This window comes from Vibrio sp. Isolate24, from assembly GCF_022398215.1.
GTDB classification, from domain to species: Bacteria; Pseudomonadota; Gammaproteobacteria; order Enterobacterales; family Vibrionaceae; genus Vibrio; species Vibrio coralliilyticus_A.
On sequence record NZ_JAKEUU010000002.1, the window covers coordinates 574,748 to 632,418 of the forward strand.

The following is a 57,671-nucleotide window of genomic DNA, read 5'->3' on the forward strand; positions in this document are numbered from 1 at the left end:
GTAAAGCGTTAGAGTGGCCGAAATGCACTGAATCGCAAATGTTGCAGTTTCATGATGCTTTACGGCCACTGATTCACCAAAACATTCAGCTACCTAGCGTGTATGTCTAAATAGGTTTAATCAATTGAGAGTGCAGCCATTTTAGGGCAGGGTCATTCGAGCTGGCTTGATTCCAGACCAAGCTATAAGCCACTTTCCCATAGGAAAACGGCAGAGGCTTTTGGATCAGAGACTGTGCTTGCAATGATTTCTCAGCCCACATTTTTGAACAGGTAAGTAAGAATTCAGTCTGATGGCAGATGACTGCTGCAGAACCAAAATCAGCGACGGAGATGGCGATGTTTCTCGACGAGTATTGCTGAGTAAGGTTTTGTTCAAAGTACGGCGTAGAGAGGTCTTTATCTAAAATACCAATGTGCTGGTAAGCGAGATATTCTTCAATGTTCAGCGATTGGTTAACCAGAGGATGCTGTGGACTCATCAGGCAGACCATTTCATCGTCTTGAATCTGTTCCCAAACAAGGTCTCGGCTTCTCGTTGGTGGTTGGCTGATATCGTGAGGTAAAATCATAAAATCAACTTGTCCACGCAGCAGGGCATCAAAGCTAAGTTGCTCCTTGGCGAAAATCTGGATGTTAGCTGACGTCAACTGAGCGTTGATCTCAGTAATTCTCCCAGAAAATAGCTCGAAGGTACTCTCACGCATCGAAAGCGCTATTGTTCCAATAAAATTCTTAGGCTCGAATTCACCTTGGTGGAGGATCCCGTTCATACAAGCAAGAATTTTATGTACGTCTGTGGCAATAGATAATGCAAACGGTGTGGGAACTAACGAAGTTTTCTCTCGATAAAACAGATCATCCTTAAGCTGTGTTCGCAGTTGACTGAGCGTTTTACTTACGCTGGAAGGGGTAACACATAAAATTTGGGCGGTACTACTGACACTGTGTGTGCTCAATAATACTTGTAATACCGTCAGGTGCTTTAAGCTAATTCGAGAAAGGGCAAGGTAATCCATGAAAAGGCCAAATAAACAAGATGGAGTAGTTATACCTTTGATGGCCCCAATTAGATACGAGCCTGATCAAAACTTCTTCTTGAACTTACATCTCTAATTCGAAGTTTCAATCGCTGAGCTAAACTATTAGCTGAGAAGAGTGAGATACAAGGAGTCAATCATGCAGCATTCTTTGAACATAATATTAGCGGCTTTGCTATTTTTATCCCCCTCTGTCTTAGCGCAGGAAGATGAGCAAAGTGAAGGAAATAGTGCAACGAAGTCTCCCCCTGAGTTATCAGCGATGGATACCGATGGAGATGGTCAAGTTTCTAAAGAAGAATTCGATCAATTTCGTAAGTCGGAGGACTCTGAAGGTGATGAGGAATCTGAGAACGAAAGTGGCTTGAGTGCCTTTGCATCGTTTGACAAAAACAAGGATGGTTTTGTTTCAGAAGATGAGCTGGCTGCCCATGCGAAGTACTCAAACCCCGGTAATGGAACAGGTGACTTAAAAAATAAACCAGATGACGCTGACTCTGAAGCTCGAGGTAATAGTGGTAATGGCAAAGGAAACAGCGGTGGTAAAGGCAATAGTGGCGGAAATAAAGGCGGAGGTAACAAAGGGGGAAGTGACAAAGGAGGTAAAGGTAAAGATAAATAAGTGCCAGGTTAAATCGTAACTCAAACCGTTGAGAAATACGCCCAAGCTTATGTTTGGGCGTATTCCATTTAGTCGATCAACCCGTATTCTTCACTCAGTACCTTGATGATTTCTTGTTTGGGGTTATCGCCCATTCTGACTGGTTTTCCTGTGATTTTTTCTGCAATCCCGGTATAAGTCGTGGAAATATCCATAAGAGCTTCTAGTGGAAGCTCATTATCGCGAGCTAATGCTTCACGTTCATCCATACGCTCTTTGTTAAGGAGAATGTCAGGGTCAGGAAAGTGATTAAGCAAAAACTGACGGAAACCTTCTTTTGAGTTTTCAACGATCCTTCCAGCATCATACTCACGTTCGTCCCAAATGCGTGAAGAATCTGGTGTGCCTACTTCATCCATATAGATGAGCTTTTCATTTCCAGCCGCATCATGTACGTAGCCAAATTCAAATTTAGTGTCGACGAAGATTTGCTCTATTTCGGCTAGAGCGTTACTAATTACCACAAAACCTTCACGGAGTAACTTTTCATATTGGGCAATATCATCCGCTTTAGAAAAATTGAATGCAGCAAAGTTATCAACAATGTCTTGGCGAGTGATATTGACGTCATCTGCTTCAGGAACGCCGGGAATACCTTTTAAGATCCCCTTGGTAGACGGGGTCATTAGCAATTGAGGGAGGGCCTTATCTTTTTCGAGTCCTTCTGGTAACTCAATACCACAGAACTCGCGTTCACCTTTCTCATAAGCGCGCCACATTGAGCCAGTGATGTACTGTCGGCAAATGGCCTCAATCATGATAGGTTTGGCTTTTTGCACAATCCACACTAAGGGGTGAGGGATATCTAAGATATGGCTGTCAGCTAGGCCATTCTCTTTGAAGAGTTTAAACCAGTGATTGGAGATCGCGTTGAGTGCAGCACCTTTACCGGGAACACCTTTCAGTCCCCCCTGTCCGTGCCAGATGCAGTCGAATGCAGAAATACGATCGCTGATGACCATGATGGCGAGCGGCGCATCTTCAGCAACATCGTAGCCTTTTTCTTTGATTAGGCGTTTACTGTCTTCCTCTGTTAACCAGTATACAGAGCGTACTTTGCCACTGTGAACTGGCTTGTTGGTACGAATGGGAAGATCATCATTAACAGCAAGAACTTGATCAGCAAGACTCATTTAGACATTCCTATCTTTGTCAAAAATGGGGGATTGCGCGTGAGAGGCAATCAATTTGCAAGGCATGATACCAGAACTAGATGAACCTTCCAGAGAAAAAGCAAACGTTTGCTTTTAAATCTTATCGGAAACTTAAAAATAGCGTAAAACAAAAAGCCTCTCAATGAAGAGAGGTAGAAGGCAGTGCAATGTAATTAGTGAAATCGAGAGAGTTTACTTGCAACAAAGAAGACTTCGCAGCGGTGCTGAACAGCTAAATCGCGGAGCATAGATTGTTCTACGGGTTCAATGTTATCTGATGCGACAACAGCGCTAGCGTTACCGGATTTGATTGCTTTCATTACGATCTCAAATTCGGATTGGGTCTGTGAAGGCTTCATCTGAATGATTTTTTTACAGCTGACATTGTATGAAGAAAACTGATCATAGTCTGGTCGAGGGCACTCAGCGGTGAACAGTATCCATTGCTTCTGGTTAGACAGCCCTGCTAAACGGCTGAGTGTCGAGTCTGCAATGTTCATTGGCTGAGTAGGTTGAGCCAAAACATTGAATTTAGAAACTGAGCGATTTGTTGTGTGTATCTGAAACATAATTACTGTCCTTACATACATGCTGTATGTGTATACAGTAGTTTGGTTAAGTGAACTGATCAAGCAATATTTGCTGTGTTTTTGTACGTCAACAACGTTGTTCTTTTGATTGAATTGTTTTATATGTCTGTTTTATAAGATTATTTTTCTTTTTGGTCTGGAGTCCAGATGTAAGGGAAGGATGAGAAAGTGTGATCTGAAACATCATTTTCTATACAGTGTTATACAGTATTTTTCTAAATGTCAGGTCGTCTGCTTGCGGTGCTGCAATGGTGAAAATACACGTTAATTCTGCCTAACATTAGTCTCATAGACGGTTCTGATAGGTATTATGAATAGTTTAAAGATGCATGTTATTGACTGAAAAAATGTAATAAGACTTTTCTTGGTAATTGTTGAATAAATCTGAGACTATCGGAAATTCATGAATTAACAGAATAATAATTAAGAGAATTTATGTTGAACTCAGAAAGCAAAGCTGCTTGGATTCTTGTTGTTACCACTGCACTGGCCGGTTTGGGCTGGATTTTTTCGAAAGAAACGATTCAGGGGCTACCACCATTTGGCTTTGTCGGCTTACGCTTTTTGGTTGCTTCTGTGTGTTTACTCCCGTTCTGTTTTAAATCATTCAAACAACTTAATCTCAGACTACTTGCTCAAGCAATGGGTGGTGGCTGTATTCTTGCCTTGGCTCTTTTGGCTTGGGTACACGCTATTGCTGTTAGTGAAACCCTTGGGGAGGGCGCATTTATCGTTAGTCTATCTATGATCATTGTGCCAATTGTTGCTTGGGCTTTGTATAAAGAACGCCCAAAGCGTGCTTTTTGGATTGCGATGCCGATTGCGGTATCAGGCTTGGCATTTTTGTCACTCAAAGGGGAATGGAACAGTTCCGCTGGGCAATTGTGGTTTTTGGCTAATGCGTGCTTGCTCGCGCTACATTTCAATGTAAATAGTCGCTTAGCGCAAAGTATGCCAGTGCTGATGCTGACTTGTCTCCAACTCTTGACCACTGGAGTTATTGCTTTGGTTGCTTCGGCAATATTTGAAACGGTTCCGGTTAGTGTTAATTCGAGTATTTGGGCATGGTTTGCGGCTAGCGCTATTTTGGCGACGAGTCTGCGTTACGTGATGCAGACGCTGGGTCAAAAGCACAGTAATCCGGGCAATGCCGCATTGATCATGTTACTTGAGCCTATATGGACTGTTATCTTGAGTATCCTTTGGTATGGTGAGCAGCTATCTTCTAATAAGTTATTAGGGTGCAGTCTTATTTTGCTTGCTCTGCTCTTCTATCGGACAGACGGTCGTCTTTTCAGACTAAAACGCTAATCCGTATAACTCAGTAACTGGTCCGACTTCACACCTATAAGTGCTCACTCTGTTTATTCTTAGGCTTGTTGCTACATTGGCAGATGTAAATGCATTGTTAAGAATGGCAGTGAAATGAAGCTACATACTATTGATGGTTATATTCAGAAAATGTATCTCGCTGAATATCCGGATAAGTTAATGTTACTGGACGGAGCGAGTAGGGCAGACATCCCTTATTTAGAGCGCTACATCACCGAAACGATTGGGCAGCCTTTTCATACATTGAAAGTTGTTGTTGTGACTCATATGCACCCAGATCATGCGGGTGCGGCGCATAAACTAAGGAAGCTGACGGGATGTAAAATCGTTTCTGCTAAGAAGGAAGCGCAGTGGTATGCTGGATTGGATGGCGTATTAATGCACTGGACGGATCTTGCGTTAGCTGGTTGGGTTGCGGGAAGAATGAAACGCCCTAAGCGTAAATTATGGTATTCGAGGCACCTGCACCCAGATATCATGCTTACTGACGGGCAAGCTATTCCCAGTTTTGAAGACTGGAAAGTACTGGAAACACCAGGTCATACTGATCGCGATTTATCCCTTCACCATGAGCAGCAAGATATTCTTTATGTCGCGGACTTAATGGTAGAAGTTAAAAAACGTTTGATTGCTCCATTCCCGATCTTTCATCCTAATAAATACCGTGAATCTTTACATCGTGTATACCAGATGGCGCCTCAAACCTTGTTACTCGCCCATGGTGGGCAAGTCCAATTTGACCAAAACGCTTATGATCACCTACTCAAGGTGGCTCCACGCACCCCTGCAACTCATTGGAGAGCGACCAAAGTTAAATTACGGGGACTGTTGGGGGCGATTTGGGCGTTTGGATTGAAGAAAAAGCGTTGAGTATCCCCTGTATAGTACTTAGTGCAGAAGGCTCAACTTACCTCTAAATGCATATTGAGCATATGGTTTATTGAAATTTTATCTAATCGCGTTACTATGTCGGTCGAGTGAAAATGAGATTGCTTCTCACTAATCTGTTTGACAGCATTGAAAAATACCCTTTATGAATCTATTTAAAACCAGTTTGGCGTTGATGGTTACGGCTGTAGGCTTCAGTGCAGCGGCCTCGAGCCTTGACCGTGCTCAATCTATTCAAAGTAAAACCCACTCTTCATCCGCAGCGAGCCAGAAGCGCATTGATGTCAGTGCTGAAAATACGCTTAGCCTTCAAGCTGAAATCGAGCAACTTCAGGAAGAAGTCAAGAATCTTGATGTTTATCGATCTCACTTAACTGCATTGGTAGAAAGCCAGCAGCAAGAAGCAAATCGTCTTGAAAGTCAGATAGATGAGATCAAAACAACTCGTCAGGGAGTCGTCCCATTGATGTATCAAATGCTATCGGGCTTACAAGCTTTAATCGCTGATGATGTGCCGATCAAACAAGCACAACGTCAGGAGCGTGTCGCCAAGTTAGAAAAAATGATGACCCGTGCGGATGTTAGTGATGCAGAGAAGTATCGTCGTATTTTAGAGGCGTATCAGATAGAACTTGATTACGGCACTAAGCTTGGCTTGTATCAAGACCAGATTGCAGTGAATGATGGCGAGCGTGAGGTCGATATTCTTCATCTGGGTCGAGTTTCACTGGTTGCACGCAGTTTAAATGGCACGAAATTTTGGTCATGGAATCAATCAGAAAAGCAATGGCAGAGTGTCGATAGTTCAATGAAGTCAGAGCTAGACAAGGCTTTTAACGTTGCGGCGAAACAAGTGGCACCAAGCCTGATTACGCTTCCGGTTTCTCTTAACGTTGCGGAGGCGAAATAAATGAAACGTACATTAATTGCTACCTTGATTGCGTTATCTGGATTAGCGTTCAATGCACAAGCCTCGTCTGAGTTAGTCAATAAAGCACAAGCAGAGAACAAGCAGCAAGCGCAGCACAACATCGAAAGAGAGTCCGGTTTTAAACAAACGGAACAAGAGCTCAAAGCCCTGAAAGCACAGTTAATCAAACAGCGCGACGATTTACAAAAGCAAAATGACAAGCTAGCTGCCACATTCAGTGAGAATGAGAACACTCTAGCTCGGTTGGAAGAAAAACTTCGCTTAGAAACAGGCAGCTTAGGGGAAGTGTTTGGTGTTGTTCGTCAGAACGCGAAAGAGCTTGAATCTGAGTTGCAATACTCAGTCACGTCGGTCGATGCACAGACTCATTCTGACGTTGTTAAAGAGATTGTCGCAGCCACAACATTGCCTTCTATGGTTCAGTTAAATGGTTTTTGGAAAGCGCTGGAAGAGCAAATCACTGCTAGTGGTGAAGTGGCTCTCACGAAAGTTCGTTTTGTGAATGGTGATGGTATTGCCCAGACTGAATCTGTACTTCGACTTGGTTCTATCGGTTTGGTTGGAGAGCAAGGGTATCTGAACTGGAATGCGCTAAAAGGTGAAGCGCAGGCTTATATCAAGCAACCTGAAAAAGCGCCGACGATTTCCTCTTTATCTTCTCTCATAAATGGTAAGGTTGAGACTGTGGTTCTTGACCCATCTCGTGGTGTCATGCTTGAACAACTTGCTCACAACCCAAGCCTTATGGATAGACTGCAAGCAGGCGGTGTCGTGGGCAAAATCATTCTTGGGCTGCTCGCGATTGGTTTGATCATTGCCGTTGTTCGTGGTGTAAGCCTATCTATTGCACGCCAGAAGATTCGTGCCCAGCTTAAATCACCGCAAAACCCAGGTAATAATCCACTCGGACGTGTTTTATCTGTTTACTGCAAAGAGAAAAACCGCAGCGTTGAAGCGTTGGAGTTGCGTCTACTGGAAGCGGTCGTTGATGAACAAGCAACGCTAGAAAAAGGCTTGTCCATGCTTAAGCTACTCGCGGCTTTGGCTCCGATGTTAGGCCTTCTTGGCACTGTGACAGGCATGATTGAAACATTCCAAGTGATCACTCAATTTGGTAACGGTGATCCGAAAGTGATGGCGGGTGGTATCTCAATGGCGCTCGTGACCACTGTACTTGGCTTGATTGCAGCGATGCCATTGCTGCTAGCTCACAATATTCTGAGCTCGCAAGCAGAAGCGATTCGCAACATTCTTGAGAAGCAGGGGATTTCACTTGTCGCTGAACAAGCAGAGAAAGATCTTAAACCGACTCAGGATGCGTTGGGGAATGTTGCGTAATGGATGCACTATTCGCATTGTTACCTGAATCCTTGGCTAGTAGTGACTGGCTACTCACACTGCAAAATTTTATGCAGAAGGGTGGTCAGGTGCTGTGGTGGTTGTTGGGGGTGGTTACCTTGTGTTGGTTATTGATTCTGGAGCGTATCCTTTATCTGCTTGTTGAGTTTCCAAAGCAGAGAGTGAGTTGGATTGAAGCTTGGCGCGAGAGGAGTGACCAAACCTCTTGGTACGCTCGTTCTATCCGCGAGGGCTGGCTTTCACAAGCACGCAGTCAGCTTTATCAAAACCTGAACATCATTAAGGTTCTAGTTGCGATATGTCCAATGCTGGGCTTACTCGGTACGGTAACGGGGATGATCTCTGTTTTTGATGTGATGGCTAACCAAGGTAGCAGCAATCCTAAATTGATGGCTTCAGGTATCTCACTCGCCACCTTACCCACAATGGCAGGTATGGTTGCAGCGTTGACTGGAATATTTTTTCATGCGCGGTTGATCAAAGCCTGTCAATTAAGAGAAATTAAACTAGAAAAATCTTTAAGGAGTCAGCGATGAGACTCGGTCGACGCCACCATAAACAAGATGAAGCTCAGGTCGATCTGACTTCTATGCTTGATATCGTTTTTATCATGTTGATCTTCTTCATCGTCACCAGTTCGTTCGTTCGTGAATCTGGTGTGGAAGTTAATCGTCCTCAGGCATCGAATGTGGTTAGCCAAAAAGACGCTGGCATCTTTGTCGCGGTCACTTCGGCAAACGATATTTATATTGATAAGCGCAATGTTGATGTTGAACGTGTACAAGCCACACTTGAGCACTTGTTACTTGATAAGCCAGACACGTCCCTTGTTATCCAGGCCGATGAGCATGCTTATAGTGGCACAGTGGTGAAAGTGATGGATGCGGCAAAAGGTGCGGGCGTTAAGAACATTGCATTAGCTGCGGAGAAAAGGTAGTGGGACGTTTGTTCATTGCTACTCCTTTTGCTATCACTTGTGCTTTAGCTATCTTCAGTTTTATGGCTTGGATGGTTGATAGCGAACACCGCAAAAAAAATGAGTCTAATGAGTCGTTGAGTTTCAATATGGTGATGGTGGAAAACGAGCAAGATGTTCAGCGTCGTCAGCGCACGGTACCTGAGCAACCTAAAGCACCAGAAGTCCCTGAACAGATGCCTACATCGCAAGCCAACACAGAGCTGTCGAAAATCTCGCCTATCGTTCAGCCATCTCTTGGCTTAAATACGAGCATAGAAGGTGTGGCGATCAGTGCGCCAACGTTTGGTGATTTTGGTGCAAATCAGGAGGCGATGCCTCTATACCGTGTTGAGCCAAAGTATCCGACGAAAGCTATGAAACGCCAAGCGGAAGGGTACGTAGTGCTGAAATTTACCATCGATCCTACAGGTCGTCCGACAGATATTGAGGTTGTGGAAGCCAGCCCGAAGCGCATGTTTGAACGCAATGCGATTCAAGCGCTTAAGAAGTGGAAGTATCAACCTAAAGTAGTTGATGGAGCGGCCGTTTCTCAACCGAATAAAACGGCTAGAGTGGAGTTTAAGTTAGACAAATGATGAAACGATTCGTCCTTACTGTTTTGCTTCTTGCTTCGCCAATGCTTTTGGCACAGGAGTTGACTCAATACACTGCTGTTCGTGTTCAAAAAGCAAATGAATTGGCGCAGCAAGAACAATTGAAAGAGGCGATTGCTGTGCTTAAAGACATCGAGACCTCACGTGATTATGACAAAGCATTCGTCGCTCGTATGCTGGCAGTTTTTTATTGGCAGGATGGAAATACCAAGCAAGCGATTTCCAAAATGGAGTATGCCGTTGAAAGTGGTTTGCTTCGAGATGAGCAAGCGTGGGTAAGCCAGCGTATGTTGGCGGACCTTTATCTAAATGATCAAAAGTTTGCCAAAGCACTTAAGCACTATTACCCATTGGTTAAGTCGGTACCGGAAACTCAAAAAGCGCAGGACTTATGGCTGCGAATCGCGCAATCTCATTATCAGTTGTCGCAATGGGAGAAAGTTGTCTCTGCTGCTGACCAGTACATGAAAGTGGAAAAGAAAAGGCTCCTTCAGTCTTTATCTCTCAAGCTGGGGGCTCAGTTGGAACTGAAACGCTGGAGTGCAGCCATTCCAACGCTGGAACAAATGATTACCATTCAGCCCGACAAGCTAAGCTGGTGGCGTCAACTGGTTGGCTTGCAAATGCGCATTGGTAAAGACAAAGAGGCACTGGACACATTAGCACTAGCAAAGCTTAATGATTTGCCTTTAAGTCAAAGTGACAGGCGCATGTTGGCTCAGATGTACGCTAAACGTGGCATCCCCGAAAAAGCGGCGATAGAGATTAGCGAATTGGATGAGGCAGATACGGATGTACAGCTATTGTCAGAGCAAGCGACTTACTGGCAATTGGCAAAAGAGTGGGATAAGTCTTTATCTATTTGGAAGTTGGCGGCTAAGAAAGATGCTAAGTATCACTGGAGCGTCGCTCAACTGATGGTTCAGCAAGGCTATTACAAAGATTCATTATCAGTGTTGGACAAAGTGAAAGGCCGCGATGCAGACGTCGCACTGGCAAAAACGAGAGCGCTGTATAAACTGAACCAGTTGGATAAAGCGTTGGTTCAAGCAAAACGAGCAAACAATATTGAACCTTCAAGCCAAGCGAAAAGTTGGATTAAATACCTCTCTCAATTAAGGGAAGTCAGTCAACAACAGCAGCAGACTACAGGCTGAGCCATTAAAAAAGGGAAGCGATTTGCTTCCCTTTGATTTTGTCTAGCTTATTACTTTTGGCTTAAGCAGACATACTCAGCTCGCCACAGTAACCGCTTGGAAGACTTAATGGTCGTGAGCAGCTCTTGCCCTGATAGTTGTGGAAAGGCGTGCATCACTTTCACTTCGTTATCATGACTGGACTGCTCGTAAGCCCTTACATGAGTAAAGGTGCTGGACAAGTTGTGTGACAGCATAGATTTTGACAGGCAGATGCCAAACATATCCCGTTTCATTGTCTTTCCTTCTGACATTATATCGCAGACAGTGGGTTATAATTTTTTTAGTCTGTTGCCTACTGTCTACATCTAGTGTTCCTACACGTTCATGCTCAATAATTATACAGTTAAATTGAGCTGTCAGTACAAAAAATGTTCTAAATCTCTTGTGATCAAAATCACTTATTCCACTGGTTTTATATGAATGGGCATTTAAACTCTCAACTCACGCTTGTAGTGAATGGGTAGATGCCGGCTATCCACTCCAACTATGCTTTGCTTTGTAGGCCTCACAAAATACAGCTCATTAACTCGTATAAATGTTAATTGGGTGTTAGCCTCGTTGGTCGATAAGGGAGAGTTTATGCAATGGAGCAGTATCAGCTTTCGTAAAAGAATGCTGATTATCATGACACTTTCTGGCTTGATAGAGTTATTGCTGCTGACAGCGGCTGGCTTCTTTTACGTCAAGCAGGCACAGGAAGAGGAAGTAGGAATGAAAGCCTTAGGAGTGGCTTCATTTCTAGCTAAGTCTCCCTTTGTGGTTAGTATGATCGAAGAGGGCGGAGGCTCAGAATATCAACACCGTTATCGTAATCTTACCGAGTTAATTGGTGCCGCTTTTATCGTCATAGGTGATAAAGAGGGTATCCGAATCATCCACCCTATCGACGATCGCATTGGTAAACCAATGAAAGGGGGCGATAACAATCGTGCTCTGGTTGAAGGAAAGGAATACATCTCTTTTGCTCAAGGCTCATTAGGCTATTCCGTTCGAGGAAAAGCGGCAGTTTTTGATTCAAACGGAAATATTATTGGTGTGGTTTCTGTCGGCTATTTGATTGATCGCCTTCAGGATCGTATTGAACCATTTCTTGCTTTTTTGATAGTGATGGCGTTATTGGTTGTAGCCGCCAACGCTATCATATCGAGTTATGCTTCTCGTCGCTTCCAGAAAGCCATTCTTGGTTTCGAGCCTGAAGAAATAGGCCGATTATATGTCGAGTTAGATGTGACAATGGAGACTCTTAAAGAGGGGATCTTGAGTATCGATCAATCTGGCCGACTACGTTCGATCAACAAGAGTGCTTGCCAAATTCTTGGCCTCGACAAGAGTCAATGCTTGAATAAGCCGCTGAACGATGTGCTGCCAGAGAGTGATTTGCATAGTGTTCTGACGAGTGCTAGGACTGATCACGATATAAATCTTTATCTGAATAAGCAAAGGCTGATCGCGAATCGAAGCCCAATTATTGTCGATGGTAAAGTGGTAGGTGCAGTGTCGAGTTTTCGATTAAGGGATGAGCTGAATGAACTCTCAGAGCAACTGGCAAAAACGAAAGAGTACGCAGAAATGCTTCGCTCCCAGACCCACGAGCATCGTAATAAGTTAAATACCATCAGTGGGATGGTACAGATGGGGGAACTCGATGCGGTGCAGCATCTTATTGGCCAGGAAACGGCTCATTATCAATCTTTGATAGAATTCTTGCGAGAAACGATTAAGGAACCATTAATCGCAGGCATGTTGTTAGGAAAAACAGAAAGAGCGCGAGAGCTGGGACTTGAGTTAGTGGTTGAAGATGGTTCTCGGCTTGAGCCATTACCTGAGCGCATCAACGCAGAGGATGTAGTGACGATATTAGGTAATCTCATTGATAACGCTTTTGACGCCACGCGCAGTGCCGTCACAACTGACCCTGTTTTTTCTCCTACTCGACGCCAGATAGAGGTGTCCATCAGTGACTTTGGTAATGAAGTGATCTTAGAAGTTACCGACCAGGGCTGTGGGTTGCCTTCTCAACTCTCTTCAGAACAATTAGTCGAGCGTGGCGTCTCTACCAAAGATGAAAGCACCCGTGGGGTAGGCTTACATCTAGTGAATGAATTCGCCATGCGTTATCACGGCGCTTTAGAAATCACAAATAACACTCCCTATGGAGCTAGAATGACGGTATATCTACCAAAGGAAGAACAGATATGACATCCGTAACACGAGTGATGATCATTGAAGATGATCTCAATATCGCTCAGTTGCATCAGCGATATTTGGAACAAATAGATGGCTACGATGTTATTGGTATTGCCACAACCAAAGTGGAAGCAGAAATTCAGCTAGACGTACTTAGCCCAGATCTATTGCTGCTTGATGTGTATCTTCCCGATGGTACAGGATTAGAGCTTCTCCAGGCGCTTCGATCTCGAAATCAGAGCTGTGACGTCATTCTTATCACAGCAGCTCGTGATGTTGATACTTTACAACAGGCGATGCGTGGTGGAGTGGTTGACTATTTATTAAAGCCGGTAGTTTTCCCTCGACTTGAGGCGGCTTTGAAAAAGTATGTAGCTCAAAAGCATCAGCTAACGTGTGCACTAGATTTGGATCAAAACTTAGTGGATAAGATGATGCAAACTGCTTCACCCGCTGACATAAATGTGCAGAGGCTGCCAAAAGGTATTGACGGCGTGACGCTAGACAAAATACGCACATTGTTTTCTGGTTGTGAGAGTATGACAGCAGATGAAGCTGGAGAGCGTATCGGCGCTAGTCGGACTACCGCGAGACGCTACCTTGAGTACCTGATCAGTGCTGGAGAGTTGGTGGCAGATCTTAACTATGGGACTGTCGGAAGGCCAGAACGTTGCTATAAACGTGCATCACGATAACTTTCTTCTCCTAACTGCCTAGACGGATGTACTATCCGCCTCTACAGTTTTATTGATAGATAAAATATTAAAACTGCTAGAGGCGGCTATGAAATATATACTCAGCCTGTCTTTATCGCTCTTTGTTTTCTCACTACCGATTGGAGCGGTAGAGCTCGATGAACTTGTTTTTTTGACCGAAGAGTACCCCCCATATAACTTTACTCAAGATGGTGAAGTAAAAGGCATCTCGATTGACTTGCTGATAGCGGCTGCACAGTCTCAAGGGGTTGAAATCAATAAAGAAGAGATCAAGGTTCAGCCATGGGCGCGAGCATATAGAACGGCTTTGATTAAGCCTAATGCCGTGCTTTTTGCCACTACCCGCACTCGGCTTCGTGAACACTTATTTCAATGGGTTGGCCCTTTGAGTACCACACGAATTGTGGTTATGGCCAAGAAGTCCCGAAATATTAGTATTGAGAATGCGATGGACTTTGCTCAATATCGTATTGGTGTCATTCGCGATGATGTCGGTGAACAGTTAATGTTGGAACTTGGCGTTCCAAGAGATTCTATGCAAGAAAACTCTGTAGCTGAAACACTGGCCAAACAATTAGCGAAAGGGCGTATTGATTTATGGGCATATGAAGAAAATGTTGCTAAATGGTGGTTAAAGAAAATTGGCCAGGATACGGACGATTATGAACCTGTCTTTGTGCTCAGCGAAGGTGAACTCTACTATGCTTTTAATTTAGCGGTTGACGAAAAATTGACTGAGAAACTGCAGCGCGGTATCGATCAAATGAAGAAAACGATCAATGAGGCCAGTATATCAAGGTATCAGGAGATTGTTGAAATCTATCGCTGATTTGGAATAGTTACAGTAGTATCAGGACAAGTATAGATGCGTCTAATCGGTTTTTTTCTATTCATATTTTGCCAGGGTGCATTCGCTCATCAAGCAGTGCAACTTGTATTGCCGTCTCAAGTTGATGGGGGGCACGTCTTCTATCATGAACTTTTGCATAAATCTTTATCTGATATTGGTTACAGTGTCACAATTAAGGTGCCTCAAGAGCATATTCCTCAAAAAAGGTCGACAAAAATGGTGGCAAGAAATCAGTTATCTTTAACTTGGTTGATTGCCACTGAAGAGAGAAATAAAAAATACATTCCTGTTCGAGTGCCGTTAACGAATGGATTGATCGGTAAAAGAGTGCTCCTTATTCCCCCTCAGTTACAAAATAAATTCGATACAATTAATACGCTACAAGATCTAAAAGAGTCAGGGTTAGTCGCTGGTTTAGGGATGCAATGGTACGATGTTGAGGTCTGGAAAGCCAATCAATTGCCAGTCTATACGGAAGACGGTGAATGGCGCTCTTTGTATTCCAAACTAACCCCTGAAGGGAGCGTCAATTATTTTCCGAGAGGAATGACAGAAATCCTTAGAGAGGCGTCTCAGAATACCCACTTAGCGATAGAACAACGTTTACTATTAACATACGAAAACGACTTCTATTTCTACCTTTCTGATGATGCAGCACATTACCAACCCATTTTGGAAGAGGCTTTAACTCGGGCAAGAGAGAGTGGCCTTATGGATCGCTTGTTAGAGAAATACTGGCGATTGACGTTTGAGCAGATTAAGCCTGAAAATCGAGTTGTGATTAATTTGAGCTTACCTGAGGCTGGATCCCACAAACAGTAACCTATTCCTATATAAAAACTGACAGATACTTTAAGTTAGCGTATAAATTCTTTAAGAGTTTCATACGTTTTCTCACCAGTGGGAGTAGTTAAAGCGAAATGGAAAGTGTTTTCATCGTTGTCGTCTTGTTGGTTTTATTTTTTGTTTTTGTTCAAAAGCGTTATCTAAAACAGGACGAGCTGAAAGACAGTGCTTATAAGAAAAAAGGGCCATTAATGAATATGCAGGAATCGGCGTTTTACAACGCTTTGATTACTGCAGTTGGCCAGCATGGTGTGGTGATGTCAAAGGTGAATATGGCTAATGTTGTGACACCGTTGGCTACGGATAAAAAACAATGGTTTATCGCCAATAATCGGATTGCTAAAAGCTATTTCGATTATGTTGTTTGTGATCCACGCACATTGCAAGTTCGTGTCGCTATTGAACTCGATGATGGTCGGGCATTGGACAAAGGCAAAATAGAGCGCCAGAAGCTTTTAATGCATGTCTGTAAATCGTCTGGGATTCCTTTGATTGGTACATCCGTTAAGCATAGCTATCAAGTGGGGAAACTTAGACGTCTTTTGGCCTCCCATATTGATCTTATCGAACCTGATAAAGAGGTGCGTTTCTGCAAACGTTGTGGGAGCCCGATGGTGATTAAAACCGCATCACAAGGAGAGTTTAAAGGTCGACGTTTCTTTACTTGTAGTCGTCAGCCACAGTGTACTTATACAGAAAACTACAACGTTATATTTGATGAAGAAGACATGAGCGAGTAACTAGGTATATATAGCTGATGCTAAAGGGAAAACTCTCCAACCACCCAGTTAACTGACTTTAAAATAAAAAGCCATTCGATACTCGAATGGCTTTCATCATTACCACATCAGATCGTCTGGGACTACATAGTCTGCATATGGATCGTCTTCAGCTGGCACGTCTGATTCCGGCTCTTTGAGCTCAATGATCACCTGGTCATCACGCTGTGCAATTTTGTTTGCAACAACCCCGGGGATCACCGCATAACCATCTTCATGACGGGCAATAGCAAGGATACCTTTGATAAGTTGTTCGCGGATAATCGATTCAACGTAAAGGGATTTGACGAGTGTTCCATCGGTGAAGTTGTATTTAATATCACCATCTTTCTGATCGATTTTGTTCATCTCAATCAACTGTTTGATTTGCGAATGAATTTCTTTGTTCAGACGCTGCTCGTTTTGTTGGTTGCTTAGCTCTTTATCACGCTCTTGCTGTTGACGTTTTTGTTCTTCGACCGCGGCTTTTACTTCACGAGCTTGTACGCGTGATTTTTTTGAACCTTTTTTGGCCTTCTTTAGTTTTTTTTCATTCACTAAACCAGCTTTCAGCATTTGTTCTTGCAGAGTAAGTTTTGCCATGGGGTATCCGTGTTGATAAATGTTTTGCGTATTTTATAGGGACGGGGCCTGCAAATAAAGATATGTGAAGAATGTGTGTTAAGTTTTCTTTATCAATCGACGTGTTTCATATGGCAGTCGGGAGTGATAATCTTCAGTCTATTGAAAGGCATGTGATGACAGGTACTACACGGATGAAATTCCTCATTGAACAAGAAGTCTTGCTTCAACAATATGAAACCCGCCAGAACGAACATGAGGTTATGCGTTTACTTCACCCTGATTTCGTTGAAGTGGGGCGCTCAGGCAGAAGCTTTGATCTGCAATCGATGTTAGAGCTGATGAAGAATGAGGAGCCTTCAACAGGCAAGATATATTCACAATCATTTGAATGTATTGCGCTTGAACCGTCTGTTCAATTGCTGCTGTATAAATCTGCTTGGGTAGATTCTAAGGGAAGCGCAAGTTTGTATACCAAACGTTCCTCAGTTTGGGTGTTTACGGGCGAAAAATGGCAGTTGAAGTATCATCAAGGCACACCTTGTGAGCCGTTTGAGATTGAAGCAAAGTCTATTGAGATTCAGTAATGAAGATTAGAACTGCATTTCACAGTGATGTTCGGTCAATCACCGATATCTTCAACTATTACATTGCCAATACCAATGCTCGCTTCGAAGAAAGACCTTTTACATTGGAAAACCGTTTAAATTGGTTTGAACAATTTTCACCAAGCACTAAGCATCAATTATTGGTAGCCGAGCATCAAGGAAACATTGTTGGATTTGCCTGTTCGCAACCATACCGATCATCTGAGGCGTTTGCAGACACAGTAGAAGTGACGATATATCTTTCATCTGACGTAAAAAGGAAAGGTACCGGCTCTGCATTATATCAAGCACTTATGGAGGAGTTAAAGCTGCAGGGTGTTCATCGTGCGCTATCTGGTATTGCTCTACCAAACGAGGCCTCAATTGCTTTGCATAAGAAGTTTGGGTTCCGAGAAGTGGGTGTTTTTGATTCCTATGCAAAGAAAAACGGACGCTATATCAGTTCCGTTTGGCTGGAAAAATTATTCGGATAATTATGATTTCTATAGAAAAGTACAGTGCTGAAAAAGCACACCTTATACATGCATTAAGCGTTACACCTGAACAAGCTCAGTTTACCGTTGATAACATTGGTGAAATGATCCCCGAACTGAAAGAAAGTGAACATCCCTACGTGATTATGAAAGGTGATCAGCCCGTCGGCTTCTTTCTTCTTGATATAGGCTATGCTGAGAAATTCAGTTTCTGCCCGGAAGACGGTATTGGAATCAGAGCATTGTTGATTGATCGTAATCTACAGGGGCAAGGTATTGCACGTGATGCACTTAAATTGCTTCCCCAGTATGTAGGTGAAGTCTATCCACAAGTCAACTCGCTTTATCTCACAGTAAACTGTCGAAACGAGCCCGCCTATCGATGCTATCTACGTAGTGGTTTTAGCGATACTGAAGAACTCTATTTGGGTGGTCCTGTTGGCCCTCAACATATCATGATGACATCAGTTTGTGGTCGAGGTTAGAAGATAAGTATGGTTAAGCTAAGAGAAATGCGAACACAAGAGTTTGCGGATTTTTATCACTATGCGGCCGAGGCCTATGCGCAGGATATTGCAGAGAATCAAGGCCACGCTGCTGAAAAATCTCTTGAACTCTCTCATCAGGCTTTGAAGCGTTGTTTTCCCGATGGTGTTGAATCGAAGGGGCAGTCTCTGATGTGTATTGATGCTGAAGAAGATGGCGAATCAATACTGGCAGGTTACTTATGGCATTGCGTTAATCAAAAAGAAGGGTCGACATTTATCTACGACTTTTACGTTATGGAAGCCTTTCGAGGGCAAGGTTTGGGTAGTAGGGCTATCGAGCTTTTGCAAGCGAAAATGAAAGATGTCGGTATTAAACAGATTAAATTGCGCGTTGCCTTCAACAATGAGCGGGCTCGGAAGCTATATGAAGAGTTGGGGTTTGTGGTCACTGGTTACAACATGTCTAAGGTCATTCCCGACTAAAAAAAGAAATCAATTATGAACACACACTTTGAACGCTTGAAATCTCTAGGAGCAGGTGACTTTCAGCACTTAAACGGTTCGCTTGAATCCCACTTGATTGGAACAGAGTCCTTGCTGGTAAAATGGCATGCGAAGAGTGATGTTTTAGCACAGGAGAGGTCGTATGGTAGTTGTAGCTCGTTTTTCTTTCCCTCATGAGGCTCATATTGCGAAAGCGAGCTTGGAAGCCGCTGGAATTGAAAGCAATATTGCTGACGAACATACCGTTAACACCCAGTGGCTCTATTCAAATGCGATTGGCGGAGTTCGTTTAATGGTTCAGGAAGAGGATGCCGAGCAAGCGACCATTATCCTTAATACCGACTATTCTGATGCTTTATGCACTGAAGAAAGTTCCACTTCACAAGATCATTGCCCTAACTGTGGTAGCCTAAAACTAGAGCCGTTTACCAAAGGTAAGCGACCCGCTTTTTTAGTCTTTATTCTTTTAGGCTTTCCGCTGTTTTTCTATAAACACGGTTATAAATGTAGCGATTGCGGACATTTCACCGAAAAAACGGCCTAGCTTACTAAACTAGAGGGAATTCTAATGAAGGTAGCAGTGGTTTTGGGGACGTCGAAAACAGATGGTAATACGCGTCACTTAGTGAATAAATTTGTTGAGATGACAAATGCTGCGGTGTTTGATTTAGCGGATTACCAGCTCTCTTATTATGACTATCTACACGAAAATCGCAGCGATGATTTTATTCCTTTGATTCGCATGCTTACCACCTATGATCACATTGTGTTCGCTTCGCCCGTCTATTGGTATTCCATGTCGGCACAACTGAAAGTGTTCTTCGATCGCTTGTCAGATCTGTTGACCATAGAAAAGCCACTTGGACGCCAGCTGAAAGGTAAGGAAATATCTGTTATCTCGACTGGCTACAATCATGAATTGCCAGATTGTTTTATTGAACCTTTTAAGCTTACTGCTCGCTACATGCAGCTTGAGTTTAGAGGCTTTGCTTATCTTCCTGTTAGCGAAGAAGGAGACCTTGGGCGAGCTCGTGCCATTGCTGAATGGTTTAGTGAGAGTATTTGTCGAGAGCCCTCTAAGGTCTGATGTAGCTAACTCTTTGTAACATAGGACTTATCTTTAGCAGATTCGCACAATTATTCTTGCCTTTTGTATTTTCTTGATTTATAAATCTCTCTGTACTCATAAGTAACTCCATGTATATCGTAGTTTTTGTACATTTTTCATAACATGGAGAAAAGTGATGAGTAAAATCACTCATAGTAACAAGCTAGTGGATTTGTTTCGTTTTCGCAGAACGGTAAGCGAGCAAGACTTCATGCTTACTTCTAACGAGTTAGTGGTTAAGTCTGACGCTTATAAGTTGAGCAAAATCAAGCGTTTTGAAGTTCGTCGATTAGGTATCAAAGAAAATATTGTTCGAGTGTTATCTTTGGCATTGGTGTTGTCTGCAGCTACATGGGCATTTGTTCCTCAGTTCGGACTGTATACTTTAGCGTTAACCCTCGTTATGGCCTTTGTTACGTGGCGTAAGTATGAATTGCGTGCGGAGTTTAAAGGAACTGATGAAACGGGTGATCACTGGGTGTCGATTGTTCGTGGCTGTGATAAAGAAGAATACCAAATTTTAAAACAGGTTGAAGAAAAGCTACAGGCTGCTATTTAAAGGTAAAGCTCGCTAATGATTAGCGAGCTTTTTTTATGTTATAACAAAGACCTGCAATCTAAGGGGAGCGTTATGATCACTATTCGTCAATATCAGCCAGAAGATGCTAAAGCGCTTTGGGAAGTGTTTTTCCATACAGTCCGAAATGTAAATCGCCAGCATTACAGTCAGGATCAGGTTGAAGCATGGGCGCCAGAAGGATGGGACATTGAAACATGGAAAAAAACAATGTCCCAAATTAACCCTTACATCGCTGAAATGAACGGTCAAGTCGCGGGGTATACCGATTTGCAAGATTCCGGATTAGTTGATCATTTCTTTTGTCATCACGCTTTTCAGGGTAAGGGCGTTGGTCGGGCGCTTATGGAGCATGTGCTAAAGGTTGCGAACGACAAGGGTATCAGCCGCCTCTACTCGGAGGTGAGCATTACTGCTCGTCCTTTCTATGAGCGGATGGGGTTTAAAGTAGTGAAAGAGCAACAGGTTGAGATGCGTGGTCAGGTACTGACCAATTTTGTTATGGAAAAGCACCTTTAGGGAAAGCAATTGTTTAGGCTAGAAACACCAAGACTTGTTATCAGAGACATGTCGCTAGAAGATGAAACCGCGTTTGTGGCGATATCTCAAGACGTAAAGTATCAACGTTTCTATGACGAAGCGGACAGCAAAGCAGAAAAATACCGTCAATTGACCAAATTGTTTATTCAACAGGCTGCCGAAATACCAAGAAGAAGTTACCAACTTGCAATAGAGCATAAACAGCAAGGCATCTTTATTGGTACGGTATGCTTGAGATTGGAAGATGAACATAATGCGTCGATGGGATGTGGAATAGCACGTTCATTTCAGGGAAGTGGTTTGATTCATGAAGCCGCGACGGCTTTGGCAAATTATGGGTTTAGTAAGCTTAATGTGCATCGGATATACGCCGAAACGATTAAGGAAAACCGCGCGGCTCTTAAGCTTTGCTCTGACTTGGGTATGCGCAGAGAAGCGGTGTTCAAAGAGAACAGATATTTTAAAGGGCGCTGGTGGGACACGGTAGTTATGGCAATATTACAACAAGAGTGGCGTGACAAACTTGATGAAACCAATGAATAACGGGTTGGACGAGCAAGGTTACATTCTTAATCATTGTTCAGTCGCCTATATTCAGCCCGCGTTTAGGCAGTCAGTTGACCGTGTGGTTAGCTGTTTACGTGACACTTTTTCAGGCAAAATTCATAGCCTTTATCTATATGGGAGTGTTGCTAGGGGAACTGCGGTTGAGTTTGAGTCAGATTTAGACTTATCTATTGTTTTCACTAAGCCTTTAGATCTTGAAACCGAACGAAAACTTGAGGTCACCAAATCAGAATTAGAGCAAGAGTTAACTATTTTCAGCAAGATAGACTTCGATCCTGGCCACCTAGAAGCAATCCTTTCTCCAAATGAAATTTATCACTGGCAGTTTTGGTTAAAGCACTGCTGCTGTTGTGTGTCAGGTGATGATTTGTCCCAGAAATTCCATCTGTCGAAACCAAACCGAAAAATCGGTTTTGCTCTCAACGGTGATCTCTTATCTTTCATTACTCAAGCATGTAATGAGCTTAATGAGTCTAACCATAAGTATATTGGTAAAATGTTGGCTAAGAAGATCCTCCGCAGCGCTTACACCTTGATCGCAGAAAAGGACAACAGTTGGCACGTGGAGATAACGTCGTGTGCAAAAGCCGTATTACACCATTATCCAAAAGAATCACAAAGTGCTGAACTTGCGCTACGCATGGTTGAAGGTCAACCCTATAGTATTGAGGATATTGAGCAATTGGCAAACGGGTGGGGTAGACGAGTCGCTTATCAGTTTGAAGTTGAGGAGTATTAATATGGGATCTGACCTAGGTTTTTCCTTTGAAGAGAATCGGGCTGAATTGAGGATTTTGCGTAACGGTAAGATTGTTGCCATATTGCGTGGAAAACAGGCATCTGAATTCGTTTCGAAGGTTAGTGCGCTCTCAAATCATGACCAACAGCAACTAATGGCGAGAGTCACTGGCAATTACAAGCGGGGCAACGAAAGGTTAGCTAAAAAGCACCGTAAACACAGATGAGTTTAATAGTAAGGGAGGTTCCGGTGGAAGCATATCGTACAAACAGGTTAACCATAAAGCAGTTTAAAGATGGTGACCGCAATGCTCATTTTCTATCTGAAATTCAAGCAACCTTGACAGAAAAGGTTGTTGAGAATTTACCACCGTACTTTCACCAAGTCAGATCTAATGAATCAGCAGAGATCTGGTTAAGCAAAATGAATGATGAAAGCTTGCTTTACGTAGTGAGAGCTAACGATGGTGCGTTAGCAGGGTTCGTATTTGTCTATCAAGACAGCGGTAGTGCTCATATCGGCTATTTACTCGCAGAAGAGTACTGGGGGCAAGGGTTGGCTAGTGAGCTGCTTACTGGGTTTATTGATTCTATTGCGAACAAAAGTTGTTGGAGAGAGCTCGTAGCTGGTGTTGATGAGTCAAACATTGCATCGTTGAAGCTTTTAGAAAAGCTTGGCTTTGTAAAACAGTCCATGAACGAACAACGAGTTGTTTTCTATCAATATGGTCTAAAAAATAATTCTGAGAGTGAGGAATAGAATTGATGAGATTAATCCCCCCTTCATCGCAGTTCAAAGAGGCATTTTCTCGATTCTACCAAGATTTCAAGCACAACGATCCTGAAAACGCAGATTACTATGCGGAAGGTGAGAGTGATATCGAATGCTACGTAAATCAACTTTCCAATGAATCCTTGGGTATTGATTTAAAACCGGGTTACGTCCCTTGTAGCCATTTTTGGTTGATTGATGAGAATCAGAGTATTCGTGGAGCCATTCGTATTCGTCATCATATTGAAAATGAATTTCTTTCTTCTGAAGCCGGCCATATCGGGTATGATATCGCCCCCAATTTCCGAGGCCAAGGTAACGGTAAGATGATGCTGAAGTTAGCATTGGCGGAAGCTCGTAAACTGGGGATATCCAAAGTACTTGTGACTGCAGATGATGATAACTGGCCATCCCGAAAAGTGATTGAAGCGAATGGCGGTCAATTAGAAAACATTATTATGGGTAAAGTGTTTCCCAACCTTTTGGCAAGGTACTGGATACCGTGTAGGGAGTAAATGGCTGGCTGTAGAGAACAAGCTGATTGTTTTGTCAATATTTTCGGGTGCATATTGTTTATCAGGCTATTCGTTATACGGTTATTTTCTAGTTTTTAATTTTCTAATCTATCAATTAATTTTTGAGTAATTACTGGTAGAGAATAGACTATTTAAAATGGCCATTAGTGAGCTTATATTACTTTTTAACTTTAACATAAGCTCATTAATGAATTTTTTAATATAGATATTAGATAAAAGTTCCCATTCTTAAGAGTTCTTCTAGGTTATCAATATTAATTTTTAATACGTGTTCTTTACCTAACACGTCGAGCTTTACGAACATTACCTTACGAGATTTTAAACTCGCGAACAGCTTGGCATCTCTTTCTTTACTTAGACGAGTTAGCGTGGGCCTGATGTAGTGACGATTGGTGGTCAGATCATAGACGTCTGGGTCTTGGCTAAAACGAATCTGAATCTTGCCTGATATAGGCCTAGTAACGTAATGACTTTTGTTTAAGTTAGTCGCGTATATCCGCACTAAATCGGACTTTTCGTTTTTCTGAAATACCACGGTTTTATCGGAACCTTGATCTTTCAAAACAAGTTCAAAAGTTCTGTTATTGGGTGAGAAAGCATCATAGCTTTCAGATAAGTAATTGCTCCCAGAGTGATAGATTTGCTCAGTTATTCCTTTTTCTGAGGATTCTGCGAATGACAACGGAGAAAAAGCACAAATGACGGTGAGTAATGCAGTTCTTATAAACATTATTATGCATGTATTGTTATTAAGACGGTGCAGTTTAACAAGCTATATTTATGCTATCAATATTATTGACTATAAAATATCTGAGAAATAGTGGAGAGAAAGTAATCAGATATTAATGGCTACTTTACTGAGTGATATTTAATCAAGAAAGGTGTGTTAAGAGCCAGTAATATAAGCTGGCTCTAATTTAGTGATATTTAATGAGTGAGATAGTGTTTGACAAATTGAGATATCTTTACCATATCATCAACTGCGATATATTCTTCAGTAGTATGCACTTTTGCCATACCTGTTGAAACGTTGATTGTTGTTAACCCTTTCGCGTTAAAGTTATTTGCATCACTGCCACCGCCTGTGCCTTTGGTGTAAGGTGTGGCGCCGATGGCTTCGAATGATGCTTTAACGGACTCAATATGCGGATGATCGTCTGCAATAACAAATGCATTGTATGCGCGAGTGGATTTAATCTCTACGTCAGCACCGTGTTGCTGACAGGCTTGCTCAAATGTTTCAATCATATGAGAAACTTGCTGCGTCAACTTATCATCATTAAGTGAACGTGCTTCAGCTACAATTTTGAGTTCTGGCATAACGATGTTAGTCGCATGTCCTCCTTCTACAATACCAATGTTTGCAGTTGTTTCATTGTCAATGCGGAGTAATTTCATATTGTTGATGGCTTCTGCTGCAACTTGGATAGCACTTATCCCTTCTTCTGGGGCTAATCCAGCATGAGCAGGTTTGCCTTTGATTGTCGCGATTATCTTCTGTTGACCTGGTGCGGCATTGACAATTGTGCCGATAGGGCCTCCTGTGTCTAGCACAATGGCTTTATCTGAAGTAATGAATGACATATCAAAATGTTGGGAGCCAAATAGCCCACCTTCTTCATGGACAGTAAATGCAAGCTCAATGGTTTTGTGGGCTGAACCAGAAGATTGGATACAGCGTACAGCCTCCATAATGGCAGCGATGCCAGATTTGTCATCACCGCCAAGAATAGTATCGCCTTTGGATCGAATAATGCCGTCTTGAATAACAGGCTCGACACCTATACCGGGTGTGACTGTATCCATATGACTGCTCAAAACAACACTGTCCTCTATGCTGCCATCGAGTCGGGCATAGAGGTTAAAACCATTCGACACCTCATCGGGGACCGGTAGTTTATGTACAGTAAACCCCATATTACCCAGTTGCTCTGAAAGTGCTTCAGCTATTTGTTTTTCGTTACGTGATTCACTGTCGATTTTGATGAGTTGGCAAAAATGCTCAATCAGACGTTCGCGGTTTATTTCACTCATTATTGTATGACCTTTTCGGGAACAGAGGTCGTTACCATATCTTTGCCATATGGCATGGTTCTCTGAGTTAAATCAATAAATGCAAGGCTTATGACGTAAAATGCTGTTTTGTTTAGGGTCGGATTTTCTTGGGTTATGATTCTGGTATTTACAGATTCACTTTGCCGATGAACCTAGGCTTTATTATGATCGATATTAAGAGTAAGTCGCGACGGTTGATTTTTTTGATTACATACCATAACTTGATTGCGCCCGTTCTTTTTGGCTTTATACAATTCTTTATCCGCTTCTTTAAGCACGCTTTCTAGGTCGTTGTACAGATCACACTGATAAATTCCAATGCTTGCTGTAAGGGAGATAGGTTGGTCATTGCTGTTAAATCGATAGCGTTCAATCGCCATTCTGATCTGTTCAGCTTTGATCATCGCATGTTGGATATTCGTGTTGTGTAGAGCAATGCAGAATTCTTCACCGCCAATACGATAGACCAAATGTTCGTCAGTTAACCCATCGATCAAGGCGGCTGTTTGTACTAAGACCTTGTCGCCAATATCGTGACCAAACTCATCATTCACCTGCTTAAAATAATCCAAATCGAGAACCAATAGTGACAAAGGCAATGTTTTACTCTCTTGGCGATATCGATCGAAGTTGTGGATGAGGGCATGGCGGTTGTACACACTAGTTAGCGCATCACGAGAAGCGAGTTGGCCAAGAGAGGCTTCCGATGTTTTTCTTTTGACCTCTAGAATGTGGCTTGCTAACCAGACGCTAAGGTAGGCGAGGGCAAAGTTGATGATTAGTTCATAGTGAGCGGTCACATGGCCAGAGATGGATTTATCCGCGACCAAAAACAGCTGGCTGATAAAGCCTGCTAAGGTGGCTAGGAATCCATAGCGTTTACCTAAAATGAGATAAAACAGAACGGGATAAAGAAAGCTCCAAACAAACAAGCCGTGCTCAATGGGATACACCAGTGTGGTGAAATAAATCAAACCGATAATACAGTAAACATAACAGTTAGAGAGCAGGAGAGATGCAGAACTCCGATAACTGTTAAATGCGATATAAAGAGAAAAGCTACAAAAAAGACTCTGAACGATAGCAAGAAGGTGATAAATGCCAAAAAACACATTTATAGTGGCAATAATCAGCGATATTAGGGCTAGAAGCATACTCAGCCAGAACAAGACTGCACGACGTAACTGTCTGGAAGGGTTAAATATGTCTAGCTCCATTCTGAGTAGCCTTGTCTAGGAATATGCCCAAGTATGAATATCAAACAATAGTATGCTTTTCACATGTGGAATCAAGCATAATGTTGAACAAAGATCACACTTTTAAGACTATGGATGACACTGTTTATTAAAACTATGCGAGTAAAATGTGCGCAAGTAAATGTATTGCCGGTAAAATAATCAGTTTTCATCTTTATTTTCCCATTCTAAACTCAATCAAGAAATTGTTAAATAGTGGAACTAATATCACTGTTGTTAATGATTTTATTTTCTTACTGAAGTCACAAAAATGCGACAAAGTGTGAATAAATACTAATTGTGAGCTAGATTGAGGCGAAGTCTGTATCATTAATAAGATTTATAGGCCAAATAGACCAGTTTTTCGTGATTTCTTTGTCGTTAACTCCTGGTAATAAAGAGTAACAAGTCTATTCTTTGCTTTGATAGACAAGCAGCGGCTTGTAAAGCCGTGTTAGCAGAAAGAGATATTACTTGATTTTCTATGGGAACATTAATTCATTAATGTAATTTATATACACATTTTTATGGGTTTAGTCTTTAATCTACCCCTTTAGGGTAGTTTGATTTTGTAATTGATTTACATCATGTATTAATTTTCTTTCACATTTAACAATGCACATAGTGATAAAAACCTAACCCTTAGGAAGTACTATGAGCAAGTTGAAGCTGGTCATTATAGGTAACGGCATGGTCGGGCACCGTTACATAGAAGACCTTGTTGAGAAGACGGATGTTTCTCAATATGAAATATCTGTCTTCTGTGAAGAACCTCGCGTCGCTTATGACCGTGTCCATCTCTCTTCTTACTTTTCCCATCATACTGCTGATGAGCTTTCTCTTGTAAAAGAAGGCTTTTACGAAAAGCATAATATCAACATGTTGATTGGTGAGCGTGCCATCAATATTAACCGAGAAAAGCAGACGGTTTATTCAAGCACTGGGCGTGAAATTCAGTATGACAAACTTGTCATGGCCACAGGGTCGTTTCCTTTCGTTCCACCAATTAAAGGCCACGAAAGCAAAGACTGTTTTGTCTACCGTACAATCGAAGATCTCAAAGCGATCGAAGCATGTGCCAAGAACAGCAAAGTTGGTGTCGTTATTGGTGGCGGTTTACTTGGCCTTGAAGCCGCAGGTGCACTGAAAGCACTAGGTGTGCAAACCCATGTGGTGGAGTTTGCTCCGAAATTGATGGCTGAACAGTTAGATCAGGCTGGTGGTGATCAATTACGTCAGAAAATTGAACGTATGGGCGTAACGGTGCACGTTAGCAAAAACACTCTAGAGATTGCACCAGAAGGCAAAACAGCAAGAAATGTCATGCGATTCGCTGATGGTAGCGAGTTGGAGACGGACTTTATTGTGTTTTCTGCTGGCATTCGCCCACAAGATAAACTTGCTCGCCAAATGGGGTTAGGCATAGCACCACGTGGCGGTGTTGAGATTAATGATTTCTGTCAGACAACTGACGAAAATGTCTACGCTATTGGTGAATGTGCATCTTGGAATCGCACGTTTTACGGCCTTGTCGCTCCAGGTTATAAGATGGCGACAGTCGCCGTTGATCACCTATTAGGAAACGACAGCAAGTTTGAAGGCGCAGATATGTCTGCGAAACTCAAACTGCTTGGTGTGAAAGTTGGCTCAATTGGTGATGCAAATGGGCGTACACCGGGATGCAAGAGCTACGTCTATCAAAACGAAGAGCAGGAAGTGTACAAGCGAATTATCGTTTCCGAAGATGGTAAAAAGCTGCTTGGCGCTGTTATGGTAGGGGACACGTCAGATTACGGCGATTTGCTGCAACTTAAACTCAATGAAATCGAGCTTCCAGAGCATCCTGATACGTTAATTCTTCCGGCTCACGCTGGGGCAGAAAAGCCAACGTTAGGCGCTGATGCGCTTCCAGAATCAGCGGTTATCTGTTCTTGCTTTGATGTGACAAAAGGCAAGATTGCTGAAGCCGTGGCACAAGGTCATCACACTATCGGCGATATCAAAGCGGTAACTGGTGCAGGTACGGGTTGTGGTGGTTGTATTCCACTGGTGACTTCTGTACTCAACGCTGAATTAGCTAAAGCGGGTGTCGAAGTAAAAAATGATGTGTGTGAGCACTTTGCTTATTCTCGTCAGGAGTTGTTCCACCTTATCCGTATTGAAGAAATCAAAACGTTTGATGAGCTGTTGGAAAAATATGGTAAGGGCTACGGCTGTGAAGTGTGCAAGCCACTGGTAGGCTCAATCCTCGCGTCCTGCTGGGGTGAGCACATTCTAAAGCCTGAACTGGTCAAGCTTCACGACACCAACGATAACTTCCTCGGCAACATGCAGAAAGACGGTACTTACTCTGTGATCCCTCGTATGGCGGGTGGTGAAGTGACGCCTGAGGCACTTAAGGTATTGGCTGAAGTGGCTGCGGAGTACAACCTTTATACTAAAGTTACCGGTGCTCAGCGTATCGGCTTGTTTGGCGCTCAAAAAGACGACCTACCTGCGATTTGGAAGAAGCTGATCGCTGCAGGCTATGAAACAGGGCAGGCCTATGCCAAAGCGCTTCGCATGGCAAAGACTTGTGTAGGCTCAACTTGGTGTCGTTATGGCGTTCAAGATTCTGTTGGTCTTGGTGTGATGATCGAAAACCGCTACAAGGGCATTCGTACTCCGCACAAGATGAAGTTCGGTGTATCGGGTTGTACGCGTGAATGTGCAGAAGCTCAAGGTAAAGACTTAGGTATTATCGCGACAGACGCCGGCTGGAACATGTACGTGTGTGGTAATGGCGGAATGAAGCCAAGACACGCTGACCTTCTAGCGAGCGATCTCGATAAGGACACCCTCATCAAATACATCGACCGTTTCATGATGTTCTACATTCGTACGGCAGCGCCACTGCAACGCACTTCTGTGTGGATGGAAAATCTGGAAGGTGGTGTTGATTACCTGAGAGAAGTCATCGTCAATGACAAACTCGGTATCAATGCTCAACTGGAAGCTGATGTTGCCAAGCTAGTAGAAGAGTTCCGTTGCGAATGGACTGATACCATCAACGATGAAGCCCAGCTAAAACGCTTCGCACATTTCATTAACAGTGATGAGCGCGATGACAACGTTGTCTTTGTCCAAGAGCGTGAACAGCACCGTCCGGCGACGTACACAGAGAAGCATCCAGAAGAGAAGGGTGACATCCTTCACGTCGAGTTAGTTTAGGGAGACAACATCATGGCATTTACAAAAGTATGCAGTATTGAAGACATCGTCCCGGGCACTGGCGTGTGTGCGTTGGTTTCTGGGGAGCAGGTCGCCATTTTCCGTCCTTCTCATGCTGAAGAAGTGATGGCAATCAGCAACACTGATCCGTTCTACCAGTCGAATGTCCTTTCTCGTGGATTGATCGTCGAGCACAACCAAGAGTTGTGGGTCGCTAGCCCACTGAAAAAGCAGCGTTTTAACCTATCAACGGGTGTATGTATGGAAGATGAACAGTTCAGTGTTAAAGCATACAAAACACGGGTTGTTAAAGGGCAGGTTGAAGTATCGGCTTAGCAAGGCATTAAACGAGATTTAATAGCTTAAAGGTTTGTTGCTTTCCTTTTGGGAACAGGTAAAGCAACGAACCTTTCACTATTCAATTTTAACTTTCAATTTTAATAAGGACGCAGCTATGTCTTCTGCATTAAAACCTGCCGAATTCGTACAAACTATGATCGATGTTGGCGAAGCGAAAACTAAAACCAGTACACGTGATTTGGTTTTACGCGGCACAATGGCGGGTATCATCTTATCTTTGGCCGTTGTGGTTGCCATTACAACTATTGTACAGACAGGTATTGGTATTGTCGGTGCGCTAGTGTTTCCAGTTGGCTTCTGTATTCTCAGCCTGATGGGCTACGATTTGGTCACTGGTGTTTTTGGCCTCGCACCTCTTGCCAAGTTTGACAACCGACCAGGTATCACTTGGCACCGCGTTTTCCGTTGTTGGGGCTGGGTTGGCCTAGGTAATTTGATCGGCTCTCTGATTGTCGCTTATCTGGTTGCTATCTCTCTAACAGGCAACTTCACGTTGGACCCGAATGCAGTAGTTAAGAAATTTATCGCGGTATCAACAGCACGTACCGTTGGCTTTGAAAATATGGGAATGGACGGATGGATTACCTGTTTTGTCCGTGGCATTTTCTGTAACCTGATGGTTTGCCTTGGTGTGATTGGTAATATGACGGCTCGCAGTGTGGCTGGCAAGATCGCAGCCATGTGGTTACCGATTTTCATCTTCTTTGCCTTGGTGTTTGAGCATACTGTTGTGAACATGTTCTTGTTCCCACTGGGTATGATTCTTGGGGCCGATTTTGGTATTGCAACTTGGCTGAACTTCAACCTTATTCCAACGATTCTGGGTAACATTGTCGGTGGCTTGTTGTTCACTTGTATTCCTCTTTACCTGACTCACGCGAAAACTGCCCCTGCCATTGATTCTGAGCAGGAAGTTAAAGCTAAGCCAGTTATGGCGAAATAAATCGATATGGCCCCATGACATACCGTGGGGCTTTTTAGAGCTATTGTGAGTTTGGCAATAAAAAGTCGCGATTGATGATTGAGTGCTACTTCTTATATCCAAATTTGAATCAACAGGCCCAGCTATGACTACTCATCCCAATTCTTCTCCAAAATGCGGCTTTGTTTCTCTTGTGGGCGCAGGCCCTGGAGACCCAGATTTACTGACCGTGAAAGGCTATCGTGTAATACAGCAAGCAGAAGTGATTGTTTATGATCGCCTTGTCTCTAAAGAAATATTGGCGTTAGCCAATCCTCAAGCTGAGATGGTCTATGTCGGCAAGAAGCTTGATTTTCATTGCGTGCCTCAGGATCAAATCAACCAGATCTTGGTGGAAAAAGCACTGGCAGGAAAACGTGTTGTTCGGCTCAAGGGGGGGGACTCATTCATTTTTGGTCGTGGTGGTGAAGAGCTGGAAGAGTTGGCTATCCACGGAATTCACTTTGAAGTGGTACCGGGCATAACAGCGGCTGCTGGCGCGACTGCTTACGCTGGCATTCCTTTAACGCATCGTGATCATGCACAGAGCGTTCAGTTTATTACTGGTCATGTGCAAAAAGATGGTCGAGAAATTGAATGGCAATCACTGGCCCAATCTAACAACACACTGGTATTTTATATGGGTCTAAAGCAGAGCCAGCGAATTACCACCAAGCTTATCGAAAATGGTCTGGATGAGCAGATATCTTGCGCCATTATTGAAAACGGAACACGCAGCGAACAGCGTGTATTCTCTGGGCCACTAAAAGACTTACCCAAGCTGGCAGAGGGAGCAGTCAGCCCTGCACTTATTGTTGTTGGTAGCGTGACATCGCTGCACGATAAGCTGAAATGGTTTAATTAAAGAGTTTTTGCCTATCGCATCAGAATCCATAGAAAACCAACAGCTTGAGTTCAATAACTGTTACTATGCCTGCGGTATTGATTAAACAGGATTCCTGATGGAAAAAGTCGCCATTTTCGTTGATGTCCAGAACATCTACTACACAACACGAGAAAAGTACCGTGCAAACTTTGACTACAATGAGTTTTGGTACGTTGCAACGGAAGGTCGAGACGTCACTGAGGCTCATGCGTATGCGATTGCTTCACATGACCCGAAACAAAGACAGTTTCATCATATCCTTCGCGGTATTGGCTTTAACGTTAAACTGAAGCCATTTATTCAACGACAAGATGGCAGCGCCAAAGGCGATTGGGATGTGGGTATTGCTCTGGATGTGTACGAAGCTGCCAGCAAGGTTGACCGAGTCATTCTGTTATCTGGAGATGGTGACTTTGATGTGTTAGTCAAACGAGTCCAGGAAAGGTTTGGTACCAAAGTGGATGTGTTTGGTGTGCCGGGCCTTAGCGCACAGTCACTAATCGACGTGTGCGATAAGTTCATCCCGATTGAAGAAGAATTATTGCTCAGACGAACCTGAGTCTGCGCTTTGTTCATTTTCCGCTTGTGCAGCGGCTTGCTGCTCTTTTTCTTCTGCTTCAAGCTTCGCTCGTTCCGCTTTAGAAATGTAGCGAGGTTTGTTGCTTTTATGTAGCTTCGCGTTTTGCTTCTTCTGTTTCGATTTTAGGATCTGGTTAATTTTCTTCTTACGGTTCATCACTGTCGCCCAGTATTCAGAGGGGCGCGCATAGTAACAGACTTTGTTTGACTCTTCATCTTTCCTATTTGGATACGTGGCCCCACTGACTCATCTGATCTGTTTTGGCATGGGGGTTATTAAAATAGGTGGGGAAAGGGAATGAAAGCTCAAAAAAACGGGGGCGAGAAGGGCCCCCAAAAAACACACAGCTAATCACGTCTTAATGTCCAAGCTAGCTCTGTAGGGAATGAAGTAACAACAAACTACAGGACGCCGTAAGTGAGCAATTTACTGTTACTTCGCACAATTCACCCTACCGATTTGTTGCGATGAATATTAGTCATTAAGGATGATTTATGCTTTTTAGAAAATTAGCGCTTTAAAATTAAACTCAAAGTAGCGCTGTTTAGAAGGAAAATTAGCCTTCATTTAAGCTTCCACTAACCTAATTTCAAACGTATGGCTTATGTTGTATCTGTCTATATGAATCAAGGCCTGTCTCATAATTGAACTGTGTTCAAAATAAGTTTGTTAAGCGCACTTTTGATAAGGCAACTTTGATAGCCTTGCGCTAATATTATCTCACCTCAAATTTCAGAATTCTGGTAAATGGTTGATGAGCTCTTTGCAATCCCTATTTATAGTTGAAGACGATGTAAAGCTACGTTCTATGTTGGAAGAATACTTCGTTAAACAAGATTTTGATGTCACGACTTTTGAAGATGGAAGTAGCGCTATTGATGCAATTGTCGAGCGACAACCTGACTTATTATTGCTTGATCTGATGCTGCCGGGAATGGACGGCCTGACAATTTGTAGACAGATTCGAGCGAAATACTCCGGTAAAGTATTAATATTGACAGCAAGTGATGATGATTTTGACCATGTTGCGGCGCTTGAAATCGGTGCGGATGACTTTGTGAGTAAACCAATCAAGCCACGTGTCTTACTTGCCCGAATGCGTATGTTACTGCGACGAGCCCCTGTTGGAGAATCAACAACAGAGAATGAGTCAAAACTGGCGAATACCTTGACTTATGGTCAGTTAAGCCTGAATCATGCGCGTAAGATCTGCACGTTAGCAGGCAGCCAAGTCAGTATGTCAGACAGTGATTTTGATCTGTTGTGGATATTGGCCAGCTCACCAGACGAAGTGCTGTCACGTGATGTCCTGACTCAGAGATTACGTGGTATTGAGTATGATGGTTTAGATCGTACTGTTGACAACAAAGTGGTGAGTTTAAGAAAAAAACTCGGTGATAACTCTACCACACCGAAACGCATCATCACTGTTAGAGGCAAAGGTTACTTGTTCGTACCAGATAGCTGGTCATAAATTTGAGGGTAAGGGTGTATGCGCCGAATTTACATTGAGGCATTTTTCGGATTATTGGTGTTGTTCACCCTAAGTTTGTTTGCGTATGAAATCATCATCTATCAATTGAACACAGATTATGACTTTGTTTTAGAAGACCTAGAAGGAGCTGCATTTAGAGAGGTGTTGATGACGATTTCAGACCATCAGGGCAAGGAGAATGCCTTGGCCGTTTTGAAAGAATTCATCGATAATACCGCAAAAACTTTGACTGTTTTTCCTAGCTCTGATGTGCCTGACGAAGTAAAAAACTACTTCGACAATGATCGTATTCACCCATTCACTTTCTACGATGGTGAGCGTGACTTTTGGTTCATGCTGTCGTCTCCTGATGTTATTTATAGAGTTCAACCTGATGTGGAGTCCAATCTTCGTAAAGCCATTGAATTTGACGATGACATTCTCTGGGGGTTTATTTTAGGCGGCTTTTTTATCTACACCTCTGGGTTGATCTGGTTCCTAAGCCGGCGAGTCCGTACTCTTGAGGAGGCGACGATGAAGTTCGCACAAGGGGACTTTAACTCAAGAGCGCCAACAGGCAGTCGATATCGAGTAGGATCGCTGAACGACAGTTTCAACTATATGGCCGATAAAATATCCGATCTGATTACCAGTAACCGTTCACTGACAAATTCTGTTGCTCATGACTTAAGAACTCCCGTTTTTCGTATTCAATGGCAGGCTGAAATGCTTCAAGACGAGAGCCTCACTCAAGATCAACATGAAAAGGTTGCCAGTATTATTGAAGACACGGAAGAGATGGAGCAAATGGTTGATGAGCTTCTCTACTTCGCTAAAGTTGAACGTCCGGACTCAGTGCTTAACATTGAAGCAATTGATCTCAACCAATTTATGCATGCGCTGACCAATAAACTGCCCGATGTAAAAGCTGAGATGGTTAAAGTAGAAGTTGAGCACAGCTTATTCATTAAAGGCGATAGTGCGTTGCTTAAGCGTGCTATTAATAACCTGTTGTCTAATGCGCTGCGCTATGCCGAACAGAAGATACGCCTTTCCGCCATGTTAGAGAACGATGCCGTTTTGATCATTGTCGAAGATGACGGTCCAGGTATTCCTACTGATCATTGGAATTTCATCTTTGATCCATTTTATAGTGCGGACCCTTCTCGAAATAAGACCAATACAGGGTTTGGCTTGGGGTTAGCGATCGTAAAATTGATCACTGAACGCCATGGTGGACACGCAGAAGTGGGGGCTAGTATGTTAGGTGGAGCCAAGTTTGTATTACGTTTACCTCGTTTGTCAGAGGAATCAGACAAACGATGACAAACGAGTGACAAAGTCAATATATTGTCAGTTTTAATTGTTTTGTACAGTGTTCATAACAAGTTAACACAAGGACAAAATGATGAAAAAATTGACCATTCTAATCTCTACGCTTGTTGCTGCGACTGCGGCACATGCAGCAGGCGATACTTACATTCGCAACGGTAATATCTATACCAAGGAAAATAGTTGGATTGCTGAGTTAGGTGTTGCTGGGGTTAGTGACCTTTACAAGGACCAAAAACATAATGCGACGCTTCTTGGTAACTTTGGTTACCAAGGCGAAGACTTCAATGCGAGCCTGCAAGGGGTCAACTACCGATTCCTTGGGAATACCGGTGACATGTTCAATATGAGTGGTTACTTGGGTACTTCTGGCTTGATGTATGACCATGACACCTCTGACTTCCTAAAGGGGATGGATAAGCGCAAAGCGAGTTTGGATTTGGGTATTAATGCTGATTTCCACTTATCTCAAGGTACCATCTCTACTTACGCTCAGCATGACGTGACGGATACTTATGATGGTTACCTTGCAGGTGTCACTTACTTCTTACCTATGAGTGTAGGACGCATGGACCTTGTTCCATTTGCGGGCTTAACTTATCAGAGCAAAGACTACGTCGATTACTATTTTGGTGTTAAAGATAAAGAAGCGACTCAAACACGTAAGGCGTATAAAGGAAGTGGCAATGTCTCTTATAACCTAGGTTATAAACTGATCATGCCAATTAATGACAGTTGGGAAGTTACCCAAACGACAGCTTACACTCGCCTAGGTGACAATATCTCAGACTCTCCGATTGTTGATAGTGCTAATCAATGGATGGTGGGTGCAACCGTCGCTTATCACTTCTAATAAAAAAGTTCCGCTCGAAGCCTGACTGTATTAGTCAGGCTTACATACCTTCGTTCTTCAAGTTCCACACCATTCTGAATTTAAGTGAAACCATGCTGTCCGATTATTTTACTTTTATACGATCTCTGCCGCTTGTCGCACAGAGGGTTTATCCTGAAATCCATGGTTTAAAGAAAGTCCGATATAACGCTCGTTTCTGTTTGTGGTCAATGTTAAAACCCAATGCGCTTAAACAAATGCAGCGGTTATTTGAACACCCTGACTTTCGTCCAATTACAGAGACAAATCCAAGGATGTTTGAAAAGCCTCTAAAGCCATTTGTTTGTCTACAGTGGCGCCCTAAGCAACGCGCCATAAAAATATATGAGCATTTTCAGACGCTACACCAAATGTACGGACGCGCATTCCTCGATTTTTACTCGGAAGCAGGGTGGTGGTTGCTGGATGTTCAGGATTGCAGTCTTATCCTGTGTGCGGGTCCAGAAAGGGAAGGGTCTTTGGCTTTGAAGTTGGTCGATGAAAATAAACAGGATTTATTTACTTTAGCCTTCAATATCTCTTCGTCACCAAAACGAGAAATCCACATTGGAGCCTTGCAAGGCCCAGGCGATCATATCACTGGTCGTGGTGAAATTATTAAAAGCCTGACGCGCGGAATGCATGGGCTTCGCCCCAAAGCGCTTATGCTAGAGGTACTTCTGATACTTGCACGTGAGTGGGGTGTTGAATCGGTTTATGGTATTACCAACAAAGGCCATATCTACCAAGCACTAAGGTATACGGGCTCTAAGCGCTCAAGCATCACGTATAACTATTCTGAATTGTGGGCAGAATATGGTGGTGTAGAGGTATCAAAATATTTGTATCAAATACCTCTTTGTCCTGCTCGTAAAGATCCAAGCTCATTGAAAAAAGCCAAGCGACGCCTTTACACAAAACGTTACGCTTGGCTTGAAGAGATGCAAAAATCAATTCGAATACGCCTAGATGAATTGTTGGGCTGAACATCGATATAGAAAGTGTTTTCACGTGGTTTAAGAGGTTGGCTATCATTCGTTTTTTCACTTTATCGGGCGATGAGTGCATTTTATTTGTTTGCTATTAATTGATAATTGAGTGAAAGTAAAATTTATAATTTAGCTATCCCGAACAATGGTGTGAAAAGGTATATGGATAAATTAGCGGATATGGAATTGTTCACTCTGATTGTCAAACATCAAGGGTTGGCAAGTGCCGGCAGAGAGCTTGGATTATCACCTGCCACTGTAACAGCAAGGTTACAAGGGCTTGAAGAACGACACGGCGTTAAACTCCTCAATCGCAGTACGCGACATATCGCGCTGACAGATTCTGGCCTCAATTATTATGAGTCCTGTTTGCAGATTTTAGAAAGCGTCCGTGAAGCAGAAGCGAAATTGCAGAACACCGCTGTTCAAATAGAGGGGCAAATACGAATTTCAGCACCTAAAGATATTGGGAAGCAGTTCGTTATGCCTGCTATCGATACCTTTCAGCGGCTATATCCCAAAGTTGTGCCTCATCTATTACTGCATGATAATTTATCTAGCTTGTCGGAAAGTAACCTTGATCTTCAGATACGTTATGGTTCTCCTCCCGACAGTGGCATGATTGCCAGAAAACTAGCAGTGAGTGAACGTGTTTTGGTCGCGTCACCCGCTTATATTGACTGCCATGGTCGGCCCAATTCTCCTGAACAACTCCAAACACACCAGTGCTTATCTCTGCTGAGAAATGAGCAAGAGATGAAGCTTTGGTACTTTCAGCACAGAGAGTCTAAGAGTAATTCATCCCAGCAAGTGTGGAGTTTTCGCTGTTCAGATGATGGTGAGGTAATACGTCATTGGGCTAGAGAAGGAGTGGGAGTTGCGCTTAAATCAAGGTTAGATGTTGAGACTGATATAAAAATGGGTGCATTGCAGGTGTTATTACCAGATTTTCGCGTCGACTTTAAGCCCATTTCTTCAATGAATGACTCTGAGCTTTATGCCGTCTACCGTGACCGTAAATATCAACCTAAACGCCTCAAACTGTTTGTGGAGCACTTGATCGCTGCTTTTTCTGCTGAAGTGGATGCTTCATGAGTCATTGATTGAATTGATGCCACTGGCATATGTTTCATTTTCTTCTATTGTCACTTTTATGCAAAACAATGAAAATCTTGTAGGAGCAGGAGTAGAGATCTGTCAGACTCTCTAAAGTTTAAAAATCAAAGAGTTCAGGGAAGATCATGTTAGATGCTCAGCTTGCTCAACGAATTGTTGATCGCACAATGCCGATTATTGGTCACAACATTAACGTAATGAACAATGCTGGTATGGTCGTCGCGAGTGGAGAGAAATCACGCATTGGCCAGACCCATGACGGGGCATTGCTAGCGTTAAACAGAAAAGCGTCAGTTGAAGTCACTTCAGAAGACTGCAAACTCTTATCTGGGGTTAAACCCGGTGTTAACCTGTTACTGAAGCATAAGAATGCGATCCTTGGTGTGGTGGGGATTACAGGGGAGCCTAGTGAGATTCGTGGTGTAGCTGAACTTGTGGCAATGACGGCTGAGCTGATTATTGATCAAGCTGACCTGCTGGAAAAAGTTCAACGTGACAGGCGATATAAAGATGAATTTATCCTAGCCTGTTTAACAGGGCGTTTGACCCCATCGGAAATGCGTGATGGTGCTGAACAAATCTCAGTGAATCCGAGTGATTCATGGGAGCTACTGCTGGTCGAGATGCCAAATCAAGATAGTTCAACCACAACTCTTACGGAGCATCTGTACCAAAAGTCGGGACATCATCTCTGCGCTCACTTGTCTGCTCGCCATTTAGTTATATTTGTTCCAACTGAACAGCCTTTGAGCGTAGGCAAAGTGAACGAGTGGCTTCATTGGTTAGAGCAAATACCATGTCGAAATCTAAAGATCTCAACGGGAAAGTTTGCCCACAGTCTAGATGAATGGCAAACCGCGTACCACTCAGCGCTTCAGGTAATGAAAATAGGCAAAGCGGCGCGCCCTAAGAATGCGGTTTATCTTCTTGAAGAGTATCAGTTGCCAGTTTTATTAGCACCGTTGCATGGTACTTGGCAGGGAGAGCAACTGTCACAAATGATAGCCACCTTGACCGAGCATGATAAATCAGGCCAGCTAGTCGCGACCTTGGAGGCCTACTTTGATGCTAATGGCAGCGCAAATGATACGGCTTCCAAATTGTTTATTCATCGAAATACTCTTAAATACCGTTTGGACAAGATCACAGAAATCACCGGATTTGAGACAACAGATTTCTCTCATATGGCGCAGCTTTATCTGGCTATTCAGCTTGGTAAGCTTAGTTAAATTGTGCAAATATACAATAATTAAGTTTAATTATGATTTTATTTTGTTAGTTTGCACAGTGTTGTGGCTCTTGTTTTGTTCCATAATGTCTACAGTAACGGTGGAAAGGAATAGGCCAATATGAAGATTGTTATCGCTCCAGACTCATTTAAAGAAAGTTTATCCGCAATAGAAGTTGCTCAGTCAATCCAGACAGGGTTGGAAAAAGTATGGCCTAATGCTGAGTTTGTCAAAGTGCCAGTTGCCGATGGTGGGGAAGGGACGGTTCAGTCTTTAATTGATGCTAGTGCAGGGAAGAAAGTCTTCACTGAGGTAACAGGACCATTAGGTCAACCGGTGCAAGCTTTCTATGGTGTTTTGGGTGACAGCAAAACCGCTGTGATCGAAATGGCTGAAGCAAGTGGTTTACACCTTGTCCCAGCAGAAAAACGAGACCCTAAGATCACAACCAGCTTCGGAACTGGTGAGCTGATTAAGCACGCGTTAAATCAAGGTGTAACTAAGCTAATTGTCGGATTGGGTGGCAGCGCGACTAATGACGCTGGCGCTGGGATGCTTGCCGCATTAGGTGTTATTTTCTTAGATAAAACAGGCGAAGAGTTTGTGCCTGTTGGCGGTGCAAGCCTAGCAAACCTAGAAAGTGTTGATACTTCCAATCTGGATCCGCGGCTACGACAATGTGAAGTGGTCGTCGCATGTGATGTAGATAACCCTCTTTGTGGTGATAAAGGTGCATCTGCTGTCTTTGGACCACAAAAAGGGGCAAATGAGCAAGATGTGGCCTTGCTGGATCAGTCTTTAGAGATTTTTGGTCAAGTAACGGAAAAAAGTGCTGGTGTAGCTGTGCTTACTGCGGCTGGTGCTGGTGCGGCTGGTGGAATGGGCGCGGCTTTACTTGGCTACGCTAATGCAGTATTAAAGCCGGGTATAGAGATTGTTCTGGACACGGTTGAGTTAGAGTCAAAACTGATGGGCGCGAATTTAGTAATCACTGGTGAAGGTAAAATTGATGACCAAACGGTTCATGGCAAAACTCCCGTAGGGGTATCAAAGCTAGCTAAGCAATTTGATCTTCCTGTTATTGCGATTGCAGGTTGTACTGGGAATAATTTTCAAGCGGTCTATGAGCACGGTATTGATGCTGTCTATGCCTGTTTACCTAGGCCAATGTCGCTGCAAGAAGCATTTGATGAAGCCGCTACTAACCTAGCAAATGTTGCAGAAAACGTAGCTCGGACTTATCAGATAAGTCATTAGGTTCAGCGAATACGGCAGTGGATAGCACTGCCGTCTTTATACGGCCACTTTAGAGAGACAAATCACACACTGTTGAAACCATGCATAGTGACTCTCCAAAGTCCTAGAAATTCCCTTCGAAATCAGATATTGGTTCGATTCGAACCTTAAACTATTTTTACTACTTTTCACTAAACGAACGACATCGAACTCAAGGATCTCCTGAACTTGAGGGCAGATAGCTTTGTAGAGTGACTCTTTCGCTGAAAACAATAATGTGACCGCTTCATTTCGACTTAGACCTGTTTGAACAAGCAAGTCTATTTCCTCTTCTCTCGCAATAAAAGCCTGAGTATCTTGTACTTCCTGATCTGAAAGAACACGTTGGATATCCACGCCTAGGTGATGACCCGCTAGTTTTGTCTTCCTCTCTACGACGGCAAGCGCGTAGTTTTCACAGTGAGAAATTGAGCCAGTCAAGTGAGATGGGAAATTGGGAGAGCGATCTAAATTTATGCCTATCTTGTGCGACTCACCAAGAAGTGCCATGGCGTTTTCAGCTGCAGTGCGGCCTGCGACAAATTCAGCCTGACGTGAAAAATGTGCCTTTCGTATTGAATTGGGCAGAACACGAATTGAATAAAGTGATTTGGTAAACAGAGACTTATCGTATGAAACCATGCAAACAACCAGTTCCATTTGATTAACAGTAAATGGTAGGTGTGGAAGACTTTGAAGCCAATTTTGTTCGCTTTTAATCAGAGTGTTCATTTCTTAAATCTTTAAGCTTAACCCTTATGAAATAGGGTGGCACCATATCATTTGTGAATAGTATTGCAAATGAAAATGGTTTGCATTTATCTATTTACTGTTATATAAATCCCACCTTGTTAATTGATAGTTTTTATTGATTAACCCTATGTAAAAAGAGAGTTTAAGGGAAATAATATGCTCGAAGCTAGAAAACTAGCATTTAGCGTTGGCAACAGAAACTTGTTGTCAGATTTTGATATGAATTTTGAGCCAGGCAAGATTTATGCGCTTGTCGGTCACAACGGCTCAGGTAAATCAACGTTACTTAAACTTCTCGCACAGCAGCAAAATGCCACCAGCGGAGATGTCTTGCTACAAGGCAAATCAGTTTCCGATTGGTCAGATAAGAAATTCGCTCAGCAAATTGCCTATCTTCCTCAGCATTTACCATCGACCGATAGCCTTTCAGGAAAAGACCTAGTGAGTTTTGGTCGCTACCCATGGCACGGCTTGCTTGGGCGTTTAGATGCGAAAGATAAAGAATTCATTCAACAAGCGATGCAGATGACGGATACAGAAAAGTATGCAGACCGCTTGGTTGATACTTTGTCAGGTGGTGAACGTCAGCGAGTGTGGTTAGCCATGCTTCTGGCTCAGAGAACTCAATATCTGCTTTTGGATGAGCCCTTGTCTGCTCTGGATATCGCTCACCAAGTAGAAATGCTTGAACTAATAAAGAAACTGGCCACTGAACTCGAATTAGGCGTTCTTATCGTGATACACGATATCAACATGGCCGCTCGTTTTTGCGACCACATAGTGGCACTTCATAGCGGGAAAATGATCGCTCAGGGCTCTGTTTCTGAAGTGTTTAACGAACAGCAGCTAAACGATATATATGGTATCGAAATGCAGATCACCGACCACGCTGCAGGTTACCCGGTAGCAATGCCATGTTAAACATTAAACGAGTGGCAATCGCCTGTCTTACTACGTTGACCGCAGTAATGCCTGCCATGGCTGGAGCAGAGGTTTTACAAGATAAACTGCGAGTGATGTCCATTGACTGGTCTCAGACGGAAACCATGATCGCTCTCGGCGTTACGCCTGTGGCATCGGCTCAACAGTCGGATTACAACGACTGGGTCAGAAGTCCGAAAATACCGGATGAGACTGTGGACGTTGGTCTGCGCACTCAGCCTAACCTAGAAAGGTTATCTGAGCTAAACCTCGACACCATTTTCCTTTCTCCTCGTTTTGCTTCGCTGGAGACTCAGTTATCTCGTATTGCACCCGTAAAAATCCTTGGTCTGTATAAAGTGGGTGAGGTTAACTGGGAAGCCGTCACTGATTTCACACGCCGCATGGCAAAAGAGGTTAACGCTGATAAGCAAGCTGAACAGCTTATAGCCAATAGTGAAGCTGAATTGAATGACCTAAAAGCAACACTGCCTGACAACATAGCTCCAGTGCTTTTAGTGCAGTTTATGGACACCAAACATGTTCGAGTATTTGGTGAGAACAGCATCTATAAAGTGGCATTGGATAAGTTGGGCATTGAAAATGCTTGGGACAAAGCGACTAACGCTTGGGGTTTTGCCCTCACAGGCGTTGATAAGTTACAGGGTATCGATGCGCAGTTCATTGTCATTGAGCCTCTCCCAGCGGGCGTTAAGGAACATTTAACGCAAGATCAGTATTGGCAGTACTTGATTGAGCAAACGGGTCGTCCGGTAATCACTGTAAAACCGACATGGAGTTTTGGTGGTTTACCGTCAGCGATGCGTTTCGCTAATTTGGTCACCTCTGCACTGACTGAGGAGTTCACCCGATGAGAATCTTATCTTTGAGTCTTGTCGCGACACTCGCGGCATTTATGCTGACCATTGCAGGCTTTCAATTGAATGCCTCTGGCAATTTTTCAGCAGGCGTGAATAGCCTTTTCCAAGCAGATTCGATGTCGCCAGAATCAGTTAGATTGCATCTAACTTGGTGGCCTAGATTTTTCACGACACTGATTGCAGGTGCTGCTTTGGCTGCTGCTGGCGTACTGATGCAGCAAGTATTGCGTAACCCTTTGGCGTCACCATCCACTTTGGGTGTGGCAAGTGGTGCCAGTTTTGCCCTTATGATGGCAACCTTGTATGCCCCTTGGTTACTGACGTTTTCTAAATCACTGATTGCTTTGCTTGGTGGTGTGGGAACAATGGCACTGGTATTTGCACTGTCATGGCGTCGTGCACTGTCACCGACTGTTGTGGTGGTTTCGGGTCTGGTGATTAACCTCTACTTCGGCGCCGTCAGCACTGTTCTGTTAATGATGAATCAGGATAAGCTGGCTGGTTTAATGATTTGGGGGGCGGGTTCTCTCGTTCAGACAGGATGGTCTGATATTGCTTATCTCGCGCCAAGACTCGGATTAGCGATTGGTATTTCATTCCTCTTCGTTAAGCCGCTAACCTTGTTGGAATTATCTGAAGAAGGTGCTAAGAGTCTTGGCGTGTCTCTGGCGAAGCTGCGCGTAATATGTCTTGGTCTTGCAGTGTTACTGACATCTTGGGTGGTTGCTAAAGTTGGCGTGATTGGCTTCGTAGGTCTCGCTGCTCCAGCGATTGCTCGTGCAACTGGTGTGCATCGTCTTGTGCCTAAGTTAATCGTCTCCATGCTGTTAGGTGGTTTACTACTAACGCTTACGGATCTGCTTATCCAGCAGCTCCCAGGTATTGCCGCCATGATTGTGCCAACTGGTGCCGCAACTGCCGCATTAGGTGCTCCTCTCTTATTGTGGTTACTGCCAAGGTTGTCGATGCGCAGTCAAACCCAGACGCAAACAGTCATGACGCGTCATAGTGAGCAAGTTAAGAGCCTCAACCACCATGCCATTGCACTGGTTGCGCTCGTTATCCCAGTCGCTTTGTTTATCTTTAGTACCACTTCAATTCAAAGCTCTGGTTGGCAGTGGCTAGTGTTCTCAGGTGAGTGGAACTTGCTTGAGTGGCGTTGGCCCCGACTTGTTGCTGCCGCCTTAGCTGGTGTGATGTTGGCTACCGCAGGTACGGTGATCCAGCGTTTAAGTGGTAACCCGATGGCGAGCCCTGAAGTGATCGGCATCAGCTCTGGTACCGCTTTGGGTTTGATCATTGCCATGTTCTCTGGCATTGGCGTTAGTCTCGTTGGATTGTATTTAGGTGGACTGGTGGGCGCGATGGCATCGCTCTCCGTGATTGTTCTTTTGAACCGTAAGTCTGGCTTCCAACCTGAACGTGTACTGCTGACCGGTGTCGCTATCACAGCTTTGATGAACGCGGTACAAAGCTTTGTGTTGGCGGGCGGTGACCCTAGGAGCTACCAAGTCCTAGCCTGGCTTTCTGGCTCCACTTACTTTGTTACACAGGCGACTTTACTTCCTTTAGCGGCTGCGACTTTCGTGCTTGTTGGGTTCAGTTTCTTAACGGCTCGTTGGCTGGACATACTACCGTTGGGAGAGGCCAGTTCTCGAGCACTTGGAGTCAAAGTCGGGCAGGCGAGAGGTTTGCTATTACTGCTGGTGGCATTGCTGACAGTGAGTGCCACTCTAGTTGTTGGCCCATTGAGTTTTATCGGTTTGATGGCGCCGCATCTCGCTCGTTTGTTTGGTTTTAGTCGAGCTAGAGAGCACCTGATTTGTTCAGCGCTTGTCGGTATGGGACTAATGCTTTTCGCTGATTGGCTAGGGCGCCAAATGTTGTACCCACAAGAAATCCCGGCTGGTTTGGTGGCGTCTTTGATTGGCGGTATGTACCTGATGTGGGGACTTCGTAGACTTTAATTTTTTAGTCATGAGGGAGGCAATGCTCAGCTTTCCTCAATGCTGTTTTAAAATTTGTTGATAATGATAATCACAATAATAATCAATATATGGATTTGAGATGAAATTACTTTTTCAGTTGGCCCATAAACAACATAAAGCGCTCGCTTTGGTTATCTTGTTGAGTGTAGCAAGTGCCTTTCTCAGTATTGGCGTGATTGCTTTTATTCAATATGAACTGTTGAGTCAGACAACCAGTGTTCATAGCGCTATCTGGCAATTTGCTGGATTGCTGGTGCTTCTATTGATCACGGCGACCGTCGCGCAGGTATCACTGCACAAGTTAGGTCACCAATTTGTCTATTCCAAGCGTTGTCAATTGGTTAAGCAATTGATCAACACGGATATTGAACAAATCGAAGATGTCGGTAGTGCCGGGGTTCTGGCCTCACTGAACACTGACATTCGTAACATTACTATTGCCTTCGTTACTTTGCCGGAAATGATTTACGGCTTAGTTCTTACCGTAGTGGCATTGTCTTATCTTGCGTTCCTCTCACTGCCATTATTTGGTGTAAGCCTGCTGATGTTAGGCGCGACTGGTGTTATTGGCTATGGACTGGTGACTCGAATCACTTTCCATGTACGTCAAGTTCGTGACTTTGAAGATAAGCTTTATCACGATTATCAGGCATTGATTGACGGTCGCAAAGAGCTATCACTTAACCCAAATCGTGCTCGTCGTTATTTCGAGGATGAGTTCAGCCCAAATGCTAAGGGTTATAGAGACGAAGTCACAAGAGCGGACATCTATAATGGTTTTGCAGCCAACATGGCTAACACGATTGTACTGGCACTGATTGGTCTCAACTTTTATCTGGCGCTGGGTTTAGGATGGGCTGGTTTTGACGTCGCTTCTACTTTTGCTCTGGTCATCTTATTTATGCGTATGCCACTTATGGCGGCGGTCGGTGCGTTGCCGGGGCTGATTAGCGCCAATATCTCTATGCGTAAGCTTGAGTCGCTCGATTTAAGTGACAATGAAAATCTTGTTGAGGCTAATGAACAACCAGAAGTATTTGAAGGCATCGATCTCCAGCAAGTGACGTATGAATACCGCGCTGATGGCGATGACCGTCCGTTTAAAGTTGGCCCGATCAATTTTAAAGCTTCGAAAGGTGAGATGATCTTCATCATTGGTGGTAATGGCAGCGGAAAATCAACGTTCGCTCGTTTACTGACCGGCCTCTATCGCCCGCATACAGGTAATGTTTTCTTGAACGGTCAACCTATGACTGAGCTCAACTGGCCTCACTATCGCCAGCAGTTTTCTACGGTATTCAGTGACTTCTATTTGTTCCATCAGATTACCAATGGACAAGGTCAGGATGTTCCAGAGGCCGATATCAAAGAGTGGATGGAGCGTCTGGAAATGAGCCACAAAGTGACTCAAGAGAATGGTCGCTTGTCGGATGTTCGTTATTCACAGGGGCAGCGTAAGCGTCTTGCGCTACTGATGGCCGTTGCTGAACAGCGAGGTTGCATGCTTCTCGACGAATGGGCGGCAGATCAGGACCCTCGCTTTAGAAAAGTCTTTTACCAACAGTTACTGCCTCTGCTTAAGGAGCGTGGCGTGACTGTAATCGCTATTACCCACGATGACCGTTACTTCGATGCGGCAGATCGCATTTTCAAAATGGACAGTGGGCAACTGACAGAACTGGATACTGCGGATAAATCACAAGCTCAACAAGCAGTAGAAAGTGTCGTCGCTTAACGAAACAACAATCCAGAAAATCAAAACAATAACAACAACGATCTAGTTGAGGATATTATGAGTATTGACAGCCCAAACACAGAATTTACCGTCGTTATCAACCCACAAGAACAGTACAGCATTTGGCCTACTTATCATCCAATTCCAAATGGATGGAAAGCCGTTGGTGTTACTGGCAACAAAGAAACTTGCCTTGCCCACATTAATGAAGTGTGGACTGACATGCGTCCGAAAAGCCTGCGAGAAGCGTTAGCTGAGTAACATCACTCGCTTTTGCTTAATTTTGGTACCTGCTGTTTAGGTACCTGACATTTAACAGTTTTTAGGTATATGTATGTCAGTGGATGATATCACGATGACTCCGGCCAATGGTGGTTGGAGTCCACTTTCTCATTCTCAGCAACGTCTATGGTTGTTCCATCAACTCATGCCAGAAAGTATTGCGTATAACTTAGGTGGTGTTGCATGGTTATCGGGTGAGGGAATCACTAAAGAAAAAGTCCTAGACGCACTTTCTAAGACATTAGAAATGCACCCAGTCTTGCGTATAAAGATCGAACAAAGGGACGGACAACCTCAGCAGTCTGCGCATTATGACCGAATCCCAGTGGCTTTTGTCGATTTGACCGATGAAGCTGACGCTGCTGACATTGTAAAGCGAGAAGCCAAAGCTAAGACTTACCAGACGTATGACTTAGGAAATGAGCTACTGTGTAGATTCCACCTATACCAGCTAGCTGAAGATAAATTTGCTTTGAGCATTGCTGCGCATCATTTAATTACCGATGCTTGGTCATTACAGTTGTTTGTAAGCTCCATTGTTCAATTTGTATCAGGAAAGCCACCCAAAAGCCCAAAAGGGGTCAGTTACTTTGATTTTTCTGAAAGTCAAAATGACTTCGATCCTGTAAAAGAGAAGGCGGACTGGGAAGCTCTGAAGTTAGTGGGCGAGGAGCCCTGTATTCTTCAAGGCAAGACGACTCAGGAGCAGAGCGCTTATACCGCCGGGCATATAGAAGAGTCATTGGGCATTGATGAATCAGTCTTGGTCGAAAAGGCTGCCAAACATTTTGGTGTGACCAAATTTGAGGTGTTGTCTTGTGCATTGCTGTTAACTCTATCTTCATATGCCAACAATTCTCATCCGTCGATCACCGTACCAGCATTGAATCGAGACTCTGCGAATAGAAGGAATATCGGTTTTTACGTTAATAATGTGGTCTTGGGTGTTCAGGCAAATCCAGAGTTGAACTTGAGAGAAGTTGTGCAGCAGGTGAAAAGCAATCTGCGCGACTCATTGAAGTTCTCTCACTTACCTATAGAGAAGCTTTTAGGCCAGACGCCTCTTCCTACTGCTGCATTCAATTACCGTAGTCACGGGAATAAGCTCACTGTGAAAAGCATCGGCGAGGATGGCAACACAATTAAAGGTGTTTTTGAAGAATTCCCAGTGACCGAAACACCCTTTGAACTTGTCCTTGATGCGATTGCAGGAGAGCGGCTATCGCTGCGACTTGTTTATGCACAAGAGAAGTTCACTCAAGCTCAAATTGACAGCATTTTAAGCACATACAAAAATGTTCTGAACCAGATCTGCCAATCTCCTCAAAAGTCTCTAGCACAGACTAACGCGCTTTCTAGCTCAGATACAGTGGCCTTGGAAGCGCACTCAGCGGTACAACAAACATGGGTTCCAGTGACCTTTATGGCGTTGGTGGCTGAGCAAGCAAAACTGCGTCCTGAAAAAGTTGCCTTAAAACATGGTGATAAAACGCTGACTTACGCTGAGTTAGATGCTCAATCGAATTTAGTCGCAGATTCACTGCGTCAAAGAAAGGTTCAATCAGAAGGTGTTGTCGGTGTGATGATGGAGCGTGGCACCGATATGCTGGTCGCCATGTTGGGTATCATGAGAGCAGGCTGCGCATTCCTGCCGCTTGATCCGGATTATCCTGTTGAGCGCATTAGCTTTATGCTTGAAGACAGCGAAGCTCAGCAGTTACTGACTCAGCAACACTTGGTGGGTAAGGCTCAAGACCTTTTCATCCGATCTGAAAGTGCTCAAGAGTGCATTGCTATTGAATCTTTGTTAGCAACTGAGGTTGCAGTATCTGAGCCTGGTGAGTGTTCATATCAAGATATCCACCTGGACCAGCTGGCGTATTTGATTTACACCTCAGGCTCAACAGGTAAGCCTAAAGGCGTGGCAGTGAGTCATCGCGGACTGACAATGCACGTCCAGACGATTGGCGAGCAGTATGGCATGACGCCTGAAGATACAGAGCTGCATTTTGCTTCTATCAGTTTTGATGGTGCAGTGGAACGTTGGACTGTGCCACTGGCGTTTGGCTCAACACTTATCATTCGTGACCAGCAGTTGTGGACACCAGAAAAAACGACTCAAGTATTGGTAGACGAGAAAGTCACCATCGCTTGTTTCCCGCCAAGTTATGCAGGACCTTGGCTAGATTGGGTTGAACAAACTCTGCCAGACCTGTCTTTGCGCTCATTGACACTGGGTGGTGAGGCATTTACCCGAGATACGTTTGAACGAATTCAACGGGTGGTCAATCCACCTCGCATCGTCAATGGTTACGGCCCGACAGAAACGGTCGTTACTCCGATGATCTGGCGTGCTTATCCAGAAGATAAACTGGAAAGCTCGTACGCGCCGATTGGTCAGCCTGTAGGTGACCGTAAGTTGTATGTGCTGGACGAGAACCTTAAGCAGGTACCATTTGGAACGATTGGAGAACTGTACATTGGTATGGAGTCGGGCCTTGCTCGTGGTTACTTGAAACGACCTGACTTGACTGCTGAACGTTTTATTCCGGATCCATTTGCCGCTAACGGCGAGCGTATGTATCGCACTGGTGATTTGGTTCGATTTAGACAAGATGGTGTTGTTGAATACCTTGGCCGTGCCGATCAACAAGTTAAAATTCGTGGCTTCCGTATTGAGCTCGGAGAGATTGAATCTCGCCTACAGACGCTTGCTAATGCTGAGTTTTGTGCGGTTGTCGCACACCAGTCGCCGACAGGAAAGCGCCTAGTCGGTTATGTTCAATTGAGTGAAACAGAGCAAAAATCTGAATCTCAATGGCGTATAGAGTTAGCCACCCAGTTGCCAGATTATATGGTGCCGTCACGTATCATTGTTAGCCAGACACTCCCTCTGACACCTGCTGGTAAGGTGGATCGCAAGCAACTTGCCGCACCGGATTGGGATGAAGAACAGAAAGCGGGCGCGCCGCTGGAAGGCGACAGCCAATATCATCTGGCAGAAATATGGCGTGAGCTCCTAAAGGTAGAGTCTATTGGTTCTGACAGCCATTTCTTTGCACTTGGCGGAGACTCCATTACCGCTTTGCAAATGGTAGGTAAGCTACGTCAACGAGGTTTGATGCTGACACCAAAGCAAGTGTTTGACCATCCAGTACTCGCTGAGATGGCGTTATGTGTTCTCAATAGCCAAATCAAACCAGCTGAACAAGGTGAGCTGAGTGGCAAAGTATCCTTGCTGCCAATGCAGAAGCGATTCATTGAGAACTATCTAGATAAGAATGGTCAGCTAGAACTATGTAACCAGTACGCAAAACTCAATTTGCCAGCTCCTGTTAATGCAGACGCGATTGTCCGAGCACTTAAGCAAGTGGTGCAACATCACGATAGTTTGCGCCTTTCTTTCGGGGCTCCTAATACCACAACATCTGACGCAGCTGAGTATCTAGCTGAATATGTGACAACCGCAGATTTTGCATTCCACCTTTATGCAGAGCAGATAAACAGCGATGCAGTGCAGAGTGCGATTAATCCGTCTGTTGGTAAGCAATTGTCGGTCGGCTTGAATACTGAGACGGGCGAAATGCTGGTTGCCGTTCACCACCTTGTCATTGATGCGCTTTCTTGGCCTGTGCTTATTCAAGATTTGCTGGGCAGTTATCAGCAAGAAATGGGTGTTGACTCTTATGCCTTCGCTTCTAAAACTCACAATCAGGGTGATTGGTATGAGGCATTAGAGAGTCTTCATATCAGTCATAAACAGTCCGAATTCTGGAATGCTCAGCGAGCTGAACCTGCTTTCCCAACGGCGCTAACTGAAGGTAAAGATCAAGAAAGCGAAAGCAAAGGAATTCATAAGTACAGCCACCACATTGCTAAAGAACTCGCTGAACCTCTATTTGCATCGACTCAGGCCTTTGCCAGAATGAGCAAAGAGCAGACGTTAATGGCATTGTCTGCACTTGCAGTGAAAGAAATAACGTCTGCAAACGAGATTGTCATTCATCGCGAAAGCCATGGTCGCTTCAGTGAGTCGTTTGGATTGGATCTTTCACGCAGTGTTAACTGGCATACTGCGCTGTTCCCGCAAAAAGTTGTGCTAAGTGAGAGTATCAGTGAACTGTTAGCGAGTGTAAAAGATGGCTCACATGCAATCACCGATGGTGGCTTGAGTTACTCAGCGGGTGTTGTTCAGCAGCAATGGCAGTATCAAGACAATGTTGATGTGCTATTTAACTTCCTAGGCCGAGCAACGCAGGCTGATGTGAAAGGGGCTGAACTGGGTGAGTTTGGCTTATGGCGACCAGAAAATGCCAAAGCTGATGCCGTAATTGCATTGAATATCAGCGAAAATGATGATGGCTTTGACGTCGATTTGGAGTTTTCACTTTCTGCTCTGTCGAAATCTGAATGTGATGCGTATGTTCATCACTTAGAAGCAGCAATCAAAGTAGTGACGGAACATTGTATGTCTAACTCCGCCGTTTTGACACAAGCGGATGCGCCAAATACAAATCTGAGTCTCGCGACGTTAAGTCATGTAAGTGGTAACGCTCATCAACTTCCGAATCAAATTCTACCGTTGTCTACGCTCCAGCAAGGGTTGTATTTCCACGCTCAGCTATCGCAAGACACAAGCACCTATGTCAACCAAATTACCTTACCTATATCGGGTGCTGATGCTGGCCAGTTGGAAGAGGGTTGGAAAGCCTTGATGAAGCGTCATTCGATTCTACGTAGTACGCTGCATCAAGTTGAAGGTCAGGCGCACCTATATGTTTGGGATGATCTTCCTATCATGAGCAGAGTCTTTGATGGGCTAGAGAAAGTAGGCTTTGAATTAGAGTCGTATAAACGTTCGCTCATTGAACAAGGTTTCGAACTGGAACAAGATGCGAGCGCACAGCAGCTAAAACCTTTGTGGCGAGTCGATCTAGTGACAACGGGCGACAATGAGATCGCTTGTATCTTCACCATCCACCACATTCTGATGGATGGTTGGAGCACCGGTGTTCTACTTAGCGAACTGTTTGCTCACTACCAAAATATGAGCCTGCCTGTTGTCAGCCATGATTTTTCTGACTATTTAGAATGGGTTGTACAGCAAGAACCAGAAAGTGCTCAAGAGTACTGGCGTGGTTATCTGAATGGTGTTGAAGCGCCAACAATGTTGGTGGAACAATACGGTTCGAACACAGATAAACTAGGGCATGTGCGCCACAACGTGGACTTCAGTGCTGAGGTACTAAGTGGTTGGCAGTCTCAACTGAAGTCATCTGGTATCACGCTAAACACTCTCATTCAGGGCGCATGGCTACTGACGCTTCAACGTTACACGGGTCAGTCTCAGCCTGTTTTTGGCAATACGGTTGCGGGCCGACCATCGTCACTGGCAAACAGTGAAGCCATGGTTGGGCTCTTTATTAATACCTTGCCTGTTACATCGATGGTGGACTGGCAGGCGAAAACCAGTGAATGGCTTGCCGATATACAAGAGCAGGCGAGCGCGCAGCGTGAATTCAGCCATGTCTCTTTGTCAGAGGTACAAGCACAATCTCCACTCGCTGGTGAGAATCTGTTTGATTCGCTGGTGGTGTTTGAAAACTATCCATTGGATGAGAGCCTGTTTAGTGAAACTGGCCTTAAAATTGGCGAGCCTGACAGTTATGAGTTTACGCATTACCCGCTAACGTTGGCGGTATTGCCAGGTGAATCATTACGTATTGTTTTTGCGTACGACTCAGCGAAATTCTCACAGTCAGATATTGATGCGCTGTCAGCAACGACGTCTCATTATCTTGAGCAGCTTGTCGATAAGCTGACTCATAACCTGAGTGATATTGATGTATTGGACACCCAGCAACAGTCTCGCTTGTCTGGTCATATAAAAGCGTCTGAACCTTGGACTTACAAACCTTTCAATGAACTGTTAAAAGAGCAGGTGCTTGCTCAACCGGATAGTGAAGCGCTTGTGGCGAATCCTCTTGGGGGAACGGCCTTATCAACTAATGGCTCGGAACGGCTTGCTTTGACATACCAACAGCTGGATAACTTCAGTGATGGTGTGGCTGCTGAGATAATCGCACGCGGCATTCAACGAGACCAGCGGGTTGGTGTGATGTTTGCCCGTGGCGCAGACATGCTGGTGGCAATGATCGGTGTGTTGAAAGCCGGAGCTGCATTCCTACCTTTAGATCCTTCATACCCTCAAGACCGACTGGCCTACATGGTTGAAGATAGCGATGCTCAATGGCTGATTTCTGACGGTAGTTCGCAACAATTGGCACGTGAGATTTGTCAGCCAGATAACATCATTGCGTATTCTGATATCGACCTTCAGCAGCCTCTCGTAACTCGTCCTGAAATTTTAGAAGAGCAACTGGCGTATGTAATCTATACCTCTGGCTCAACGGGTAAGCCTAAAGGTGTGTGTGTTTCTCATTCTGGTCTGAGCATGCATGTTCAAACTATTGGCCAACGATATGGCATGACGCCACAAGACATCGAGCTGCACTTTGCTTCGATCAGTTTTGATGGTGCCGTAGAGAGATGGACTGTGCCTCTGGCCTTTGGTTCAAAGCTGGTGATTCGAGACCAGCAGCTTTGGAGTGCACAAGAGACATGTGCAGTGCTTGAGCGTGAAGCCGTGACCATCGCGTGCTTCCCGCCAAGCTATGTTGGACCACTGCTAGAGTGGATTGAGGTTGAACAGCCAACATTAGCCGTACGCTCTTGGACACTGGGCGGTGAAGCCTTTACACGAGAGACCTATTTCAAGCTTCAGCAGGTACTGAATCCGAAGCGCATTATCAACGGGTACGGCCCGACGGAAACTGTCGTGACGCCAATGATCTGGCAGGCTTATCCTGAAACGCAGCTAGAAAGTGCTTACGCACCTATCGGTACTGCAGTTGGTGCACGTAGTCTGTATGTATTGGACAGCGACCTTCGTCCGGTTCCATCTGGTGTCAGTGGCGAATTGTACATTGGTGAAGAAGTTGGCTTAGCTCGAGGTTATCTAGATCGTCCAGACTTAACGGCCGAGCGTTTTGTTCCCGATCCATTCGCAAATAACGGAGAGCGTATGTATCGCACTGGCGACTTAGTTCGCTGGCGCGAAGATGGCGTGATGGAGTATCTGGGGCGGGCAGATGACCAAATAAAAATTCGAGGCTTCCGTGTCGAATTAGGTGAAATCGAGTCACGATTACAGAGCATCAGTGGCAGTAAACTGAGTGCTGTCACCGCCTTTGAAGGTTCAGCTGGAAAGTACTTGGTCGGCTACGTAGAAGGTCACGCTGACCTAATAAACGGCGATGATATTCTCGCTCAAATGGCGAAAGTACTGCCTGACTATATGGTGCCTTCACAGCTTGTAGTCATGGAGTCAATGCCGTTGACGCCAGCAAGTAAAGTCGACAAGAAAAAACTGCCGCAGCCTGATAACCATGTTCAGCACAAAGCCTATGAAGCGCCAGAAGGTGAGATTGAACAGCTTCTTGCACAAGAATGGCAAGCCTTGTTCGGGCTAGAGAAGGTGAGTCGTAATGACGACTTCTTTGCTCTGGGTGGTCAGTCATTACTTGCTACACAGCTTGTTGGACGTTTGCAGCAAAAACACCAGATTCGTCTTTTACTTCAGAGTGTCTTTGATTCTCCAAGACTAGATGTGATGGCAACTCAGTGTACATCACTCAAAGAGCCCGCAGTCACGATCAAAACAGTGCCGCGCATGGAATACATGCCAGTGAGCGCTTCACAGAAGCGTTTATGGTTTGTTCAACAGCTGATGCCTGAAAGCTCTGCTTATCACATGCCGCTTGGCCTTAAGTTAAAAGGCGAAGTGAATAGAGAGTGGTTAGAGCATTCATTGCGCACTGTGATAGGCCGCCATGAGGCTCTGCGTACCAGCTTCGTGCAGGTAGATGGCGAGCTGATGCAGTCTATCCATTCTGATGACGATGTAAGTCAATTCGCATTAGCAGAATACTCAGCTGATGATTTCTCCGACTTAGAGGCTCAGCGCCTAAACTGGATCGGTGAAACCTTTGATTTGTCATCGCCTTCATTATTGAGAGCATACTTAATCAAGCATTCAGAACAGGAATTTGAGTTACTTCTGGTTGTTCATCACATCGTCTCTGATGGTATTTCGATTCAAAACCTAATGCGAGAGCTGTCGGCTGTTTACTCGTCGTACAGCCATTCTGGGCAGTTTGAGTCAAACATAGAGACTGTCGCGCTGGATTACGCCGATTACGCTAGCTGGCAGCAAGAATGGTTAAAGTCAGATAGCGCCAAAGAATCACTTTCATGGTGGAAAGAGACGTTAGCGAAAGATATTGAGCCGCTTGTTCTCCATAGCGATGTCGCGAGAGACCAGCTCGAAACCACCGGTCAGCGTCATCACTTCACTCTGACCAAGCAGCAGGTCAACGCGATTGAGACTCTTGCTGCACAAAGCGCAACGACTCCGTTTAACGTTATGTTAAGCCTGTGGCACTTATTGCTTCACAAGTATTCTGGGCGTGATGAAATTCGAGTTGGTATCCCTGTCGCAGGCAGAACACAGCCAGACACTCAGCAGATGCAAGGCTGCTTCATTAACAACTTGGTGATCCCTGCGCAGTTAGACGCGGCAATGAGTTACGACAATCTGCTCCAAGACACAAAACGTTTTACTGAGCAGGCGTTGACCCATCAGGATGTGCCATTTGAGGTATTGGTAGAGTCTCTTGGTGTGACGGGTAATTTGCAGTACCATCCGTTGTACCAGACGAGTTTCAACTTCCAACGTATTGAACGCTCAATTCTCGCTGAATGGGGAGGAGTACAAGCAGAAGCGTTTGATCCGGGCGTGGTCGCGGCTCAGTTAGAGTTGAGCTTAGATGTTCAGGCTTATGATGACGGCGAATGGAGCGGTTTTGTTAACTACGCAGCACCAGTATTCGATCAACCGTTTGTCGAAGCGTTACTTGGTCACTGGCTCAAGCTGCTTGAACAAGTTGCCTTGAATCCCAACGCGATGCTGTCTGAACTCAAGTTGGTTGATTCTGACGAGTTCGCACAAATTGAAGCATTCAGCGCGACGAAGAAATCATGGGGTGAAATGCTCCCTCCGCCAGTCGCTGTTGAAGCTCAAGCACAGCGCACCCCTGAGGCGATTGCTTTGTCCATGGGTCAGCAGTCAATGACTTACGCTGAATTCGACAGCAAAGTTAATCAGTTGGCTCAGTGGCTACGCCAACAAGGTGTGGGCGAAGAAACCAGAGTCGGCCTTGGTTTACCACGCTCGTTTGAACTAGTAATTGGATTACACGCGATTACTCGTGCCGGTGGTGCTTATGTGCCATTAGACCCAAGTTATCCAGCAGAACGTTTGAATTACATTCTTGAGTCTGCGGACGTATCCATCTTACTGACCGATAGTGAGACCTTGCCACAATGGCCAGAAAATCCTCAATGTCAGTATGTGGCGCTAAATCAGGCTGAGATCTTACAGCAAGTCAACGAGCAGAGCACTGAGGCTCCAGTGGTAAATTGGCAGGCTGAACAGTCGCTGTATGTCATCTTTACTTCCGGTTCTACAGGACTACCAAAAGGAGTGGTAAATACCCAGTCGGCACTGCACAACCGTTTGGCTTGGATGCAAAACGAGTATCAGTTAGATTCCAGTGACTGTGTCCTTCAGAAAACACCGTTTAGCTTTGATGTCTCTGTATGGGAGTTCTTCTGGCCGCTTATGTATGGTGCAAGACTAGCGATTGCTGAGCCAGATCATCACCGACAACCTGAGTTATTGCATAACACCATTCGCGAGCAGGGCGTAACGACGATCCATTTCGTTCCTTCGATGCTTCATGCGTTTGAAAGTGAAACGGATATTGGAGAGTGCAGCAGCCTGCGCCGCATTATATGTAGCGGTGAAGCTTTACCTGCTGAGTTGACTGAAAAAGTGTTGAC

Annotated in this window: 56 protein-coding genes and 1 pseudogene (2 of these 57 running past the window's edge); 47 read left to right on the forward strand and 10 right to left on the reverse strand. The window is 44.2% G+C overall.

Going from position 1 to position 57,671, the window contains the following annotated elements; all coding sequences use genetic code 11:
- Positions 1-110 carry the 3' portion of a YjjW family glycine radical enzyme activase gene (locus L1D23_RS10905; protein WP_239866217.1) on the forward strand. 760 nt of this gene lie to the left of the window's left edge, so only the last 110 of its 870 coding nucleotides appear in the window; its start codon lies off the left edge, out of view; its stop codon occupies positions 108-110.
- Here the strand turns inward: L1D23_RS10905 and L1D23_RS10910 are convergent.
- The gene (locus L1D23_RS10910; protein ID WP_239866219.1) at positions 107-1,018 is read right to left on the reverse strand and encodes a LysR family transcriptional regulator; all 912 of its coding nucleotides are present in this window, start codon (positions 1,016-1,018) and stop codon (positions 107-109) included. The genes L1D23_RS10905 and L1D23_RS10910 overlap by 4 nt on opposite strands.
- 160 nt (positions 1,019-1,178) lie before the next feature.
- Between L1D23_RS10910 and L1D23_RS10915 the strand changes: the two genes are divergently transcribed.
- Positions 1,179-1,661, forward strand: a complete 483-nt coding sequence (locus tag L1D23_RS10915; RefSeq protein ID WP_239866221.1) for an EF-hand domain-containing protein — start codon at positions 1,179-1,181, stop codon at positions 1,659-1,661.
- 68 nt (positions 1,662-1,729) lie between these two features.
- Here L1D23_RS10915 and L1D23_RS10920 read toward each other — a convergent pair whose 3' ends face one another.
- Entirely contained in the window at positions 1,730-2,833 is a 1,104-nt protein-coding gene (locus L1D23_RS10920; protein WP_239866222.1) for a phosphoribosylaminoimidazolesuccinocarboxamide synthase, read from the reverse strand.
- 194 nt (positions 2,834-3,027) lie between these two features.
- Positions 3,028-3,423 carry a hypothetical protein gene (locus L1D23_RS10925; protein WP_239866224.1) on the reverse strand — a complete coding sequence of 132 codons (396 nt, stop codon included), beginning with the start codon at positions 3,421-3,423 and terminating at the stop codon, positions 3,028-3,030.
- A gap of 459 nt (positions 3,424-3,882) precedes the next feature.
- On the opposite strand from L1D23_RS10925, the gene L1D23_RS10930 reads away from it, so the two are divergent.
- From L1D23_RS10930 to L1D23_RS10965, 8 genes are all read left to right on the forward strand, one after another.
- Positions 3,883-4,755: a DMT family transporter gene (locus L1D23_RS10930; RefSeq protein WP_239837091.1), complete on the forward strand. Its 873-nt coding sequence runs from the start codon at positions 3,883-3,885 to the stop codon at positions 4,753-4,755.
- Between the two features lie 114 nt (positions 4,756-4,869).
- Positions 4,870-5,646 carry an MBL fold metallo-hydrolase gene (locus L1D23_RS10935; protein WP_239866226.1) on the forward strand — a complete coding sequence of 259 codons (777 nt, stop codon included), beginning with the start codon at positions 4,870-4,872 and terminating at the stop codon, positions 5,644-5,646.
- A gap of 163 nt (positions 5,647-5,809) precedes the next feature.
- Positions 5,810-6,574 (forward strand): DUF3450 domain-containing protein, encoded by a 765-nt coding sequence (locus L1D23_RS10940; protein ID WP_239866228.1) that lies wholly within the window; start codon positions 5,810-5,812, stop codon positions 6,572-6,574.
- On the forward strand, positions 6,575-7,933 hold the full coding sequence (locus tag L1D23_RS10945) for a MotA/TolQ/ExbB proton channel family protein (RefSeq protein ID WP_239866230.1): 1,359 nt from the start codon (positions 6,575-6,577) through the stop codon (positions 7,931-7,933).
- Entirely contained in the window at positions 7,933-8,490 is a 558-nt protein-coding gene (locus L1D23_RS10950; protein WP_239866232.1) for a MotA/TolQ/ExbB proton channel family protein, read from the forward strand. The genes L1D23_RS10945 and L1D23_RS10950 overlap by 1 nt, the downstream gene beginning before the upstream one ends.
- Positions 8,487-8,891 carry a biopolymer transporter ExbD gene (locus L1D23_RS10955; RefSeq protein WP_239866234.1) on the forward strand — a complete coding sequence of 135 codons (405 nt, stop codon included), beginning with the start codon at positions 8,487-8,489 and terminating at the stop codon, positions 8,889-8,891. The genes L1D23_RS10950 and L1D23_RS10955 overlap by 4 nt, the downstream gene beginning before the upstream one ends.
- Complete coding sequence (locus L1D23_RS10960) at positions 8,891-9,508, forward strand: energy transducer TonB (RefSeq protein WP_239866236.1); 618 nt, start codon at positions 8,891-8,893, stop codon at positions 9,506-9,508. Before L1D23_RS10955 ends, L1D23_RS10960 begins: the two co-directional genes overlap by 1 nt.
- Positions 9,505-10,683, forward strand: a complete 1,179-nt coding sequence (locus L1D23_RS10965) for a tetratricopeptide repeat protein (RefSeq protein WP_239866237.1) — start codon at positions 9,505-9,507, stop codon at positions 10,681-10,683. Before L1D23_RS10960 ends, L1D23_RS10965 begins: the two co-directional genes overlap by 4 nt.
- A gap of 50 nt (positions 10,684-10,733) precedes the next feature.
- Here L1D23_RS10965 and L1D23_RS10970 read toward each other — a convergent pair whose 3' ends face one another.
- Positions 10,734-10,958 carry a hypothetical protein gene (locus tag L1D23_RS10970; protein WP_239837083.1) on the reverse strand — a complete coding sequence of 75 codons (225 nt, stop codon included), beginning with the start codon at positions 10,956-10,958 and terminating at the stop codon, positions 10,734-10,736.
- Between the two features lie 346 nt (positions 10,959-11,304).
- On the opposite strand from L1D23_RS10970, the gene L1D23_RS10975 reads away from it, so the two are divergent.
- The 5 genes from L1D23_RS10975 (at position 11,305) to L1D23_RS10995 (ending at position 16,064) form a co-directional block, all read left to right on the forward strand.
- Entirely contained in the window at positions 11,305-12,924 is a 1,620-nt protein-coding gene (locus L1D23_RS10975) for a sensor histidine kinase (protein WP_239866248.1), read from the forward strand.
- The gene (locus L1D23_RS10980; RefSeq protein ID WP_239866250.1) at positions 12,921-13,607 is read left to right on the forward strand and encodes a response regulator; all 687 of its coding nucleotides are present in this window, start codon (positions 12,921-12,923) and stop codon (positions 13,605-13,607) included. The genes L1D23_RS10975 and L1D23_RS10980 overlap by 4 nt, the downstream gene beginning before the upstream one ends.
- Before the next feature lie 88 nt (positions 13,608-13,695).
- Positions 13,696-14,457 carry a transporter substrate-binding domain-containing protein gene (locus L1D23_RS10985; RefSeq protein WP_239866252.1) on the forward strand — a complete coding sequence of 254 codons (762 nt, stop codon included), beginning with the start codon at positions 13,696-13,698 and terminating at the stop codon, positions 14,455-14,457.
- Between the two features lie 36 nt (positions 14,458-14,493).
- The gene (locus L1D23_RS10990; protein WP_239866254.1) at positions 14,494-15,300 is read left to right on the forward strand and encodes a hypothetical protein; all 807 of its coding nucleotides are present in this window, start codon (positions 14,494-14,496) and stop codon (positions 15,298-15,300) included.
- Between the two features lie 98 nt (positions 15,301-15,398).
- Entirely contained in the window at positions 15,399-16,064 is a 666-nt protein-coding gene (locus tag L1D23_RS10995; protein ID WP_239866256.1) for a DUF2726 domain-containing protein, read from the forward strand.
- A 99-nt stretch (positions 16,065-16,163) separates the two neighbouring features.
- Here L1D23_RS10995 and L1D23_RS11000 read toward each other — a convergent pair whose 3' ends face one another.
- On the reverse strand, positions 16,164-16,685 hold the full coding sequence (locus L1D23_RS11000; RefSeq protein ID WP_152472153.1) for a DUF2058 domain-containing protein: 522 nt from the start codon (positions 16,683-16,685) through the stop codon (positions 16,164-16,166).
- 173 nt (positions 16,686-16,858) lie between these two features.
- On the opposite strand from L1D23_RS11000, the gene L1D23_RS11005 reads away from it, so the two are divergent.
- The 14 genes and pseudogenes from L1D23_RS11005 (at position 16,859) to L1D23_RS11065 (ending at position 23,554) form a co-directional block, all read left to right on the forward strand.
- A complete protein-coding gene (locus tag L1D23_RS11005) occupies positions 16,859-17,251 on the forward strand; it encodes a DUF4440 domain-containing protein (protein ID WP_239866771.1) in 393 nt (130 codons plus the stop codon).
- Entirely contained in the window at positions 17,251-17,745 is a 495-nt protein-coding gene (locus tag L1D23_RS11010; RefSeq protein WP_239866257.1) for a GNAT family N-acetyltransferase, read from the forward strand. Before L1D23_RS11005 ends, L1D23_RS11010 begins: the two co-directional genes overlap by 1 nt.
- A gap of 2 nt (positions 17,746-17,747) precedes the next feature.
- Positions 17,748-18,230: a GNAT family N-acetyltransferase gene (locus L1D23_RS11015; RefSeq protein WP_239866259.1), complete on the forward strand. Its 483-nt coding sequence runs from the start codon at positions 17,748-17,750 to the stop codon at positions 18,228-18,230.
- Positions 18,231-18,239: 9 nt separating this feature from the next.
- The gene (locus L1D23_RS11020) at positions 18,240-18,716 is read left to right on the forward strand and encodes a GNAT family N-acetyltransferase (RefSeq protein ID WP_239866262.1); all 477 of its coding nucleotides are present in this window, start codon (positions 18,240-18,242) and stop codon (positions 18,714-18,716) included.
- 15 nt (positions 18,717-18,731) lie between these two features.
- Positions 18,732-18,863, forward strand: a pseudogene (locus L1D23_RS22300) (DUF6817 domain-containing protein); the annotation flags it as partial.
- 16 nt (positions 18,864-18,879) lie between these two features.
- A complete protein-coding gene (locus tag L1D23_RS11025; protein WP_239866264.1) occupies positions 18,880-19,281 on the forward strand; it encodes a DUF2007 domain-containing protein in 402 nt (133 codons plus the stop codon).
- Between the two features lie 24 nt (positions 19,282-19,305).
- The gene (locus L1D23_RS11030) at positions 19,306-19,824 is read left to right on the forward strand and encodes an NAD(P)H-dependent oxidoreductase (protein WP_239866265.1); all 519 of its coding nucleotides are present in this window, start codon (positions 19,306-19,308) and stop codon (positions 19,822-19,824) included.
- A gap of 157 nt (positions 19,825-19,981) precedes the next feature.
- Entirely contained in the window at positions 19,982-20,404 is a 423-nt protein-coding gene (locus L1D23_RS11035; protein WP_006961989.1) for a DUF6232 family protein, read from the forward strand.
- Between the two features lie 72 nt (positions 20,405-20,476).
- Positions 20,477-20,941: a GNAT family N-acetyltransferase gene (locus L1D23_RS11040; RefSeq protein ID WP_239866266.1), complete on the forward strand. Its 465-nt coding sequence runs from the start codon at positions 20,477-20,479 to the stop codon at positions 20,939-20,941.
- Positions 20,942-20,950: 9 nt separating this feature from the next.
- Positions 20,951-21,505, forward strand: a complete 555-nt coding sequence (locus L1D23_RS11045; protein ID WP_239866267.1) for a GNAT family protein — start codon at positions 20,951-20,953, stop codon at positions 21,503-21,505.
- Positions 21,498-22,268 (forward strand): nucleotidyltransferase domain-containing protein, encoded by a 771-nt coding sequence (locus tag L1D23_RS11050; protein ID WP_239866268.1) that lies wholly within the window; start codon positions 21,498-21,500, stop codon positions 22,266-22,268. The genes L1D23_RS11045 and L1D23_RS11050 overlap by 8 nt, the downstream gene beginning before the upstream one ends.
- A 1-nt stretch (position 22,269) precedes the next feature.
- Positions 22,270-22,494 carry a hypothetical protein gene (locus L1D23_RS11055; protein ID WP_239866270.1) on the forward strand — a complete coding sequence of 75 codons (225 nt, stop codon included), beginning with the start codon at positions 22,270-22,272 and terminating at the stop codon, positions 22,492-22,494.
- 23 nt (positions 22,495-22,517) lie between these two features.
- Complete coding sequence (locus L1D23_RS11060) at positions 22,518-23,027, forward strand: GNAT family N-acetyltransferase (RefSeq protein ID WP_239866272.1); 510 nt, start codon at positions 22,518-22,520, stop codon at positions 23,025-23,027.
- A 5-nt stretch (positions 23,028-23,032) separates the two neighbouring features.
- Positions 23,033-23,554: a GNAT family N-acetyltransferase gene (locus L1D23_RS11065; RefSeq protein WP_239866274.1), complete on the forward strand. Its 522-nt coding sequence runs from the start codon at positions 23,033-23,035 to the stop codon at positions 23,552-23,554.
- A 229-nt stretch (positions 23,555-23,783) separates the two neighbouring features.
- Here L1D23_RS11065 and L1D23_RS11070 read toward each other — a convergent pair whose 3' ends face one another.
- From L1D23_RS11070 to L1D23_RS11080, 3 genes are all read right to left on the reverse strand, one after another.
- On the reverse strand, positions 23,784-24,305 hold the full coding sequence (locus L1D23_RS11070) for a hypothetical protein (RefSeq protein ID WP_239837067.1): 522 nt from the start codon (positions 24,303-24,305) through the stop codon (positions 23,784-23,786).
- A 197-nt stretch (positions 24,306-24,502) separates the two neighbouring features.
- On the reverse strand, positions 24,503-25,609 hold the full coding sequence (locus tag L1D23_RS11075; RefSeq protein WP_239866276.1) for a M20/M25/M40 family metallo-hydrolase: 1,107 nt from the start codon (positions 25,607-25,609) through the stop codon (positions 24,503-24,505).
- A gap of 173 nt (positions 25,610-25,782) precedes the next feature.
- A complete protein-coding gene (locus L1D23_RS11080) occupies positions 25,783-26,847 on the reverse strand; it encodes a GGDEF domain-containing protein (RefSeq protein ID WP_239866278.1) in 1,065 nt (354 codons plus the stop codon).
- A gap of 672 nt (positions 26,848-27,519) precedes the next feature.
- Between L1D23_RS11080 and nirB the strand changes: the two genes are divergently transcribed.
- The 5 genes from nirB (at position 27,520) to L1D23_RS11105 (ending at position 32,841) form a co-directional block, all read left to right on the forward strand.
- Positions 27,520-30,075 (forward strand): nitrite reductase large subunit NirB, encoded by a 2,556-nt coding sequence (gene nirB / locus L1D23_RS11085; protein ID WP_239866280.1) that lies wholly within the window; start codon positions 27,520-27,522, stop codon positions 30,073-30,075.
- A gap of 12 nt (positions 30,076-30,087) precedes the next feature.
- Positions 30,088-30,411: a nitrite reductase small subunit NirD gene (gene nirD / locus L1D23_RS11090; protein ID WP_239866282.1), complete on the forward strand. Its 324-nt coding sequence runs from the start codon at positions 30,088-30,090 to the stop codon at positions 30,409-30,411.
- Between the two features lie 118 nt (positions 30,412-30,529).
- A complete protein-coding gene (locus L1D23_RS11095) occupies positions 30,530-31,378 on the forward strand; it encodes a formate/nitrite transporter family protein (RefSeq protein WP_239866283.1) in 849 nt (282 codons plus the stop codon).
- A gap of 124 nt (positions 31,379-31,502) precedes the next feature.
- Positions 31,503-32,261 carry a uroporphyrinogen-III C-methyltransferase gene (cobA, locus tag L1D23_RS11100; protein ID WP_239866286.1) on the forward strand — a complete coding sequence of 253 codons (759 nt, stop codon included), beginning with the start codon at positions 31,503-31,505 and terminating at the stop codon, positions 32,259-32,261.
- A 97-nt stretch (positions 32,262-32,358) separates the two neighbouring features.
- The gene (locus L1D23_RS11105) at positions 32,359-32,841 is read left to right on the forward strand and encodes an NYN domain-containing protein (protein ID WP_006962420.1); all 483 of its coding nucleotides are present in this window, start codon (positions 32,359-32,361) and stop codon (positions 32,839-32,841) included.
- On the opposite strand, the gene L1D23_RS11110 is transcribed toward L1D23_RS11105, so the two are convergent.
- A complete protein-coding gene (locus L1D23_RS11110; RefSeq protein ID WP_239866294.1) occupies positions 32,821-33,018 on the reverse strand; it encodes a DUF2986 domain-containing protein in 198 nt (65 codons plus the stop codon). The genes L1D23_RS11105 and L1D23_RS11110 overlap by 21 nt on opposite strands.
- A gap of 598 nt (positions 33,019-33,616) precedes the next feature.
- Here L1D23_RS11110 and L1D23_RS11115 point away from each other — a divergent pair.
- The 7 genes from L1D23_RS11115 to L1D23_RS11145 all read left to right on the forward strand — a co-directional run bounded on the left by L1D23_RS11115 (position 33,617) and on the right by L1D23_RS11145 (position 41,130).
- Positions 33,617-34,336 carry a response regulator gene (locus L1D23_RS11115; protein WP_239866295.1) on the forward strand — a complete coding sequence of 240 codons (720 nt, stop codon included), beginning with the start codon at positions 33,617-33,619 and terminating at the stop codon, positions 34,334-34,336.
- An 18-nt stretch (positions 34,337-34,354) separates the two neighbouring features.
- A complete protein-coding gene (locus L1D23_RS11120) occupies positions 34,355-35,662 on the forward strand; it encodes an ATP-binding protein (RefSeq protein ID WP_239866296.1) in 1,308 nt (435 codons plus the stop codon).
- A gap of 82 nt (positions 35,663-35,744) precedes the next feature.
- Positions 35,745-36,521: an outer membrane protein OmpV gene (gene ompV, locus L1D23_RS11125; RefSeq protein WP_239866772.1), complete on the forward strand. Its 777-nt coding sequence runs from the start codon at positions 35,745-35,747 to the stop codon at positions 36,519-36,521.
- Between the two features lie 92 nt (positions 36,522-36,613).
- A complete protein-coding gene (locus tag L1D23_RS11130) occupies positions 36,614-37,525 on the forward strand; it encodes a VirK/YbjX family protein (RefSeq protein WP_239866297.1) in 912 nt (303 codons plus the stop codon).
- Positions 37,526-37,690: 165 nt separating this feature from the next.
- A complete protein-coding gene (locus tag L1D23_RS11135) occupies positions 37,691-38,623 on the forward strand; it encodes a LysR family transcriptional regulator (RefSeq protein WP_239866298.1) in 933 nt (310 codons plus the stop codon).
- Between the two features lie 146 nt (positions 38,624-38,769).
- On the forward strand, positions 38,770-39,873 hold the full coding sequence (locus L1D23_RS11140) for a sugar diacid recognition domain-containing protein (protein WP_239866306.1): 1,104 nt from the start codon (positions 38,770-38,772) through the stop codon (positions 39,871-39,873).
- Between the two features lie 120 nt (positions 39,874-39,993).
- Entirely contained in the window at positions 39,994-41,130 is a 1,137-nt protein-coding gene (locus L1D23_RS11145; protein ID WP_239866307.1) for a glycerate kinase, read from the forward strand.
- A 36-nt stretch (positions 41,131-41,166) separates the two neighbouring features.
- Here L1D23_RS11145 and L1D23_RS11150 read toward each other — a convergent pair whose 3' ends face one another.
- Positions 41,167-41,880: a 4'-phosphopantetheinyl transferase superfamily protein gene (locus L1D23_RS11150; RefSeq protein WP_239866308.1), complete on the reverse strand. Its 714-nt coding sequence runs from the start codon at positions 41,878-41,880 to the stop codon at positions 41,167-41,169.
- Positions 41,881-42,057: 177 nt separating this feature from the next.
- On the opposite strand from L1D23_RS11150, the gene L1D23_RS11155 reads away from it, so the two are divergent.
- From L1D23_RS11155 to L1D23_RS11180, 6 genes are all read left to right on the forward strand, one after another.
- Positions 42,058-42,822: an ABC transporter ATP-binding protein gene (locus L1D23_RS11155; RefSeq protein ID WP_239866309.1), complete on the forward strand. Its 765-nt coding sequence runs from the start codon at positions 42,058-42,060 to the stop codon at positions 42,820-42,822.
- Positions 42,823-42,869: 47 nt separating this feature from the next.
- Positions 42,870-43,697, forward strand: coding sequence for an ABC transporter substrate-binding protein (locus L1D23_RS11160; RefSeq protein ID WP_239866773.1), 828 nt, complete (start codon positions 42,870-42,872; stop codon positions 43,695-43,697).
- A complete protein-coding gene (gene fhuB, locus L1D23_RS11165) occupies positions 43,694-45,670 on the forward strand; it encodes a Fe(3+)-hydroxamate ABC transporter permease FhuB (protein ID WP_275667276.1) in 1,977 nt (658 codons plus the stop codon). Before L1D23_RS11160 ends, fhuB begins: the two co-directional genes overlap by 4 nt.
- A 100-nt stretch (positions 45,671-45,770) precedes the next feature.
- Complete coding sequence (locus L1D23_RS11170) at positions 45,771-47,426, forward strand: multidrug ABC transporter permease/ATP-binding protein (RefSeq protein ID WP_239866310.1); 1,656 nt, start codon at positions 45,771-45,773, stop codon at positions 47,424-47,426.
- A gap of 57 nt (positions 47,427-47,483) precedes the next feature.
- Complete coding sequence (locus L1D23_RS11175) at positions 47,484-47,687, forward strand: MbtH family NRPS accessory protein (protein ID WP_006962378.1); 204 nt, start codon at positions 47,484-47,486, stop codon at positions 47,685-47,687.
- Positions 47,688-47,760: 73 nt separating this feature from the next.
- Positions 47,761-57,671, forward strand: partial view of a non-ribosomal peptide synthetase gene (locus L1D23_RS11180; RefSeq protein WP_239866311.1) — the 5' portion only. The gene runs 988 nt beyond the window's last position; 9,911 of the gene's 10,899 nt are visible here — the first part of the coding sequence; its start codon is at positions 47,761-47,763; the stop codon falls past the right edge of the window.

Coding starts and splice junctions, on each gene's coding strand:
- L1D23_RS10910 (WP_239866219.1), bottom strand. CDS start 1,018: ATGGATTACCTTGCCCTTTCTCGAATTAGCTTAAAGCACCTGACGGTA.
- L1D23_RS10915 (WP_239866221.1), top strand. CDS start 1,179: ATGCAGCATTCTTTGAACATAATATTAGCGGCTTTGCTATTTTTATCC.
- L1D23_RS10920 (WP_239866222.1), bottom strand. CDS start 2,833: ATGAGTCTTGCTGATCAAGTTCTTGCTGTTAATGATGATCTTCCCATT.
- L1D23_RS10925 (WP_239866224.1), bottom strand. CDS start 3,423: ATGTTTCAGATACACACAACAAATCGCTCAGTTTCTAAATTCAATGTT.
- L1D23_RS10935 (WP_239866226.1), top strand. CDS start 4,870: ATGAAGCTACATACTATTGATGGTTATATTCAGAAAATGTATCTCGCT.
- L1D23_RS10940 (WP_239866228.1), top strand. CDS start 5,810: ATGAATCTATTTAAAACCAGTTTGGCGTTGATGGTTACGGCTGTAGGC.
- L1D23_RS10945 (WP_239866230.1), top strand. CDS start 6,575: ATGAAACGTACATTAATTGCTACCTTGATTGCGTTATCTGGATTAGCG.
- L1D23_RS10950 (WP_239866232.1), top strand. CDS start 7,933: ATGGATGCACTATTCGCATTGTTACCTGAATCCTTGGCTAGTAGTGAC.
- L1D23_RS10955 (WP_239866234.1), top strand. CDS start 8,487: ATGAGACTCGGTCGACGCCACCATAAACAAGATGAAGCTCAGGTCGAT.
- L1D23_RS10965 (WP_239866237.1), top strand. CDS start 9,505: ATGATGAAACGATTCGTCCTTACTGTTTTGCTTCTTGCTTCGCCAATG.
- L1D23_RS10970 (WP_239837083.1), bottom strand. CDS start 10,958: ATGAAACGGGATATGTTTGGCATCTGCCTGTCAAAATCTATGCTGTCA.
- L1D23_RS10975 (WP_239866248.1), top strand. CDS start 11,305: ATGCAATGGAGCAGTATCAGCTTTCGTAAAAGAATGCTGATTATCATG.
- L1D23_RS10980 (WP_239866250.1), top strand. CDS start 12,921: ATGACATCCGTAACACGAGTGATGATCATTGAAGATGATCTCAATATC.
- L1D23_RS10985 (WP_239866252.1), top strand. CDS start 13,696: ATGAAATATATACTCAGCCTGTCTTTATCGCTCTTTGTTTTCTCACTA.
- L1D23_RS10990 (WP_239866254.1), top strand. CDS start 14,494: ATGCGTCTAATCGGTTTTTTTCTATTCATATTTTGCCAGGGTGCATTC.
- L1D23_RS10995 (WP_239866256.1), top strand. CDS start 15,399: ATGGAAAGTGTTTTCATCGTTGTCGTCTTGTTGGTTTTATTTTTTGTT.
- L1D23_RS11000 (WP_152472153.1), bottom strand. CDS start 16,685: ATGGCAAAACTTACTCTGCAAGAACAAATGCTGAAAGCTGGTTTAGTG.
- L1D23_RS11005 (WP_239866771.1), top strand. CDS start 16,859: ATGAAATTCCTCATTGAACAAGAAGTCTTGCTTCAACAATATGAAACC.
- L1D23_RS11010 (WP_239866257.1), top strand. CDS start 17,251: ATGAAGATTAGAACTGCATTTCACAGTGATGTTCGGTCAATCACCGAT.
- L1D23_RS11015 (WP_239866259.1), top strand. CDS start 17,748: ATGATTTCTATAGAAAAGTACAGTGCTGAAAAAGCACACCTTATACAT.
- L1D23_RS11020 (WP_239866262.1), top strand. CDS start 18,240: ATGGTTAAGCTAAGAGAAATGCGAACACAAGAGTTTGCGGATTTTTAT.
- L1D23_RS11025 (WP_239866264.1), top strand. CDS start 18,880: ATGGTAGTTGTAGCTCGTTTTTCTTTCCCTCATGAGGCTCATATTGCG.
- L1D23_RS11030 (WP_239866265.1), top strand. CDS start 19,306: ATGAAGGTAGCAGTGGTTTTGGGGACGTCGAAAACAGATGGTAATACG.
- L1D23_RS11035 (WP_006961989.1), top strand. CDS start 19,982: ATGAGTAAAATCACTCATAGTAACAAGCTAGTGGATTTGTTTCGTTTT.
- L1D23_RS11040 (WP_239866266.1), top strand. CDS start 20,477: ATGATCACTATTCGTCAATATCAGCCAGAAGATGCTAAAGCGCTTTGG.
- L1D23_RS11050 (WP_239866268.1), top strand. CDS start 21,498: ATGAATAACGGGTTGGACGAGCAAGGTTACATTCTTAATCATTGTTCA.
- L1D23_RS11055 (WP_239866270.1), top strand. CDS start 22,270: ATGGGATCTGACCTAGGTTTTTCCTTTGAAGAGAATCGGGCTGAATTG.
- L1D23_RS11065 (WP_239866274.1), top strand. CDS start 23,033: ATGAGATTAATCCCCCCTTCATCGCAGTTCAAAGAGGCATTTTCTCGA.
- L1D23_RS11070 (WP_239837067.1), bottom strand. CDS start 24,305: ATGTTTATAAGAACTGCATTACTCACCGTCATTTGTGCTTTTTCTCCG.
- L1D23_RS11075 (WP_239866276.1), bottom strand. CDS start 25,609: ATGAGTGAAATAAACCGCGAACGTCTGATTGAGCATTTTTGCCAACTC.
- L1D23_RS11080 (WP_239866278.1), bottom strand. CDS start 26,847: ATGGAGCTAGACATATTTAACCCTTCCAGACAGTTACGTCGTGCAGTC.
- nirB (WP_239866280.1), top strand. CDS start 27,520: ATGAGCAAGTTGAAGCTGGTCATTATAGGTAACGGCATGGTCGGGCAC.
- nirD (WP_239866282.1), top strand. CDS start 30,088: ATGGCATTTACAAAAGTATGCAGTATTGAAGACATCGTCCCGGGCACT.
- L1D23_RS11095 (WP_239866283.1), top strand. CDS start 30,530: ATGTCTTCTGCATTAAAACCTGCCGAATTCGTACAAACTATGATCGAT.
- cobA (WP_239866286.1), top strand. CDS start 31,503: ATGACTACTCATCCCAATTCTTCTCCAAAATGCGGCTTTGTTTCTCTT.
- L1D23_RS11105 (WP_006962420.1), top strand. CDS start 32,359: ATGGAAAAAGTCGCCATTTTCGTTGATGTCCAGAACATCTACTACACA.
- L1D23_RS11110 (WP_239866294.1), bottom strand. CDS start 33,018: ATGAACCGTAAGAAGAAAATTAACCAGATCCTAAAATCGAAACAGAAG.
- L1D23_RS11115 (WP_239866295.1), top strand. CDS start 33,617: ATGAGCTCTTTGCAATCCCTATTTATAGTTGAAGACGATGTAAAGCTA.
- L1D23_RS11120 (WP_239866296.1), top strand. CDS start 34,355: ATGCGCCGAATTTACATTGAGGCATTTTTCGGATTATTGGTGTTGTTC.
- ompV (WP_239866772.1), top strand. CDS start 35,745: ATGAAAAAATTGACCATTCTAATCTCTACGCTTGTTGCTGCGACTGCG.
- L1D23_RS11130 (WP_239866297.1), top strand. CDS start 36,614: ATGCTGTCCGATTATTTTACTTTTATACGATCTCTGCCGCTTGTCGCA.
- L1D23_RS11135 (WP_239866298.1), top strand. CDS start 37,691: ATGGATAAATTAGCGGATATGGAATTGTTCACTCTGATTGTCAAACAT.
- L1D23_RS11140 (WP_239866306.1), top strand. CDS start 38,770: ATGTTAGATGCTCAGCTTGCTCAACGAATTGTTGATCGCACAATGCCG.
- L1D23_RS11145 (WP_239866307.1), top strand. CDS start 39,994: ATGAAGATTGTTATCGCTCCAGACTCATTTAAAGAAAGTTTATCCGCA.
- L1D23_RS11150 (WP_239866308.1), bottom strand. CDS start 41,880: ATGAACACTCTGATTAAAAGCGAACAAAATTGGCTTCAAAGTCTTCCA.
- L1D23_RS11155 (WP_239866309.1), top strand. CDS start 42,058: ATGCTCGAAGCTAGAAAACTAGCATTTAGCGTTGGCAACAGAAACTTG.
- L1D23_RS11160 (WP_239866773.1), top strand. CDS start 42,870: ATGCCTGCCATGGCTGGAGCAGAGGTTTTACAAGATAAACTGCGAGTG.
- fhuB (WP_275667276.1), top strand. CDS start 43,694: ATGAGAATCTTATCTTTGAGTCTTGTCGCGACACTCGCGGCATTTATG.
- L1D23_RS11170 (WP_239866310.1), top strand. CDS start 45,771: ATGAAATTACTTTTTCAGTTGGCCCATAAACAACATAAAGCGCTCGCT.
- L1D23_RS11175 (WP_006962378.1), top strand. CDS start 47,484: ATGAGTATTGACAGCCCAAACACAGAATTTACCGTCGTTATCAACCCA.